General features: G+C 39.9%; 60 protein-coding genes and 2 pseudogenes (2 of these 62 cut by a window edge). 34 read left to right on the forward strand and 28 right to left on the reverse strand.

Annotated elements, in window-relative coordinates; translation table 11 throughout:
* The 9 genes and pseudogenes from AAEU29_RS08205 to AAEU29_RS08245 form a co-directional block, all read right to left on the reverse strand.
* Nucleotides 1–62 carry the 5' end (the start) of a hypothetical protein gene (locus AAEU29_RS08205; RefSeq protein ID WP_421972868.1) on the reverse strand. 637 nt of this gene lie to the left of the window's left edge, so the window shows 62 of its 699 coding nt (coding positions 1–62); it begins with the start codon at nt 60–62; its stop codon lies off the left edge, out of view.
* Nucleotides 53–1,183, reverse strand: a complete 1,131-nt coding sequence (locus tag AAEU29_RS08210) for an FAD-dependent monooxygenase (RefSeq protein ID WP_421972869.1) — start codon at nt 1,181–1,183, stop codon at nt 53–55. Before AAEU29_RS08210 ends, AAEU29_RS08205 begins: the two co-directional genes overlap by 10 nt.
* Nucleotides 1,184–1,249: 66 nt before the next feature.
* Nucleotides 1,250–1,444 (reverse strand): hypothetical protein, encoded by a 195-nt coding sequence (locus AAEU29_RS08215; protein WP_274760244.1) that lies wholly within the window; start codon nt 1,442–1,444, stop codon nt 1,250–1,252.
* 1 nt (nt 1,445) lies between these two features.
* Complete coding sequence (locus tag AAEU29_RS08220) at nt 1,446–1,661, reverse strand: hypothetical protein (RefSeq protein ID WP_421972870.1); 216 nt, start codon at nt 1,659–1,661, stop codon at nt 1,446–1,448.
* Nucleotides 1,654–2,037, reverse strand: coding sequence for a hypothetical protein (locus AAEU29_RS08225; protein WP_421972871.1), 384 nt, complete (start codon nt 2,035–2,037; stop codon nt 1,654–1,656). The genes AAEU29_RS08220 and AAEU29_RS08225 overlap by 8 nt, the downstream gene beginning before the upstream one ends.
* A complete protein-coding gene (locus AAEU29_RS08230) occupies nt 2,024–2,320 on the reverse strand; it encodes a hypothetical protein (protein ID WP_421972872.1) in 297 nt (98 codons plus the stop codon). The genes AAEU29_RS08225 and AAEU29_RS08230 overlap by 14 nt, the downstream gene beginning before the upstream one ends.
* Before the next feature lie 733 nt (nt 2,321–3,053).
* Nucleotides 3,054–4,046 (reverse strand): fatty acid desaturase family protein, encoded by a 993-nt coding sequence (locus AAEU29_RS08235; RefSeq protein ID WP_274760371.1) that lies wholly within the window; start codon nt 4,044–4,046, stop codon nt 3,054–3,056.
* 65 nt (nt 4,047–4,111) lie between these two features.
* Nucleotides 4,112–5,164 carry a flavin reductase family protein gene (locus AAEU29_RS08240; protein WP_421972873.1) on the reverse strand — a complete coding sequence of 351 codons (1,053 nt, stop codon included), beginning with the start codon at nt 5,162–5,164 and terminating at the stop codon, nt 4,112–4,114.
* 445 nt (nt 5,165–5,609) lie between these two features.
* Nucleotides 5,610–6,760: pseudogene (locus tag AAEU29_RS08245) on the reverse strand (IS3 family transposase).
* Nucleotides 6,761–7,038: 278 nt separating this feature from the next.
* Between AAEU29_RS08245 and AAEU29_RS08250 the strand changes: the two are divergent.
* Entirely contained in the window at nt 7,039–11,937 is a 4,899-nt protein-coding gene (locus AAEU29_RS08250; protein WP_421972874.1) for a Calx-beta domain-containing protein, read from the forward strand.
* Between the two features lie 59 nt (nt 11,938–11,996).
* The gene (locus tag AAEU29_RS08255; RefSeq protein ID WP_421972875.1) at nt 11,997–12,242 is read left to right on the forward strand and encodes a hypothetical protein; all 246 of its coding nucleotides are present in this window, start codon (nt 11,997–11,999) and stop codon (nt 12,240–12,242) included.
* Nucleotides 12,243–12,270: 28 nt separating this feature from the next.
* Here the strand turns inward: AAEU29_RS08255 and AAEU29_RS08260 are convergent, their stop codons facing one another.
* Nucleotides 12,271–14,139 (reverse strand): TonB-dependent receptor, encoded by a 1,869-nt coding sequence (locus AAEU29_RS08260; protein WP_421972876.1) that lies wholly within the window; start codon nt 14,137–14,139, stop codon nt 12,271–12,273.
* A gap of 350 nt (nt 14,140–14,489) precedes the next feature.
* Here AAEU29_RS08260 and AAEU29_RS08265 point away from each other — a divergent pair, with 350 nt between their 5' ends.
* Complete coding sequence (locus AAEU29_RS08265; protein ID WP_421972877.1) at nt 14,490–15,722, forward strand: glycerophosphodiester phosphodiesterase family protein; 1,233 nt, start codon at nt 14,490–14,492, stop codon at nt 15,720–15,722.
* A 17-nt stretch (nt 15,723–15,739) separates the two neighbouring features.
* Here AAEU29_RS08265 and AAEU29_RS08270 read toward each other — a convergent pair whose 3' ends face one another.
* Nucleotides 15,740–17,470, reverse strand: coding sequence for an ATP-binding protein (locus AAEU29_RS08270; protein ID WP_421972878.1), 1,731 nt, complete (start codon nt 17,468–17,470; stop codon nt 15,740–15,742).
* Nucleotides 17,471–17,475: 5 nt separating this feature from the next.
* Nucleotides 17,476–18,366 (reverse strand): DUF3369 domain-containing protein, encoded by an 891-nt coding sequence (locus AAEU29_RS08275; protein WP_421972879.1) that lies wholly within the window; start codon nt 18,364–18,366, stop codon nt 17,476–17,478.
* 388 nt (nt 18,367–18,754) lie between these two features.
* Here AAEU29_RS08275 and AAEU29_RS08280 point away from each other — a divergent pair, with 388 nt between their 5' ends.
* On the forward strand, nt 18,755–19,732 hold the full coding sequence (locus AAEU29_RS08280; protein ID WP_421972880.1) for a helix-turn-helix domain-containing protein: 978 nt from the start codon (nt 18,755–18,757) through the stop codon (nt 19,730–19,732).
* A gap of 49 nt (nt 19,733–19,781) precedes the next feature.
* Here the strand turns inward: AAEU29_RS08280 and AAEU29_RS08285 are convergent, their stop codons facing one another.
* The 7 genes and pseudogenes from AAEU29_RS08285 to AAEU29_RS08315 all read right to left on the reverse strand — a co-directional run bounded on the left by AAEU29_RS08285 (nt 19,782) and on the right by AAEU29_RS08315 (nt 23,076).
* Nucleotides 19,782–20,426 (reverse strand): glutathione S-transferase family protein, encoded by a 645-nt coding sequence (locus tag AAEU29_RS08285; protein ID WP_421972881.1) that lies wholly within the window; start codon nt 20,424–20,426, stop codon nt 19,782–19,784.
* A gap of 42 nt (nt 20,427–20,468) precedes the next feature.
* Entirely contained in the window at nt 20,469–21,110 is a 642-nt protein-coding gene (locus tag AAEU29_RS08290; RefSeq protein WP_421972882.1) for a glutathione S-transferase family protein, read from the reverse strand.
* Between the two features lie 24 nt (nt 21,111–21,134).
* Nucleotides 21,135–21,503: pseudogene (locus tag AAEU29_RS08295) on the reverse strand (DUF6058 family natural product biosynthesis protein); the annotation flags it as partial.
* A gap of 18 nt (nt 21,504–21,521) precedes the next feature.
* The gene (locus AAEU29_RS08300) at nt 21,522–21,773 is read right to left on the reverse strand and encodes a hypothetical protein (RefSeq protein ID WP_421972883.1); all 252 of its coding nucleotides are present in this window, start codon (nt 21,771–21,773) and stop codon (nt 21,522–21,524) included.
* 69 nt (nt 21,774–21,842) lie between these two features.
* On the reverse strand, nt 21,843–22,262 hold the full coding sequence (locus AAEU29_RS08305; protein WP_421972884.1) for a hypothetical protein: 420 nt from the start codon (nt 22,260–22,262) through the stop codon (nt 21,843–21,845).
* A gap of 41 nt (nt 22,263–22,303) precedes the next feature.
* Nucleotides 22,304–22,714 carry a GNAT family N-acetyltransferase gene (locus tag AAEU29_RS08310; RefSeq protein WP_421972885.1) on the reverse strand — a complete coding sequence of 137 codons (411 nt, stop codon included), beginning with the start codon at nt 22,712–22,714 and terminating at the stop codon, nt 22,304–22,306.
* Nucleotides 22,715–22,734: 20 nt separating this feature from the next.
* Nucleotides 22,735–23,076 (reverse strand): hypothetical protein, encoded by a 342-nt coding sequence (locus tag AAEU29_RS08315; RefSeq protein ID WP_421972886.1) that lies wholly within the window; start codon nt 23,074–23,076, stop codon nt 22,735–22,737.
* Between the two features lie 208 nt (nt 23,077–23,284).
* Between AAEU29_RS08315 and AAEU29_RS08320 the strand changes: the two genes are divergently transcribed.
* The 4 genes from AAEU29_RS08320 to AAEU29_RS08335 all read left to right on the forward strand — a co-directional run bounded on the left by AAEU29_RS08320 (nt 23,285) and on the right by AAEU29_RS08335 (nt 27,322).
* Nucleotides 23,285–23,755 carry a hypothetical protein gene (locus tag AAEU29_RS08320; RefSeq protein WP_421972887.1) on the forward strand — a complete coding sequence of 157 codons (471 nt, stop codon included), beginning with the start codon at nt 23,285–23,287 and terminating at the stop codon, nt 23,753–23,755.
* A 227-nt stretch (nt 23,756–23,982) separates the two neighbouring features.
* Nucleotides 23,983–24,822 carry a collagenase gene (locus AAEU29_RS08325; protein ID WP_421972888.1) on the forward strand — a complete coding sequence of 280 codons (840 nt, stop codon included), beginning with the start codon at nt 23,983–23,985 and terminating at the stop codon, nt 24,820–24,822.
* Nucleotides 24,823–24,866: 44 nt separating this feature from the next.
* A complete protein-coding gene (locus AAEU29_RS08330; RefSeq protein ID WP_421972889.1) occupies nt 24,867–25,577 on the forward strand; it encodes a hypothetical protein in 711 nt (236 codons plus the stop codon).
* A 125-nt stretch (nt 25,578–25,702) separates the two neighbouring features.
* Entirely contained in the window at nt 25,703–27,322 is a 1,620-nt protein-coding gene (locus AAEU29_RS08335) for a sensor domain-containing diguanylate cyclase (protein ID WP_421972890.1), read from the forward strand.
* A 126-nt stretch (nt 27,323–27,448) separates the two neighbouring features.
* On the opposite strand, the gene AAEU29_RS08340 is transcribed toward AAEU29_RS08335, so the two are convergent.
* The gene (locus AAEU29_RS08340) at nt 27,449–28,288 is read right to left on the reverse strand and encodes a TIGR02285 family protein (RefSeq protein ID WP_421972891.1); all 840 of its coding nucleotides are present in this window, start codon (nt 28,286–28,288) and stop codon (nt 27,449–27,451) included.
* A gap of 401 nt (nt 28,289–28,689) precedes the next feature.
* On the opposite strand from AAEU29_RS08340, the gene AAEU29_RS08345 reads away from it, so the two are divergent.
* The 16 genes from AAEU29_RS08345 (at nt 28,690) to AAEU29_RS08420 (ending at nt 37,441) form a co-directional block, all read left to right on the forward strand.
* Entirely contained in the window at nt 28,690–29,121 is a 432-nt protein-coding gene (locus tag AAEU29_RS08345) for a GNAT family N-acetyltransferase (protein ID WP_421972892.1), read from the forward strand.
* Between the two features lie 117 nt (nt 29,122–29,238).
* Entirely contained in the window at nt 29,239–29,754 is a 516-nt protein-coding gene (locus tag AAEU29_RS08350) for a GrpB family protein (RefSeq protein WP_421972893.1), read from the forward strand.
* Between the two features lie 44 nt (nt 29,755–29,798).
* The gene (locus AAEU29_RS08355) at nt 29,799–30,203 is read left to right on the forward strand and encodes an MAPEG family protein (protein ID WP_421972894.1); all 405 of its coding nucleotides are present in this window, start codon (nt 29,799–29,801) and stop codon (nt 30,201–30,203) included.
* 9 nt (nt 30,204–30,212) lie between these two features.
* Nucleotides 30,213–30,851, forward strand: coding sequence for a class I SAM-dependent methyltransferase (locus AAEU29_RS08360; protein WP_421972895.1), 639 nt, complete (start codon nt 30,213–30,215; stop codon nt 30,849–30,851).
* Between the two features lie 8 nt (nt 30,852–30,859).
* Entirely contained in the window at nt 30,860–31,231 is a 372-nt protein-coding gene (locus tag AAEU29_RS08365) for a hypothetical protein (protein WP_421972896.1), read from the forward strand.
* The gene (locus tag AAEU29_RS08370) at nt 31,228–32,025 is read left to right on the forward strand and encodes a PhzF family phenazine biosynthesis protein (RefSeq protein ID WP_421972897.1); all 798 of its coding nucleotides are present in this window, start codon (nt 31,228–31,230) and stop codon (nt 32,023–32,025) included. Before AAEU29_RS08365 ends, AAEU29_RS08370 begins: the two co-directional genes overlap by 4 nt.
* Complete coding sequence (locus AAEU29_RS08375; RefSeq protein WP_421972898.1) at nt 32,018–32,785, forward strand: alpha/beta hydrolase; 768 nt, start codon at nt 32,018–32,020, stop codon at nt 32,783–32,785. Before AAEU29_RS08370 ends, AAEU29_RS08375 begins: the two co-directional genes overlap by 8 nt.
* A 4-nt stretch (nt 32,786–32,789) precedes the next feature.
* Entirely contained in the window at nt 32,790–33,284 is a 495-nt protein-coding gene (locus AAEU29_RS08380) for a GNAT family N-acetyltransferase (RefSeq protein WP_421972899.1), read from the forward strand.
* A 4-nt stretch (nt 33,285–33,288) separates the two neighbouring features.
* On the forward strand, nt 33,289–33,777 hold the full coding sequence (locus AAEU29_RS08385) for a 2-thiouracil desulfurase family protein (protein WP_421972900.1): 489 nt from the start codon (nt 33,289–33,291) through the stop codon (nt 33,775–33,777).
* Nucleotides 33,764–34,285, forward strand: coding sequence for a GNAT family N-acetyltransferase (locus AAEU29_RS08390; protein ID WP_421972901.1), 522 nt, complete (start codon nt 33,764–33,766; stop codon nt 34,283–34,285). Before AAEU29_RS08385 ends, AAEU29_RS08390 begins: the two co-directional genes overlap by 14 nt.
* Before the next feature lie 164 nt (nt 34,286–34,449).
* Nucleotides 34,450–34,935: a helix-turn-helix domain-containing protein gene (locus AAEU29_RS08395; protein WP_040134640.1), complete on the forward strand. Its 486-nt coding sequence runs from the start codon at nt 34,450–34,452 to the stop codon at nt 34,933–34,935.
* A gap of 8 nt (nt 34,936–34,943) precedes the next feature.
* Nucleotides 34,944–35,354, forward strand: coding sequence for a GFA family protein (locus AAEU29_RS08400; protein ID WP_421972902.1), 411 nt, complete (start codon nt 34,944–34,946; stop codon nt 35,352–35,354).
* A gap of 27 nt (nt 35,355–35,381) precedes the next feature.
* Entirely contained in the window at nt 35,382–36,113 is a 732-nt protein-coding gene (locus AAEU29_RS08405) for an SDR family oxidoreductase (RefSeq protein ID WP_421972903.1), read from the forward strand.
* A gap of 71 nt (nt 36,114–36,184) precedes the next feature.
* Nucleotides 36,185–36,589, forward strand: a complete 405-nt coding sequence (locus tag AAEU29_RS08410) for a GFA family protein (RefSeq protein WP_421972904.1) — start codon at nt 36,185–36,187, stop codon at nt 36,587–36,589.
* A gap of 9 nt (nt 36,590–36,598) precedes the next feature.
* Nucleotides 36,599–36,979, forward strand: coding sequence for a hypothetical protein (locus AAEU29_RS08415; RefSeq protein ID WP_421972905.1), 381 nt, complete (start codon nt 36,599–36,601; stop codon nt 36,977–36,979).
* A 114-nt stretch (nt 36,980–37,093) separates the two neighbouring features.
* Entirely contained in the window at nt 37,094–37,441 is a 348-nt protein-coding gene (locus AAEU29_RS08420; protein WP_421972906.1) for a hypothetical protein, read from the forward strand.
* Nucleotides 37,442–37,495: 54 nt separating this feature from the next.
* Here the strand turns inward: AAEU29_RS08420 and AAEU29_RS08425 are convergent, their stop codons facing one another.
* Both AAEU29_RS08425 and AAEU29_RS08430 read right to left on the reverse strand, forming a co-directional pair.
* Nucleotides 37,496–38,017: a cytochrome b gene (locus tag AAEU29_RS08425; protein WP_421972907.1), complete on the reverse strand. Its 522-nt coding sequence runs from the start codon at nt 38,015–38,017 to the stop codon at nt 37,496–37,498.
* Nucleotides 38,014–38,982 (reverse strand): catalase family peroxidase, encoded by a 969-nt coding sequence (locus tag AAEU29_RS08430; protein WP_421972908.1) that lies wholly within the window; start codon nt 38,980–38,982, stop codon nt 38,014–38,016. The genes AAEU29_RS08425 and AAEU29_RS08430 overlap by 4 nt, the downstream gene beginning before the upstream one ends.
* Before the next feature lie 335 nt (nt 38,983–39,317).
* On the opposite strand from AAEU29_RS08430, the gene AAEU29_RS08435 reads away from it, so the two are divergent.
* From AAEU29_RS08435 to proB, 3 genes are read left to right on the forward strand one after another with little or no spacing between them, the layout of a single operon-like run.
* Nucleotides 39,318–39,470, forward strand: coding sequence for a hypothetical protein (locus tag AAEU29_RS08435; RefSeq protein WP_421972909.1), 153 nt, complete (start codon nt 39,318–39,320; stop codon nt 39,468–39,470).
* Nucleotides 39,471–39,486: 16 nt separating this feature from the next.
* Complete coding sequence (gene putP, locus AAEU29_RS08440; protein WP_274760282.1) at nt 39,487–40,965, forward strand: sodium/proline symporter PutP; 1,479 nt, start codon at nt 39,487–39,489, stop codon at nt 40,963–40,965.
* Between the two features lie 3 nt (nt 40,966–40,968).
* Nucleotides 40,969–42,075: a glutamate 5-kinase gene (gene proB / locus AAEU29_RS08445; RefSeq protein ID WP_421972910.1), complete on the forward strand. Its 1,107-nt coding sequence runs from the start codon at nt 40,969–40,971 to the stop codon at nt 42,073–42,075.
* 93 nt (nt 42,076–42,168) lie between these two features.
* Here the strand turns inward: proB and AAEU29_RS08450 are convergent, their stop codons facing one another.
* On the reverse strand, nt 42,169–42,858 hold the full coding sequence (locus AAEU29_RS08450; RefSeq protein WP_421972911.1) for a transporter substrate-binding domain-containing protein: 690 nt from the start codon (nt 42,856–42,858) through the stop codon (nt 42,169–42,171).
* A gap of 436 nt (nt 42,859–43,294) precedes the next feature.
* On the opposite strand from AAEU29_RS08450, the gene AAEU29_RS08455 reads away from it, so the two are divergent.
* The 3 genes from AAEU29_RS08455 to AAEU29_RS08465 all read left to right on the forward strand — a co-directional run bounded on the left by AAEU29_RS08455 (nt 43,295) and on the right by AAEU29_RS08465 (nt 48,458).
* Nucleotides 43,295–44,680, forward strand: a complete 1,386-nt coding sequence (locus AAEU29_RS08455) for a Type 1 glutamine amidotransferase-like domain-containing protein (protein ID WP_421972912.1) — start codon at nt 43,295–43,297, stop codon at nt 44,678–44,680.
* 15 nt (nt 44,681–44,695) lie between these two features.
* Nucleotides 44,696–45,163, forward strand: coding sequence for an arginine repressor (locus AAEU29_RS08460; RefSeq protein WP_421972913.1), 468 nt, complete (start codon nt 44,696–44,698; stop codon nt 45,161–45,163).
* Between the two features lie 721 nt (nt 45,164–45,884).
* The gene (locus AAEU29_RS08465) at nt 45,885–48,458 is read left to right on the forward strand and encodes a hypothetical protein (protein ID WP_421972914.1); all 2,574 of its coding nucleotides are present in this window, start codon (nt 45,885–45,887) and stop codon (nt 48,456–48,458) included.
* Between the two features lie 141 nt (nt 48,459–48,599).
* Here AAEU29_RS08465 and AAEU29_RS08470 read toward each other — a convergent pair whose 3' ends face one another.
* Entirely contained in the window at nt 48,600–49,568 is a 969-nt protein-coding gene (locus tag AAEU29_RS08470; protein WP_421972915.1) for a dihydrodipicolinate synthase family protein, read from the reverse strand.
* 365 nt (nt 49,569–49,933) lie between these two features.
* Here AAEU29_RS08470 and AAEU29_RS08475 point away from each other — a divergent pair, with 365 nt between their 5' ends.
* The 3 genes from AAEU29_RS08475 (at nt 49,934) to AAEU29_RS08485 (ending at nt 51,384) form a co-directional block, all read left to right on the forward strand.
* On the forward strand, nt 49,934–50,278 hold the full coding sequence (locus AAEU29_RS08475) for a VOC family protein (RefSeq protein WP_421972916.1): 345 nt from the start codon (nt 49,934–49,936) through the stop codon (nt 50,276–50,278).
* Nucleotides 50,279–50,288: 10 nt separating this feature from the next.
* Nucleotides 50,289–50,744: a GNAT family N-acetyltransferase gene (locus tag AAEU29_RS08480; protein WP_421972917.1), complete on the forward strand. Its 456-nt coding sequence runs from the start codon at nt 50,289–50,291 to the stop codon at nt 50,742–50,744.
* 190 nt (nt 50,745–50,934) lie between these two features.
* Complete coding sequence (locus AAEU29_RS08485) at nt 50,935–51,384, forward strand: SRPBCC family protein (protein ID WP_421972918.1); 450 nt, start codon at nt 50,935–50,937, stop codon at nt 51,382–51,384.
* Between the two features lie 329 nt (nt 51,385–51,713).
* Here the strand turns inward: AAEU29_RS08485 and AAEU29_RS08490 are convergent, their stop codons facing one another.
* On the reverse strand, nt 51,714–54,236 hold the full coding sequence (locus AAEU29_RS08490; RefSeq protein ID WP_421972919.1) for a TonB-dependent receptor: 2,523 nt from the start codon (nt 54,234–54,236) through the stop codon (nt 51,714–51,716).
* 505 nt (nt 54,237–54,741) lie between these two features.
* On the opposite strand from AAEU29_RS08490, the gene AAEU29_RS08495 reads away from it, so the two are divergent.
* Nucleotides 54,742–54,978 (forward strand): hypothetical protein, encoded by a 237-nt coding sequence (locus tag AAEU29_RS08495; RefSeq protein WP_421972920.1) that lies wholly within the window; start codon nt 54,742–54,744, stop codon nt 54,976–54,978.
* A gap of 68 nt (nt 54,979–55,046) precedes the next feature.
* On the opposite strand, the gene iadA is transcribed toward AAEU29_RS08495, so the two are convergent.
* The 3 genes in view from iadA to AAEU29_RS08510 are tightly spaced (at most 37 nt apart) and all read right to left on the reverse strand, a layout consistent with a single transcriptional unit that may run on beyond the window.
* A complete protein-coding gene (gene iadA / locus AAEU29_RS08500; protein WP_421972921.1) occupies nt 55,047–56,222 on the reverse strand; it encodes a beta-aspartyl-peptidase in 1,176 nt (391 codons plus the stop codon).
* 6 nt (nt 56,223–56,228) lie between these two features.
* Entirely contained in the window at nt 56,229–57,629 is a 1,401-nt protein-coding gene (gene yfcC, locus AAEU29_RS08505; RefSeq protein WP_421972922.1) for a putative basic amino acid antiporter YfcC, read from the reverse strand.
* A 37-nt stretch (nt 57,630–57,666) separates the two neighbouring features.
* Nucleotides 57,667–57,671, reverse strand: the final stretch of a protein-coding gene (locus AAEU29_RS08510; protein ID WP_421972923.1) for a TonB-dependent receptor. 2,917 nt of this gene lie beyond the right edge of the window; the window shows 5 of its 2,922 coding nt (coding positions 2,918–2,922); its start codon lies beyond the right edge, outside the window; the stop codon is at nt 57,667–57,669.

A 57,671-nucleotide genomic window follows, 5' to 3' on the forward strand; every position in this document is an offset into this window, starting at 1 on the left:
GAGAGTTCTTGCTTTGTGAGTAACTGGCCTTGGTAAGTGTCTAACAGCGTGTTTAGTTGCATTTGTTTGCCTCTAATTCAGTCATTAATTTTCGCCACGCTTTTACATTTTGCGGCCCTTGCAGACGGATTAAACTATTACGTATAAATCGGCCAAACCTTGATTTACCCAATTTTGCTAAACGAATAATTTTATTGGACTCAGAAACAACCCACGTAATTTGCTTTAAGCGTTTGCTTTTGAAATCAGCCAGAGCCATATCAATGCTGTAAGCATTTTTTAAACAGCGAGATAACGTCAGTACATCACTTAGTGCCTGCGCCACCCCTTGTTGTAAACTTGGCGGGCATCCATGAAGTGCATCGCCTATTAACACGCAGCGCTTGTTATAAACTTCTTTTGACATCACCGAGCGCAAACGCCCTTGGTTTATTACCGTTGCCGACTCAATAGCCTTAACCACTGACGGGTGATAATGCGAAAAAACCGCGCGCATACTCTTTTTAGGGTCGCTATAAAGGGCGTTAATTTGTTGATTTGCAGCTTGCCCGTAACAGTAAACTTGTTGTTTACTGATTGGGTAAAACATAAATGCATCGGTATTGCCAACAAGGTAACTTGGCTCTAAATCTTCACTTGGCATATCCACTAAGAAGCGCCAATGTGTTACTTCTAAATCAGTGAGCTCAGGCTCGGCAAATAGTAACTCTCGCACACTTGAGTTAATGCCATCGGCAGCGATGATAAGGTCATACTCAACTACAGCACCATCATTAAAACGCACCGATTGTGTAGTGTTGTTATTTTGTATGTCGACAATGGAGCGGCAAAACTGAATATGCTGACTAATGCCATCAGCAAGCACCTCAATAAGATCCGAACGCGTTAATGCCACAAACGGTTGACTTGCTAAAACCCCTTCTTTAAGGCTTGCTTTAGCTAACAATTCGCGTTGATGTGTTTCAAATCGTACTTCTTTAACCTGATGAGCTTTGGCTAAAATGGCTTGTTTTAAACCGAGTACTTCAAGCTGCTTCATCGCATTTCCAGGTAAACAAATGCCCGCACCTAAATTATTCAACGTTGGCTGCTTTTCTATAAGATCGGCTTCAATGCCTTGACGTTGTAACTCGCGATACATCAATAAACCGGCGATCCCTGCACCTACAATTAATATTTTCATGTTATTACCTAAAAAAAGCCTCAGTAGAGGCTTTGGCTGGGGGATCCTGTTGTGAACAGGGAACTACTAATCAACATCTGCTTTTAGTGACGAAGCAAAATGTTCAAGCTGATTCGCTAAGCGAATTTGTGCGTCAATTTCCATTAACTTAAGAATATGATCCATCACTTTACTTTTATCAGATTGAATACGGCCGTATTGCCCTTGCTCTGCAATATATTGGTCGGCGGTACGTGCCACATCGGTTAATTTGTTTACCATGTTAGTTTGCATTGTTAACCTCACTTGCGAGCAATGAAATGCCACACTTTAAAATTGAAAAATAATCGCCATTAAAGGCATCGATAATTTGCTTTACACGATCTTCACCGTATTGCTCAGACACTGTTTTAACCACAAGCTGATACAGAATTTTTGTTTGCATTGGCGTAAGTTCGTGACATTGCGATGATTTAAAACACAAGCTCACCTTATGCATAATGCGGCCTATGAATAATGCCTATGGCAGGTGAATTTAAAACATGAAACGTCTCGACTAATTTTTCATTGGTGTAAAACACTGAACGCGAAAACCAAAAATTTTTATCTGCTGACTGTAAAAACTGCACTATTTCATCCACTTTTGTGCTGCACAATTTTTCACAATGACTCAAACTCACTTCTTTGTTATTAATCATTAATTTGAGCAATTTGTGCCTGTGATAAAACACCGTAAGCTGCGCTTCATAATGGGTTTTTCTCGACAGCACTACTTGATAATAATCTTTGCTAAATAATCGCTCGATCAAACCTTGTGTGTGTAACGCAAGCTCTGGCACTGACACACCTGCACAATAAACCTCAGCACTTGGCATAATACATTCCTTCATTTATCACCTGAGATAAGCAGGCTGAAAGCTGCTTTTTTTGCTCATCAGTGGGTATATGAATACCCTCTTTTAAGTGCTGAATATTTAGAGTCGCCAAACAAAAGTCTTCATCAAACGTTACTGTGTTCGAGTAATGAAGGCCACAATACAAGAAGCATTTAACAGTTAGTTCGTGATTATTAATGATTGTTATCTCTGTACTAACGCTGTCATTTTCATAGCTTTTTAACGCTGCTTCAAAGCGTCTCGCTGCTTTTTTTATTAACAAACCTGTACCTCATTCGTTCCCCAAGGCGGCGCATTTTGATGATCACGCCTTTAAATTGCAAATTGGTAAAAACGCAAACGAATGAAACATTTACAACATTTTTTTTACAGATAACAAGAAATGATAGCGCTTACATAAAATGTAATTACAACAAATTACAGATTTAAAAATGAGCAAATTGCACAAAAATTGTATTTGTTTAAAACATGTGAGAAATAGAGGCTAAATCCATAGAAAAGGTAGGGATAAATCGAGTATTGAAAAAGAATGGTAACTAACTAATAAAAAAGGCTGAAAACAAATCTATGGACAAAGTTAACAAAATGAATGTAAAGAGTTAAATTCCATGTTAACAATTAAAGACAGTAATACAACCAAACTTATCGCCAATAGATATAAATAATTACTAAATGGAATATAAATAAAATCTAAAATAACTAAAAAAGCTTCAAACCGAATAAAGAACAAACAAAAAGCACATTTGGTTTACATAAATTAAATATAAATCGTCAAAATGCTTTGTAAAAATTTGTAAACACACATCGTTTGTAAGGTTTTTAACGACCGCAATTTTACCTTCTTTTATAACTTTATTAGTTTATCAAACAGTGGCGACCTTTTTTGTTAAACACGGCGAACAGAATGTTCAATGAGATGAAAATAATGCACCCATGCTATTGTTGGCAGACAATAACTGGGCACATTATGTTAAGGAACTGTTTTTACTTGCGCGTTATGGCAATGAGTAGCGCAAAATGCGTTTTACTACCGAGCCATATTGTTTAAAAAAGCTACCAGTGTTGTATTGAATACCGTGTTCACGAAATACCTTTTGCACTTTAGGCGCAATTTCACGGTAGCGCTTGGCTGGCATATCAGGAAATAAATGGTGCTCGATTTGAAAGCTTAAATGCCCCGTTAATATATGAAACCACTTTCCGCCTTTAATATTGGATGACCCCAATGCCTGGCGATAATACCACTGCCCTTTAGTCTCGTTTTCGCATTCTTTTTCACTGAACGTTTTTACATCGCCCGTAAAGTGACCACAAAATATAATGGTTGATGTCCATAAATTACGTAGCAAATTGGCAATTAGATTACCAACCAATACCCATAAAAAAAATGGCCCTGCTAACAGTGGGAATATTAGGTAATCTTTAATTAATTGGCGCGCACCTTTACTAAAAAACCGTGTTTTTAGCTCACTATGTGGCACTTTGTAATCGCGATTATCTTTTTTCTTACCAAAAAACACGCGCTCTGCGGCGAGTTCGTGATACGACACGCCCCACTGAAACAACACACTTAAATTTAGGTAAGTGATAAATTGCCAAAGGTTTTTAACACGCCAGCGAAAATCGTTTGATAAGCGCAGTAAGCCATAACCAAAGTCACGATCTTTACCAATAATATTGGTGTAAGTATGGTGCTCAAAGTTATGTACGCGGTTCCAACTTTTGCCATCACATGCAATATCCCACTCATACGCTTTGGAGTTAATATGCTTGTCGTTCATCCAGTCGTACTGGCCGTGCATTACGTTGTGGCCGATTTCCATATTGTCGAGTATTTTAGCTGTAGCAAGGGCAAGCACACCAACAAGCCAAAGCCACGGCGAGACAAAGCCAAGCACCAATAAAATACGGCCCGACCATTCTAAAATGCGCTGCGTTACAATCACACGGCGAATATAGTTTGCGTCTTGCTCACCCACTTTTGCCATCGTTGTTGATTGAATTTCGTTTAGCTGCTCGGCTAATAAATCATAATTTGGTTCTGCTACTGTGTTCACGCTTTAAACTCCACATCTGACACCACTTGCGATACACATAATTGAATTAACTCTTCACCGTAATCTGATAATTTACCGGTGCGAATATCACGCACTACGCCTTTTTTCTTTACGCATTGGCATTGATGGCAAATGCCCATGCCACAGCCGTAAGGCACGTTAATGTTATTTGCTTGAAACTGCGCTAAAAGAGGCTGTTGATTGTCGGCTTTAAATTTAATGCCGCCATGATCCACCTGAAAATGCGCTTTTGCGTCACCTTGCGTGTGCAAATCTACTAACGAGAAATGCTCACTTTCAATTGATTGCTGATGCGTATCTGCATAGTTTTTGATGGTTTTATAAAAATCTTGCGGCCCACATACCAGCCACTGGGAACCAATAAATTCTGGCAATTTTGCAGCAACATCCCCGTCAGTACTTCGGCTAAGTAACGTAAACGTGAAGTTTGCTAAGCGGTTGCGCAAACTGGCAAGTTCGGCCACCAGCAAATGCTCATTTGGTTTTGCGTAATACACCAAATGAATTGGCGGGATTTCGTCATGTAATGCTTGATGCAACATCGCAATAAACGGGGTAATACCTGAACCCGCAGCAAAAAAAGTCACAGCGTTAGACTGTGGCAATAAAAATGTGCCTTTGGGATTTGAAATATTAACCCATGAATTCACAGTTAAACGGGATAAAAACGGCGTAAATGCACCTACATCATGTTGCTTTATCACTAAACGGATCACGCCTTCATGCATTGCCTGATTTGGGCTAGAGGCAATGGTAAATACACGCGTTACTAAGCGGCCGTTAATTTCCATTGTTAGCTCAATATGTTGCCCGGCTTTATGGGTAGGCCAACGAGACTCAACTTTGAGCTCTACCGAAACTGTTTTGTTAGCAATGTATGTTACCGACTGCACATTTGCACGGTAATAACCATCGCGCCAACTTGGCTTAAATATTTGAATTATCGGCTCAAAATAGCCAGCCATCGAACGATGATGGAAAAACTGTTTACTAAACCAATTTGTTAAGGGGTTGAATATAAAACTCATTTAAACTTACACGTGTACGCTCACTCAGCGCACAAGTGTAAGCTGAACGGTTTTGCGATTCAACCCCCGCATCAGGTTAAATAGAGTTATTACTTTAAAAATTAAAGAGCGTGTAATGAATAAATCCTGTAAGGAACATTCAAAATAAAAATTAAAGCCAATTAAAACAATGAATTAATATTCAAAAATATTTAAAGGCGACTATTGTAAAGCCGCTTTTAGTTATGATTATTTTTTATAAAAAATTTTGATGTGAGTGATTTGGTAAAAGCTGAAATGAGAGTATTTAAATAAGTTTTTGAAGCTCGCGTTGTAGCATTTGATATTCGACTGCACCAGCAATCTTCCATTTATTATTAATAATTAGAGTATGTGTTGATGTAACACCGTAGCTTTGGGGCTGTATAAACTCAACTAACTCCAGAGTCTGTTCTGCACAACTATGTCAGGACACTTTTCTTAAGGAATTTTGTTCATACTCTACTGGTGATAGATCACCATTAGCTGTATGAAGCCTTTCTAAGTTGTAATAGCGCATATACGACGTTTGGTCATTTCTCATATGCTCACGCGTTGGCTGCGGCACTTTCAATAGCCAATCATGCTTTAAGCTACCGAAGAATCTTTCAACCACTGCATTATCCCAGAAAGCACCAACATCCCCCATACTAGCTCTGATGCCATCATTAGCGAGCAATTTACGGTAATGCTTGCTGGTATATTGTGAACCTCTATCAGAGTGAAACACCAAACCTTGAGGCGGCTGTAGTAAGTTATAGGCTTTCATCATCGCCTTGCACACTAAATCAGTCGTCATGCGCTTATCAATATGCCAACCGACTATGCGTCTGGAATATAAATCCATAACAATAGCCAGATACATCCAGCCTTCGCCTGTTTTTAGGTAAGTGACATCACCAGCCCAAACCTGATTAGGCGCAACAGGATTAAAATTCTGGTTTAACAAATTATCGGCAACGGTATCACTGTGTTTACGCTTAGTCGTTACTTTATAAGCAATGCGCTGAGTCACCACTAAACCAAGTTTCGTCATCAGCTTTTGCACGCCATACTCGCTAACATTAAATCCCTCCTTGCATAACCGTTTTCTCAGCTCTCGATAGCCCAAGCTATTTCGACTTTGCTTGAATATTGCTTTAGCTCTTCGATATAAATGAAGCTGCTCAAGCGTGATGTTTTTTGCTGGTCGATTTAGCCAAGCATAATAGGCTGAGCGACTGATTTTCATTATTTTACAAAGCTTCGCTATGGGAAAAGCTGGTGATAGCTGTTTAATCGTTTGAAACGTTACTTCGTTTCCCTTAGCTGGAGGGAGCTGGCTTTTTTTAATATTTCTTTTTCCATCCTTAGCTCTTTAACTTCTTTGCGCAGCTTCAATAATTCAGCACGTTCATCAGCTTTTAAAATGGCACCTGATTACTATGCTTCAAACTTGGCTTTCCAGTTATAAAGTAATTTATCAGTAATACCTAAGGATGCCGCTGCCTTTGGTACGCTATAGCCTTGTTCGATTACTGATGCCACGGCTTCTTGTTTAAATTCTGCCGTGTAACTTCTGTTTGTTCGTTTTGTCATTTAACACCTCAATAATTGGATTATATTCCATTATTAAAGTGTCCTGTTTGATTTAAGCAGATCAAAAATTAACTAACTTTTATTTATAAACCAAATCAAAAAGTCACTTTTTAAAAGTCCATAATTTTTATTTAAGTTGATGTTAAAAATATAATTAATAAAAACAAAATTCTTAATTAACTTTTTATAACATTTGTTCCTTTTTTGTGTAAAAATCAGTTTAGCGTTAACAAAACGCTTATAAATATTAAATGGAATATTAATAAAGGAACAAGAAAATGCGCAAAGCAATTACCCTTGCTTCTTTGGTAGGTTTAACTTCGATCAGTTATACAGCTCTTGCTGTCGATCAAGCTCTAAATACCAAGAAGTTAAGTTCAAATCCTCAGATCGAAAAGCTGATTATTCCATCAGCTAAAGTTAAAGTCTCTCGTAAAGTCAGTGACATTTCTAAGCCAATCCCTAAGCTTACAAAACAAAGAAAAAGAAAGCTTCAAGTAAGTGGCCAGCCAGTTCCTGGCGTTGACGAGGTAAAAACCATCCCAAACCGATTCCCGTTTGAATCTAAATGGGACAGCATGGTTAAAGTAAAAGATCCATCAATTCAAAACTCTATGCCTCGCAAGCCACTAGCAGCGCAATCAGGTACGAATGTTGGTGTTTCTTTTGATGGTGTCGGTAACGTTCTAGGGGTGGCCCCACCAGATACAAATGGTGACGTTGGACCGAACCATTATGTTCAAGCAGTCAATGTTGCAATGGCTATTTATGACAAAGAAGGAAATGAACTTGTAGCTCCATTTGCCATTAATGATCTTTGGTCTGGTTTTGGTGGTATCTGTGAAACAAACAACGATGGTGACCCAATTATCTTATACGATGGTATGGCAGATCGTTGGATGATTAGCCAGTTCGCTTTAAATGGCACCGATAATCATGAATGTATCGCCATTTCAACCACTGGGGATCCTACAGGAGAATACTATTTATACGACTTCCCATATGGCGAATTAATGAATGACTACCCTCATTTAGGTGTTTGGCCGGATGGTTATTATATGGGGGTTAACCAGTTTGATCCTGCTGCTGGTTTTGCTTGGGCCGGTGGTGGTGTTGCTGTTTATGAAAGAGAAAAAATGCTTGTTGGTGCACCCGCTCAGCAAATTATATTCAGCATGAGAGGCAACGATCCAGAAGTCTTTACTCCAATGCCTCTTGACCTAGACGGAATGTTACCTCCTTCACAAGACCAAAACCAATTATTCGTGTGGGCTGATGGTTCAGGAGAAAGCACATTACATGTATGGGAAATGGATGTGGACTGGGATAATACCGAGAATACTACATTTAGCCCAAAAGCTGCATTAGATGTTGCGGCTTGGAATTCGCCTGGCAACGCTATACAACCTAATGGTGTTGAACTCGATGGCATGCCAATTCGTTCAATGTTCCGCGCAGCATATCGAAATATGGGAGACCGTGGCGCTATTACGTTTACACATAACGTTGCGGGCACTGATGGAAATACTCCTGCATTGCGTTGGTACGAACTAAGCTTAGACGCTACAGGCAATATTACCGTCAAACAAGAAGGCACATTTGCTCCTGATGAGAAAGCTCGTTGGATGGGTTCAGGTGCAATGGATGCTCAAGGGAATATGGCATTTGGTTATAGTGTATCAAGCACAAATCTTCATCCATCATCTCATGCTGCAATTCGTATGGCTGGTGACCCTCAAGGAACATTGACTGAAGAGATTGTTTTGAAAGCTGGGGAAGGCTCGCAAACATCAATCAATCGTTTTCGCTGGGGTGACTACTCAAGTATGAGTATTGATCCATCTGATGATTGTACCTTCTGGTATACCACAGAATACTACAAGTCAGAAGACGATAATACGTTAGGTTGGTCAACAAACATTTCTAGTTTTAAAATCCCTACATGTACAGCGGGACCTTCTGGAGAGATCATTGGTAGAGTAACTGATTCTGAAACAGGCGAAGCACTTGAAAAAGTAAAAGTGTCAGCTGGTAACGTTTCTACTTACACCGATTCTGAAGGTAACTACACTTTGACACTTCCAGTAGGTGAATATGAAGTTACAGCTTCTCGTTATGGTTGGAAACAATCAGATGTCAGCAGATCTGAACTCACCGAAGATGAAGTGGAAACTATCAATTTCTCGCTTGCTGGTGCTGAACAAGTAACGGTATCTGGTAAAATCAAAGACGGTGGTATGGCACAATGGCCTTTATACGCTAAAGTGTCTGTCTCTGTTCCTGGTGACACATTAATTACTTATACCAATCCTGAATCAGGTGAATTTAGTTTACCGCTATATGAAGGAACAACCGTTAAATTTATGGCTGAAGCTATAGATAACGGTTATATCTCTTTAGAACGTGATGTACTTCCTACAGTGGGGCAACAAAACATTGAAATGTTTGACCTCGCTGTGAATCCAAACTGTACCGCACCAGGTTATGTTATTAATGGATTCCAAGAAAAATTTGAAGGTTCTTTCCCTCCTGCGGGTTGGACAGTGACCGACAATGCCGGAAATGGGGTAATTTGGGGGTCATCTCGAGATGATTCACAAGGCAATATCACTGGCACTGATGGAGACACAGCTATCATCAATTCTGATGCTGCGGGTCCAGTAGATGTCTCATCGGAATTAATTAGTCCAATGTTTACAGTTGCTGAACTTGATAGCACAATATTGAATTTTGTTGCTAATCACGTAACTTTCACTGGTGCTGATCAATTGAGTTTAGATATCAGTGTTGATGGTGGGGAATGGCAAACTGTTGAAGTAATGACCAAAGGTGATAATAATCTTGTAGATGGCCTTGCTTCATATTCAATTGATGTTGCGACCTATGTTGATGGAGCTGCAAATTTTAAACTTCGTTGGAACTACACTAATGCTAATTGGGAATGGTTTGCTGCAATTGACGATGTTCAATTTGGTACCCCAGCATGTGAGCCTATTGCTGGAAGTTTAATTTCAGGTTACGTTCACGACGCTAACTTTGACTTACCTCTTGAAGGCGCAAGCTTGAAAGTAGACGGTATATCGGTAAGTACTGCAATGAAAACTGAAATGGATGAAAACTTAGCAGATGGTTTTATTCATGCATTCATTCCAGCAGATGCACAAAGTGTTACTATCAGTAAAGGTGCTTACAAAACTAAAGAGGTAACTGCATCTGATATTATGCTGAGTGCACCAATAGCGCTCAAAGCGGGCCTATTAGAGTCTGCCACCGATAAGGTTGAACTTTCTGTAACCAAAGGGCGTGACTTTACACACCAAGCAATTCTTAAAAATATTGGTGGTTTAGATACAAACTATAAACTACTGACACTACCTAGTAGCCTTGAGACAGCAGGATCAGGAATTTACCACTCCAGTGCTCGTCACTTTGGCCCTAAAAACCTTGAAGACTTCAATACTAAAAAGATCCGTCATTTCCCTGAAATCGACGCAAAGGCTATGACTGCTCCAACTTTTGTAGGTGGTTTTGCTCTGAGTCAAGGCTTTGGTTGGGGTATTGGTCTTAACAAGCTTAATGGACACTTCTGGGTTGGTGATGTTGTAGCTGCTGGTGCAGAAGCGAATCAACTAATTGAATATAATGCTTCTGGTGAACTAACTACTAATAAGATAGACACTCCATTTGTAGATATATTTGGTGCTGATTTAGCTTTCAATGGTCGTACAAATACACTATGGCAGGTTAATGTAGGTGGCGACAATTGTATCTATGAAGTTGAACCTACAAGCATGACTGTAACTGGTAAAAATATTTGCCCTGAGTTCGGTACATCTCAACGTGGTTTAGCATATGACCCTGTTTCAGATACGTATTATGCAGGTTCTTGGAATGATGGTGTAATTCATCAATTTACTACAACAGGTGAATTACTTCGTTCTATTAACGTAAACCTTTCTGTTGCAGGACTCGCATTCAATCCATCAACAGGTCACTTGTTTGTGACACACAATGGTCCAGCTGAAGTAGGTATTTTTGACATTTATGTTTTAGATACCAACACTGATTTATTAGACATGATTGGTGGCTTTAATGTCGAACTAGATGTTGATGGTGATGATGCTGCAGACATTGGCCTTGTAGGACAAGCAGGTCTTGATATCGACTGTGAAGGAAACCTGTGGGCTGTTGATCAAGAACAGCAAGTAGTTCTGGGCTTTAGCTCTGGTGAGTCTAATGTATGTGAGTGGTCAAAAGTTGATTGGCTAACACTAGACAACACATCAGGGATGGTTGAAGCTGAAAGCGAAGCAAAACTTGAACTTGCTGGTTCAGCAATGGGTGATGAAGGAGTTCACAATGCAACTATTGTTGTGAGCAATGACACACCATACGGTTCTCTCAATATTCCTGTTGAACTAACAATCACTGCACCTAATTATGGTGAAATTGGCTTCGCTGCAGCGTCTGCAAGTGTTAAGAACGGTGAAACAGTCGAATTAGTGGTTTCACGAACTAACGGCAGTGACTTCGAAGTTAGCGTTGATTACATGGTTGTTAATGGCAACGCTGTTAGTGGCACACACTTCACAGTTGCTGAGGGAACGCTAACTTGGGGTGATTTAGATGTGGAAGATAAAACAATCACTATCGAAACAACTGACATTGATCTAGATGAGAGAGCTAATTTCTCTGTAATTCTTAAAAATGAGAAGATGGCAACACTTTCTACCAGTTCTGTTGGAGTAACAATTGAACCTGACAACTTAGGTATGGTTCAAATGGCAACAACATCGGTTTCTGTTGAAGAAAATGCAGGTTCTGCAAATATAACGGTTAATCGTGTTGATGGTTCTGACCGTGAAATTTCTGTGAACTACAGTATTCTTGCAGCATCTGCAACTGTTGAAGACTATAATTCAGCAGGTGGGACTGTTACTTGGGCTGATGGTGATACAGCAAGTAAAACGATCAAAGTCAATATCACTGATGATTCAAAACGTGAATTGGATGAATCATTTAATGTAGTATTAAGCTCAGATACAGTTAAGCTAGGAAATAACGTTACTGCCGTCGTTATCAAAGAAAATGATAAGAAAGACAGTGGTAGTTTTGGCTTTATTGCGGCATTTGGTTTAATACTAATGGTATTACGTCGCCGTATTAAATTTATTTAATCAACCATGATGTAAAGGGAGGCTCTGCCTCCCTTTTTTGAATAATTATAGGGTGCATTATGCAAAATACACTATTGGGTATATTGGCAAGTACACTGGTTTTTTGTGCTGGTTGTAAAGATGATGACAAAAAAGTTGTAAGTACTTCCCATGCAGGAAAATCCCAAAAGGCCGCAGACAAAAAGCCTATTGAAAAGAAAGAAATTAATGATGATAACGTGAAACAAGTACCTAACCAGTTTCCACTCAAAGACGGGAAGTTACCGAAAAATAATGAGCAAAAAAAATCTGGAAACAATAATTAAGTTTATTGCCAGATTGAATTATTTAATATTAGAAACGAAAGTTTAAGCCAACAGAAGCACGTCTTTCTGCTTGAAGTGCGGCATCTTCGTCGGCACTTGCAGTATATTCCTTGTCTAACAAGTTTAGGCCAGATAAAGTCACAGTTAGCGACTCATTAACATACCAATGAGTCTTAAGATCCCAAACTATCACAGCTGCTAGAGGTTTTTCTCCATCCGCAACTTCATTCTTTTCAAAGCGATATCTAAGCATATTTTTAATACTAAACTGCTGGGAAGAGATTGCTGTTTGATACGTAATTTCTGGAGTATTCAAATCAGCCAAAATCTTTTGCTCTTGGTCTTCACCAGACTGCCATTGATAAGAAAGTGAATGTGTAAAATCTTTAGTTTGTTTGTAACTTAAATACATTTCAAACCCTTGTATATCACCTTGTTCCAAATTTCTATAGCTGCGTAATTCATCCGAAATACGGTAACGCTCTATATAATTATCGATACTTTGATGATAGATGTTGGCTTGAATTTCGAGGTTTGAGATTTGCCACTTTGAGCTCAAAGCTAAACCAATACTTTTTTCAGGTTCAAGGTTTGGGTTACCTAAAGTACTGCCCCGCGGTGTCTCACCATTAAAATAGAGTTCAGAAAGTGTTGGCATGCGAAAGCCTGTTCCAAGCTCAGCCGATAGTGTCCAATTTTCATTTGCAGAAAAATTGAGTGCGATTGAACCATTCACAGCATCATCATGTTTACTCTGTTTAAGAAGATCATTTTGCTGATAAAATTTGTCAAAACGAAAACCTGTTGAAAGAGTAGTCACGTTATCTAAATGCCAAGTAGATTCCATAAATACAGCGAAATTCTCTTGAGAACCCAATAGTACATCTGTTTTAGAGTTGAGATTGCTATCTAAGTCCTGTTCAACCTCATCTATTTTAACACCTCTTCGAGAAACCAAATCGATACCTATTCTATCGTTTTCAGAAATGTAAGGAACATAAATGTAGTAAAGTCCACCGAGAGTATGAGATTGATATGAAGTGGTATTTAGACGTTTCTCAGGTCTTAAAACATCACTATCCCAATTCTGATAATGATGAAAGATATTTGCATACCAACTTGATTCATTAGAGAGTGATGCGGACACTACACTATGTAAATCAGAAGGATATAGGGTTACACGCTCTGTTGGATAAAGGGCAGAACTTTTACCCACGTCATTAGTCTGAGAAACCAACACAGAAGCAGTTGCTAGCAATTCATTAAAGTACTGTTCGGTTTTAATGTAGCTTGAAAATTGCTCATATTCAGTATGTAGTATTTGATCATTTGGAGCTTTACTATTATTAGCTTTACGGTAACTTAAACCACTAGAAGTAAAATCATTACTATACAATAACGAAAGAGAAATTTGCTCATCAGAAGGCTGAGTTTGAACGTTGAATGAGCTTTGATTGTGAGATTTTAGACTACTACTAACTACCCCACCCATGGCGTCAGAACCATACAAAGCGGAAACAGGTCCTTTTTTAATATTAATTGATTCAATAAACTCTGGATCAACAAAAGATAATGAGTTGCCTGCTCGTCGGTCTGTCAGAATGGGCACCCCCTCAATTTCAGTTCTAATACGCGATTTACTAAAACCTCGAATACTATAACTTTGGAAAAGTCCACCTTGACCATTTAAAGTTATACCTGGTGTATATTTAATTAAATCAGCAAAAGTTCGCGGAGAAATCGATTGACTTTCAACATTGATAATATCTGTTTGTGCGGACTTTTCACCCAATCTTTCAAAATGGTGTCGGTTAGAAAAGACATAGATTTTTTCAATCGGTTGTGAAGGCGTTGAAGCTAGTGTAGAAATAAGTGCGGCTAAAGATACTACAGCCATAGTTTTCAAATTTCCTTTTAAATAAATTCCATATTCACACTATTAGATACTGAAAATATATACCCTAATAAAATTGAGCAAATAATTAAATTAATCATATAGTTGCATTATAGATTAAAGCATTTTCACACTAATCACAATATAAACATTAAACAGCTTTCTAACGCTAAACTACTAAATTGCCAACGGCGAGAAGTAATTTTTGAGTTTAATTATTTTGAATACTAATTGATAGAAACAACATGACAATGCGAATAAAGTTGAGGTTGCAACTGTAAAAAATCATTAACTTCAACGCTTTGTCATTTTACTGTGCTGTAATAGAAAAACCTTAACCACAAAGGCATTATATGCGCGCGATAATTTTGATAATGATTGCACTGCTTAGCGGCTGCCAAAGCATATCACAAACACATAATGAAAAAGTTGAAGTGGGTGTGCGCCCATATTATCTCGTCTCGCAAATGGACAACTCACCGCTTAAAACTCAGCTTGGAGGTTGTAATACAAATACCTTTGAAAAATCCGATTTCTCAATAGGTCATCGCGGAGCGCCACTGCAATTTCCAGAACATACCAAAGAGTCATACCTTGCTGCAGCAAAAATGGGCGCGGGCATTATAGAATGTGATGTCGCCTTTACCAAAGACCAAGCCCTCGTATGTCGCCATTCGCAATGTGATTTGCACCAAACAACAAACGTGCTAGCAAAGCCAAAATTGGCTAAAAAATGCCGAATACCTTTTACTCCAGGTGACAAGTCCCTTGGCAAAAAAGCACAGGTAGAATGCTGCACATCAGATTTTACACTCGCAGAGTTTTTACAGTTATCAGGCAAAATGGACGGCGCTAATGTGTACGCCAAAACGCTGCAAGACTACCTAACTGGCACACCTAATTGGCGCACTGATTTATATGCTGCTAACGGCACTTTAATGACTCACCAACAAAGCATAGAACTGTTTAAAAGCCTAGGTGTAAAAATGACACCTGAGCTTAAAAAGCCCCAAGTAACAATGCCATTTGATGGATTGTCACAACACGAATACGCAAAAAAACTGATTAGTGAATATAAACAAGCGGGCATTTCTCCCAATGATGTTTTTGTGCAATCGTTTGAGCTTGACGATTTACAATACTGGATTAAACACCATCCTGATTTTGCCAAACAAGCCGTGTACTTAGACGATGGCTATGAACAAGATAATTTTGATCACAATAACCCCGCAACGTGGCAACATAGCATGAGCGAATTAAAAGCCATGGGCATCAATATTATTGCGCCGCCGCTTTGGGTGTTGGTAAGTTTAGATGAAAACAATCAGCTGATTGAGTCAGCCTATGCGCTAGAGGCTAAAAAAGCAGGATTAGAAATAATCACATGGACATTAGAGCGCTCGGGGTTACTTACCGAAGGCGGTGGTTTCTATTATCAATCAGTTAAATCGGCCATTAAAAATGAAGGCTTCGCTTTTGAACTGCTTGATTTTCTAGCCAAACAGGTAGGCGTAATTGGAGTATTTAGCGATTGGCCCGCCACTACTACGTTTTACAGTAACTGCGTATTAGAGCAGTCACTGTAAGTATTTTTTATAAACGATTATTGCAGATGCGCTAAAAAATATTGCGTATATTCTGAAAGTACGTTTTCCCAAGCATTTGCCACTAGCGAATCAAACTCGCTATCAAACTCGGCTAGTGTTGCTAACAAGCAATCTTTCCAAAGTGTTAGCATCGTATCGTCAATGCCCATAGCGTGGTGTTTTTTCAGCATGATTTTCGCATCAGATGAATGAAAAATGGCATCAAGATTACCTAAATTTTCTACCATAAGATTGATCGATTGCAGAATCATTGTTTGTTGGCGAGCTAAATCCACATTAGCAAATAATCGCTCAACTTTAACGTCGCTGTTGATCAGCTTGTCATGAAATGATGAATAGAACTGGTAGTTATCCAAAGTAGCTCGACTAAAGCTGCTCTTAAGTAAATTTCTATCTTCATCTGAGGAGTCAAAGTGTATACGAACCTGAGTACCTTGGTTAGGTGCACTTTCAATCACCAATTGCCCGTTTAATGAGCCAGTCACTAGGTTGTGCACGATATTCATGCCTAAGCCCATACCACCAGTAGCCCTACCAGTAGTAAAAAACGGATCGAGGATATGTGATTTTGTTTGCTCATCCATGCCAATGCCATTGTCAGCGACTAACAGCGAGTAATTAAACGCTCTGCCAGTAAGTGCAATTGTGATTACCTTGTCATCAATAGGAAATGTTTCTGGAAAAGCATGTTTAATTGCATTCGACACTAGATTTGTAATCACTTGTGCTAAACGTGATGGATAAGATGTTACGACTAGTTTTTCACATGGTAATTCAAGATTTAAGCGAATTCCGGCACCGCGTAACATGGGCTTTAAGCTGTTTGCAATTGAATTTAACCACTCTGCCAAGTTAACGTCACTTTTAGGGTCTGAATGAAAATCGGTCGCCATTTGTTTAAAGTTAACTACCAATTCACTGGCTCGATTTAAATTAAATTCAACTCCGCTACTTGCCTCTTTTGCATCGGCAATAAAAGTGGTTAAATCGCTTTTGCTAAGCGTGCCATTGGCAAGTTTGGCCTCAAGTGCTTGAATGCCTGAGATCACCGTAGAATTTCCAAGCACCGCAACTCCTAACGGAGTATTTACTTCATGTGCTACACCTGCAACTAAGCGACCAAGTGATGCCAGCTTCTCTTGCTCTATCAATTGTTTTTGTGATTTTTTAAGGCGCTCAACCGCATTTTCAAGTTCAAAGGTACGGTAAGCTACTTTTTGCTCAAGTGATTGGTTTAATTCAAACAATGCGTGTTCTTTTTCAGCGCGTTCTAATTCAGCAGAAATACGTCCGGCAAATAGTTCAAATAACGACGCAACCTCTTCGGCGTTTTCGATTGGTTTACTGTAAAGCGCTACAACTAAGCCGAATACCGCGCCTTTTGAATCGTGCAACGGTGCGCCAATATAACCATCAATGCCCATATCTATTAGCAACTGATCTTGCGGATACAAATTCACAATTTGTGAGGGAAAAATACATGTAGAATCGTCACTTACATCAGCACAGGGGGTGTGCTCTAAGGAATATTCAAAATTGTCAGTAAAATCATCCCCTGCCACCAGCGACATGGTTTTAGACACATTGCGCTCTGTATCTAACTTTGCAATAAAGGTAAATTGTGCACCAATAGACTTATGCAGTTGCATTGTAATGGTATCTAAAAAGTCTTTACCATAGGTTGATTTAAGTGAAGTGATTATGTTGTCTATGTCAAAATTTAACATGGTATTTATCCCGTCACTTTACTTATCAATTCACATACGTGCTCAGTAAAAATTTCGATGAGTTCAATGGCGTTATTATCAAGCTCTGTATCAACCTCTAGCACGACGACTGCTTCTATGTCATCTTCATTCTTATAGTAAATTCCTGCAAAGTTGCCATCATAAATAAGTGATTGAGCCGTTGCCACTCTATCAATAAACGCGGGTAAATTAATGCTAGGCGAATCGTCAGCTTGTGCATTTACAACTGTCGTATGGGTGCTTTTAATGTTAATCATGGATGCTTTTCGTTTACTGATAACCAGTTCAGCTTCATAGGCATCCAATACATCACTTAGATAAGTAAGCAAGTTACTCGAAAAGGCTTCCAGATCATTGAGTTTATCTACTTTCAGCACAGAATTAAGCAGCGCTTTAAGGGCATTTTTATAATTACCTAAACGAGAGATATCGCGGTAAGAGCGAAGTGCGACATAAAATAGATGGGTTAGGCTTTCTAAGGTAATTTCTGTTTTTGCTTTGTAGCCATCAATATCGTAATTTTTAATCACTTCACTTTCTGGGGCCATACCGGCTTGACCGGTTCTAAGCACAATTCGCGTTTGCGTATTTTGCAAGGTATTACGAATATAATTGACTAATTTAAGGCCTGCATCATCCGTTTCCATCACTACATCGAGCAATATCACCGCAATATCATTATGCTGCTCTAATAACGCTTTGCCTTCCAAACCACTGTAAGCGCTATAAAACTCAAGCCGACGCCCCATAAATTCAAATGACTTCATCGCCAGCTTGGTCGCTTTATGCACTTCAATATCGTCGTCTACAATGACCACTTTCCACGGTTTGCGATTGTTAACTATTGTTTCGGTTTCTGCTGCGAGCCAATCCATTTTGAGTCCATCATTTTTTATTATTGTTCAAACTTATCAATAAAATCTGACTATCAAAAGGACTTACATCAAAGCTAAGTGAAAAGAAGCAAAAAAACTGTGATTAAAAAAATATTTTGGTGTTCAGATATGTCATTTAACGAATAACAATCGCCTTTTCATAAAAGCCAAGTGACATACATTCAATGCATTTTACTAATGACTTTATCAAACACATGTAAGACACTAAGAAAATAACAAACAACAACAAAACTACGGAAATTTGCTAAATTTCTAATAAAAATAAGCAAATGCAACTGCTAGTTGACAAAATTCCACGCCAGCTTGCTAGTGTGCAACCACCGTAATTACTAATCTGAAAGCAAGTTCACACACAGAGTAAAATAAAATGATCCTATCAGAGAAAATTATAAAATGCCGAAAGCAACTAGGCTGGTCACAAGAAGAATTGGCCGAAAAAATGGCTGTTTCTCGTCAGTCTGTTTCTAAATGGGAAAGCACAAACAGCATTCCTGATTTAAATAAAATAATTAAATTAGCCGAGCTATTTAATGTCTCAACTGACTTTTTATTAAAAGATGAAATTGAAGCGGTTGAGCATTTAACAGAGCAAGACAACAATGAGGTTAATCAAGTAAGTCTTGAGCAAGCTTTGGACTATATCAAGGCGAAAAAAGAGCAAGCGATACTCACAGCAAAGGGCGTTGCATTTTTTGTTTGCTCAGCCGTACCATTATTTTTCTTATTAGCATTATCAAACACCGCAAGCGTTGCATTAGATAAAAAAGTGGCAACGGTGATGGGCATAATTTCTATATTTTTAATGGTTGCAGTCGGTGTAAGGCTGGTAATTCAAACTAATGGATTTAAGCGCAACCTTACATTTATAGAAAAAAATAAGTTTGAGCTAATGTACGGTGTCCACAGTGCAATTAGCGAAAAACTCGATGGGTTTACACCCAGTTACAACAATAAAGTATCGCTCGCAGTTACCTTGTTTATTTGTAGCACGGTCCCTTTACTGCTTGTGGTGATGTTGATTGGTCGCGCTGATCTTACCTTACTTATGCTCGCGGTTTTATTATTTTTAGTCACGCTAGGCCTTTGGATAATTATCCCAACATCAAGTGAGTTCGAAGCATACAAGCATATTTTGAACGAGGGCGATAAAAACCGAGAGCTTACTCAAAATGAGCGCAATGCGATGAAACTAGCGCCCTTTTACTGGCCACTGGTACTCGCTATTTTCCTGGCGTGGAGTTTATGGACGATGAACTGGGGTGTAACCTGGATTATCTGGCCTGTAGCAGGTGTTCTCTTTGCAGCCTTGGTGGGGTTGATGGGGCTTTTAACAAAAGAAGAATAGCCACGTGATAAGTCGCTTAGTTTTACAATACTGAGCGACTTTATTAAATTCACAGCGATTGATAATCAGCCAAACTTAAGTTTTCTTTTTCACACACGGTTTGTATAGCCGGATGCTTCGCAAGTTGTTTTAAATAACGTGATAAATGAGTAAAAGCGAGAGGCGGCTTTTCAAATTCATCTGCCCAAACACAAAGCATAAACAAGAAAAAGTCACAGGCCGTCACACTTTTCCCAAGCAAATAAGGTTTATCGGCAAGTTCGTTATCAAGCAGCGCTAACATTTCAGTAATTCGTGCTTCTTGCGCCTGAATAATATGTGTTGTGTGCTGAGGCTCCAGTGTGTGTTTTTCAGGGTAAAAATACAGCATAAGTTCAGCTTGAACTGTATTGCTTAAGTACATCATCCACTGAAAAAATAATGGTCTATTTGCATCACCAAGCGGCGGTATTAATTGTGCTTCGGGGTGACTTTCGGCTAAATGAATACAAATAGCGGGGCTTTCAAAAATGGCATTACCATCATCAACTAACGTTGGAATGCGCCCTGCAGGATTAAGTGCCAAATATTCAGATGATTTTTGCTGGTTACTCTTCCTATCAACTTTAATTAACTGATACTCTACGCCTAACGCTTCAAGTATAAAGTGTGGCGCCATACTGGCATTAAGCGGGTAATAATATAACTGATTCAAAGTACATTCCTTTTTGTAATTTTTTCAATCAAATCAAAAGCGTTAATAATCTTCTCTAGCCTTTAGTTCAGAAAAGTCACTCATCACCCATTTAATGTAACCAGGACGTTTTTTTAACTCGTGATACCAATCTCTGACATATTGCGGTAAATCTACAGTTAAGCCCTGTGACGTTAAACGGTAAATCACCGCGCCAACAACAATATCGGCAAGCGATAGATTATTGCCAGCCAAGTATTTTGAATGTGCTAACTGGGAATTAATCGTTTGTAGGCAGTTAATACAGGTATCTAAGTGGCGATTAACTTCCGCCATATTGCGTTTATCAGCTGGCATACGGTAATACCCCCAAAATGTACCCATAAACGCAGGTTGGAAGATGGTTTGTGACCAATCAAGCCAGCGCTCATAAAGCGATCGCGCATAAGCACACTCGGGGAACCATTTGCTCTGCCCATATTGCGCTGCTAAGTACCTTAATATGGTGTGCGATTCCCAAATAACATGCTTGCCATCAATTAAAACTGGGACTTTACCCATTGGGTTTAACCGCTTAAATTCATCGCTTTCTAAACCACCAAAACGACCACCAAGCTCAATGTGCTGATATTCCAAATGTAATTCGTCTAACAGCCACAAAACCTTTTGCACATTAAATGACGTTGTGCGCCCATATATTTTCATTGCAAACTCCATAGCAAAGCGGTCTTATAAGTTCTTTAATTGGTATTTACGTCTGATTTCATCCACTAAACGATGGCGAGAACTATTTGGGCGTTCATGTGGGGCAAAGAGCGCGCTTGATTTATCTAACAAGTTAACCGCTTGCGCTAATTGCTCTCGCGCACTCTCAGTAAGTACTTGATTTGCTGACAGCTCATTAATAATGGCTATGGCAAACTCCTTCGAAGCAATATCTTCAGGTAATCCTGAGGTGGTACATAAACCATAAATACCGTCTTGAAAATGTTGCCATTCTTGCGCTATGTGTTGCGATAATCCCTCATTAACTTTTGCATTGTGAGAACGAAAACCTTGCTCTTTAAGCGTTTCAATTGCGTTTTTATAACGCGCTTTAAAAACATTATAAACAGCCTATTCATTGTTAAGAGATTGAATAATGCCAATCCAAGATGCATAACCTTTAGCATAATACTCTAACGCTTGTGCTTCGTTGTGAATGCCAAAAAACGAATCACTTTCAACAGAAATAGTCAGTTTGTAAGAACACTTAGGCATTATTCCTTGGCTCTGAAAAGAAGCAAATTGCGCTTCAGAAAGATGGGTAAGTGCCAGCAATTGCTGTCTGGTATAAAAATGGGTGTTCAAATAGTCAAGTAATTGCATTCTCAAAATCCTTGGTGAGAATTGTTAAATATATTTTTTAAAGACTGTGCTGGGAAAGCGTGTTTATTTTTATAAATTTGCCCACTGCTGCTTTAGGCCGATAAGGTAAAATAAGCCAATTGTGAGACAAATTGCTGAGCTCCAGAGCCAAAATTCAGGGCTTCGGCCCATCGGATGGTTGATCAAGAAAAAACCAGCAATTCCGCGCGACAAATAAATAAAAGTGATGATTGCCAGTGCTAAACGCATTAACGGTAACTTTATAATCGCGCCAGCTGCAGAAAATGCATAAAGTGACCACGTTGTAAGAATTATAAAAATAACGCTTGTGACGATTGTTGGCTGGATGCTGCCTTTTTCGGCAAGTTGTGCCATTTGCTCACCTGCGCCAAAAAAACGGTACCAAGGTGCGCCAAAATAAATACACCCTAAGTGCAAAAGCGCTGCAATAGCACTTAAAGCACCACCAATAATCAAGTAGATATTCATCGAATTAACGTCCTTTTACAGAGCTCAGCCTTTGGCATAAGTTATATAAATTTACACATGCCTAAACCAAGTGGGTCACCCGTTCTTGGCTGATAGCCAAATTGCTGATAAAACCCTTCTTTACCTCTAGCTGCCAAAAGGCCAACGGTAGCACCTTGGGTTGTGTGTTGGCTTAAATAGCTTTCAATCTCTTGCATTAGGTGTTTCCCAATACCTTGGTTTTGAAAATCGGGGTCAACTAAAATGTCTTGCAAATAAAAATACATCGCGCCATCACCAACAATCCTGCCGTATCCAACTAACGCGTTATCTTTCTCTATGCAAATATGAAATAACGAATGCGCTAAGCTCTTTTCTACAATCGCCCTTGTAGGATTTTGCCACCCGATTTTCGCTCTAAGTGCCATAAAATCAGAAATGTTGGGCGCTAAATGATGTGTAGAAAATGACATAATGAGCTTTCCAACTACAACTAAGTAAGTTTCTGCCACAGAAAACAGGCTAAAATTAAAAATACACCACTGAAAAATAACGTTTTTTGAATTTTGCTATTTATTAATGTGGGAACTTTAACAGTGGGTGATAGCAATTGATTGAACGGGATAAAAAAGAGTCTCGGTACTAAGCCAAGGCTTATCAAAATAAGGAAAATTGCAAAAATGCTTATCAGCTCAATAAAATGCAAACCATGATAAACAAAGTCATAAATACCGGTGCTTAAACACAATAGTCCAATCACAAAAAAGATAGCGGAAACGGAATTTTCCTTGTCTGAACCGACTTTCATAATAACCTCTCCTTGTTGTTGTGTCATTTTATATCATGATTGATAAGTGTTTGTCAGCAAATCAGTTTTTAGATAAATATTACTAATTATTAAATCAAACTATGGGCACACTACGGCAGTGGATAACGATAATATTTTGATAGTGAGAGAGATTAGCAACAACTAGTTCTCTGAGCTGTCATTTCTGTTATGCTAACCACTCAAATAACCACTAAATCTATTTTAATCAGCATTTATGAAGCCTCTTCAAATCGTTCTTCTTGCTCTGGCAGCGTTTACGAATTCTGCCTATGCCAACCAACTAAAACCTTTTACTAGCGATGGCTGTAGCGCGTTTCCTGATGGCACATTCGAACAAAATACGTTGTGGTTAAATTGTTGTGTGGCACATGATTTAGCTTACTGGCAAGGTGGCACTTATCAACAGCGAAAAGACGCAGATATTGAGTTACAAGAATGTGTTGCTGCAGTTGGTGAAAAACAAATCGCCAATTTAATGCTTGCTGGCGTACGTGTCGGCGGTTCGCCGTTTTTTCCAACCACATTTCGTTGGGGGTATGGTTGGCCCTATCCAAAACTTTATGGTGAATTAAGTAAAGAGGAAATGGCGCAAGTCACAGCTCATCTAGATGAAAATCCTACTCTTAAATCATTGATGAGTACGTCTGAGAATACTGAAAATAAGAAGGGAAATCGGATGTTCTAATTCTCAATTGAAAATAATTATAAAATCACTCAATTAGCAATTTCAATATTTTAACTCTCCTTTATTGCAATTTACCTAATATTAAAAAACATATAAATACAAACACTTACACTTTATTTAAAGCCATATAACCAAAAGTAAACTGCTTAAAACCACAAAATTGTATACATTATATAATATATGCTTTACATTATTTTTACATTCACAACAACAGGAAGCTTATAATAATGAAAGCAATTGCACCTATTGCCCTTGCAGTATCCACCCTACTGTTCTCAAATTTAGCCGATGCGAAAGGTCGCCCAACTAGCGATTCTATTTTGCCTTACCAATTTACCTGTAGCGCTAGCTTAAAGTTTCAAGCGCAAGATATGACTCAACAACAGTTTATTGATAGCTGCTCGCTTGTTGGTGCAGAAGAAGAATATTTCCACCAACGATTAGAAACGGGTTACCAACCTGTTGCTGGCGATTTAAACGAAGATTTATTAATGGTGATTTTTGACAATTATCGTCAATACGACCGTTATGGATTCCGTTTATTTGGTATCAATACCAATAATGGTGGTATGTACATCGAAGGTAATGCTGAAGACCCAAATAACCAAGCAACTTTTTATGCGCATGAAGCTGATTGGTTAAGACCTGAGTTTTCAATTTGGAACTTAGAGCACGAGTATGTGCATTACCTTGATGGCCGTTTTGACCTTAAAGGTAATTTTTCTGATTACCCTGAAAACACAGTATGGTGGAGTGAAGGCCTTGCTGAATATATCTCGCTAAAAGACGCAAACGATGACGCAGTTGCGTTAGTTCAAGGCAACTTTCAAGACCGTACTCTCAGCCAAGTTTTCAATACTAATTACTCAAATAGCAGTGACGAAATTTACCGCTGGGGCTATTTAGGTGCGCGTTTTATGTTTGAAAACCATATGGACCAAGTACGTAACATTCGCGCTGCTGCACGCGATGGCAACTGGACAGATTATCAAACCATTCTAGCAGATACCGCTGCCAACTATGAACAACAATGGCAAAGCTGGTTGGTCGCGTTAGCTGGTAACTAATATTAAATTTTAATCACAAGGATGTGATTTTCATTGGAGTTTATATGAAAATACGCACGTTATTAATCACAGGGTGTTTATTAAGCAGCACATTTGCCCTTGCAAAACCCGTTAGTACAAAACAACTTGTTTCTTCGCTGAGCGCATCTTTACAACAAAATCATACCAGCGAAAACCCTGAACTAATGCAGCCAATATCGCATGTAAAGGGGCATTACAACCCATATACAGGTGCAACCTTGGTAATCAATTTTGCGCAGATTGAACAAACTGAACACCTCAACAAACAACTAATCAACTCAGCAACTGAAGATAAAAAGCAGCAGTTTTTATCATCTCAGCAACAAGCAAAAGCGTTATCTCATCATATTTTCCAACTTGAAAGAAAGCTCAGTATGCTTGAAAAATCAGATAAAAACTCAGAGCAAGCTGAAGAAACGCGTCGTGAATTAAGTGAACTCACCATCGCTAAAGCTAAAACTAACAATCAATATCAAAGTGCTAAAAAAGGCGTTTTAACCGATGTTATTAGCACCAACACACAACAAAATTTGCAGAAGCATTTATCGGCGTTTATTTGTCATTTAACAGACGATGAAAAGCGCTCGCTTAATATGGTCACATTGGTGTTATCGGGCATTCAAAATAACCAGCAAGAAATCACATGGCACTTTTCCAATTTACAAAGTTGCCAAGATAACTCACTGTCTGAGCAAACTAATTTTGCAAATTCACGGCTCACATCAACATTTTAACTAGCAAAGTCACCTTGTTGTTCTACTAAGCATAATGCTCAGCGAAAATGTAAATCTTTACCTATACTAGTGTTAAAAGTGCTCTGTGCCATGCACTTTTCTCTAACACTTTTATAGGCGTGTTTATGATTAATTTTGTAGCGCGAAGTTTGCGAATAAAGTTACTGCTGATTTTTATTATTATGCTGCTCGCGTTTACTAGTGTTCACTTAATTATTCGTGAACATTGGACTATTCCTCAACTTATTGCCCTTGAAGTAGAAAAGGATAAAAAAGACATTCAAAAACTCAATTCAGCAGTGCTACGCGTATTCAATGAACTGGAAACACTTGTTTATGATAACGCCGTGTGGGATGAACTTTATAATGTTGTTCTAAACCAAGACATTGAGTATTTAGAAGAAAACTTCTTCATCCCTAAATCATTTGTCTCATTAAAAATTAATGGCATGAGCTTTTTTGATAACCAGCAAAACCTCATCGATGAACTCGCAATTGATGAAAATAATCAACCAATGAATAGCTCGCCATTTAAAACCTTGCCACCCAGTTTGAAAAGTAAGTTGTTAATAAGCAGGCAAGAACTCGTCAATAACGGCCAACAAGTGCTTTTTAAAAAGGGGCTAGTGACCATAAATAACAGGCTAGTGCTTTTTGTTAGCGGAAGTGTTCTTCCCTCTTCGGGAGTGGGTGAGTTGGCAGGCACTATGTTTGTCTGGAGTTATTTTGATGGCAAAATTGAACATCAGTTATCGGAAATCACACAAAATCCGGTTACTTCCACCCCTTTTAGTCCATCGCAATCGTTTGATCCTTTAATTGATTTTTCAAACTTAAAAAATATTGACCAAATTAGAACTTCCTCTGCATATATTCATGTGCAGTTTAACGACATTTTTGATAAACCCGCGCTCATTCTAAGCTACCCAACACCAAAAAGAATGTTCAACGACAGCGTGTTTGAAACATCTATGGTTGTAGCACTTATGCTTTCTTTGCTGATATTGCTGGTTATTTACTTTATTCTCACGTTTATGATTATTTACCCATTGAGAAATCTCCGTAATACGGTAAGAGAAGTAATGGATAAAGGGGATTTTAAGCTTTCCACAAAAATTGAGCGAGCGGATGAAATAGGCCGATTGGCTTTATTAATTGATATTTTGTTTAACAAAGTGAATGTGCAACAAAATGCATTAAAACAAAACAACCATCAATTAAAGCGCTTAAGCGATACTGATCCACTTACTGGCATTGCTAACCGCCGCGCCATGATGCACGTACTTGAGCAATTAAACGAAGATGCCATGCCAATTAGTGTAATTATGTTAGACGTTGATCACTTCAAAAAATACAACGACAGTTATGGTCATCAACAAGGTGACTTAGCGCTTAAAAGCGTTGCTAAAGTGTTAAAACAGCACTCTCGAAGAGAAACCGATGTTGTTGCACGTTATGGTGGTGAGGAGTTTGCAATCATTTTACCTAACACATGTCAAAATGATGCACTGGCGATTGCCCTAACCATGTGTAATGCATTAGAAAACCATGGTATTGAACATAAAGAATCAAGTGTTTCAGCATTTTTAACGGCTTCATTTGGTGTTTCAAGCTGCGAAGTGTTTGATAACTTTTCAATTGAAGTACTGTTTCATCAGGCTGATAGCGCGCTTTATAAAGCAAAAGAACAAGGCCGAAACTGTGTGGTGAGTTTTTCACATGAAATGAACAAACATGCTGTTTAACTATCTGCGTGCCAAAACGTTAAGTGCTAGACACACATCGACCTGTGCAAAAATAATCTCTATTTAATACTTAAATGTGATAAATGACTAAACAGCCACATTAGTTACCAGCGAATTATATAGAAGCTAAGGTGTGCTACTTATCTCTTTTAAATAAGGTTTTAAAATTGGTGTCATATGCTCTGGTAACCAACGCAGCATTACCGATTTAAATTGCTCACTTTGGTTAACCTTGCTTAGCACCGAATTAATAGCTTTTACTGCTGTTTCGCCAGCAACATTTTTACTGCAACCAATATAACCTTTAGCAACGGCTTTAGCCTCTAACACCGTGAGTTGTAAGAGTTCATCTTGCTTGTCCATCACTGTTTTTAAATAAGTGTGTTCACTGGGGTAGCCTAAAATGATATCGACTCTGCCTTTTAGCAACATATAGGTTAGGCTTTCAAGCGTATCGCGCCCTGCTCGCGCTGATATTTGTTGCTCGGGTGAAAGCGATATAATCTCGTCAATTTCTTTACCAAACGAACGATTAAGTGTCGTGCCTATTGTTAATCCGTTTTGCATAATCAAACGGGTTAATGACACAGCCTCATTGCTTTCAAGTTGCAATTTATCGACCATCGATTTTCGCATGGCTATTGCTGGGGACAAACCTAAAGTAGAATATTCATCAGTAAAACTAATAAAGGCTTCACGCTCTTTATTGCGATATAACGACGCCATACAATACACGCCATCATCTTTACCAAGCGCTTTTACTGCGCGACTGGCCGGCATTACATGACGTTTAAATTGATACCCAACTAAATTTGCGGATACTAAATCAATTACTAGCTCATCTCGTCCTTGACCCGTTAAATCGCCTTCTAAAATATAATAGGGTGGGTAATCAACCACTATCCAATTTATCATCTCTGCTAGGCACACAGTGGGGAGCAGCAACACAAGTAACAAAATTCGCACTTTTCTCGCCTCTAATACAACCACCTTTTAAGTCTAGGCTATCACGTAGAAAATTTTCGGTAAGATTTATTTTTACTATTAAATAAGACACTTATGCTTTGATGGTATTAAAAATATTAAACGCTTGTGGCGCCACTGATTTGAGCAATAAACTACTTAACGCATGGCTTTCTAAAAACATGTTTGCTACATTGCTGTTTCGCGGCTGCACATCACTTTCAGTTATACCAATTGCATTAATTAGCTGAACATTTATTGCGACAGAGAAATGGCTCAGAAACAAGGCTTAAAGTTCGACATGTAGTTGTTCTACTTTAGAATTTTAAAACGCAGTTTATGGTCATTTAACTCGCTAGAGTGATCAAATGATTAATAAAATTGGGCTTACAAAGAGAAATACTATGATTGTAGAAAATGTGCTTCCTAGCGACTATGCAGAAATGCTCGTCGTGTGGGAAAACTCAGTCCGAGCAACGCATGACTTTATTACAGAAGAAGACATTGCGTTTTTTAAACCCATTATTTTAGAGCACGCGTTTCCAGCGGTAACGCTAAAGTGTATTAAAAATGATGTGGGTGCAATATTAGGATTTATTGGCGTTCATCAAAACAAAATTGAAATGCTGTTTGTGCTAAATGCAGCACGCGGCCAAGGCATTGGTTCAGTATTACTAAAATACGCCATGGATTGTTTAGCGGCCACTAAAGTAGATGTTAACGAACAAAACCCAAGTGCAGTTGGTTTTTACCAACACCATGGCTTTTGTATCGCGTCACGTTCGCCACTAGATGATATGGGTAAACCCTTTCCAATATTGCATATGACGTTATAAACCATTGTGAATAGCTCGGTTTGGCGTAAACACTTTGTGAGAACTAAAGCCCAAAGCTAATAACTTTGGGCTTTTGCGTTTTATGCCGCAATCAAACAATAATAAATGGAATAGAACATGCGAAAAATTGACGTTTTACCTTACAACCCAAGCTGGGCAGTACAATTTAAAAGTGAAGTAGCGTTAATCGCCCCAATTCTTTCAAGCAATTTAATAGCAATTGAGCATATCGGCAGTACAGCTGTGCCAAATCTAGCAGCAAAACCAGTTATTGATATTTTACTGGAAGTAAACTCGCTTGATGTGCTCGATACGTGCAACGAAGCCCTTCATCACATTGGTTATAAAGCCAAAGGTGAAAATGGCATTATTGGCCGCCGCTATTTCCAAAAAGGTGGAGATAATCGCAGTCATCATATCCATGCGTTTGTAAAAGGGGATGAGCAACTGTTTAAGCACCGTGTTTTTCGTGACTACCTTATTGCATTTCCGGCTATCGCTAACGACTATGCAAAAGTAAAACTTAATGCTGCAACAAAATGTAACAATAACAGCGCGTTATATTGCACATTAAAAAATGATTTTATTGCTGAGCATTTAGCAAATGCAGTAAAGTGGTTCCATAAAAAATAAAACGGAGCTCGCGTACTTAACCAAATTTAATACGCAACATTATCATGGTCGACCTTACTCAATATAACCCTGCATTTTTAGCACTTGGTTTAACAGCACTATTAATGTTATTGCAGTTACTGATTGCCGATGTGCTCGCAATTGTTAAAAAGCAAACTCCAGGATTCCCAATTGAAAACAATCACGCGAGTTTATTATTTCGTGCCAATCGCGCTCATTTAAACATTAATGAGAGCATTGCCATTTTTATTTTAAGCATTGCCTTTGCTATTGCCATGAATGCCAACAGTAATGTGATTAATGGCGCCGCACTCATTTACTTTGCAGCTCGCGCATTTTATGCGCTTAGTTATTACTTTAATTTTAAGTTAATGCGTAGTGCCTTATTTGCTGTCAGTTTAGTTGCACTTATCGTGATCAATCTTGCTGGCTTTGTTGCCTGGTTTTAAAGGAAAATAATGGATAATAACGCCCTTTCAGTCGATACATTTAATCGTTTAGCAAAGCAATATCAAGATAAGTATATGGACTTCGACCATTACTTTGATAGCTACGATACCTTTTGCCAGTTATTAAAAACTAAAAACGCCAGTGTGCTCGAAATTGGCTGCGGTCCAGGTAATGTAACCCGCTACCTGCTAAATAAACGAAGCGATCTTCAGATCACAGGCATTGATCTGGCACCCAATATGATTGAACTTGCCAAAGCGAATAATCCAACAGCTCACTTTAGAGTGATGGACTCACGTAATCTAAGCGATTTAAATCATCACTATGACGCTGTTTTTAGCGGTTTTTGCACGCCTTACTTAAATACCCAAGAAGTTGAAAATCTAATCAAAGACGTGTCGCACTGTTTAAACGTAGGTGGACTTTTCCATATCAGCACGATGGAAGGTGAAAGTGCCCGCTCAGGCCTGCAAACATCCAGCAAGGGCGACCAAATGTACATTTACTATCATACCTTTAGTGACATCACAGCCGTGCTTGAAAAATATGCGTTTGAGATTATTAAGGTTGACCGTAAAGTGATGAATTCAGATACAACAACACCTGATACAGATCTCTTTATTTACGCTAAAAAACGCGCGCAATAGGAAATACCATGTTTAACCAACACGTTCTTTACGTCACTATTAATAAAGATCACATCAAAATCGACAACTTTAACGCTAATAAACAGGAAGTGATCACTGGCGCGTTTTCTAATTCACGTTTAGCTATCGCACATTTTCAAACTTGCGAAGCTAAGCTAAAAGAAGCCATCAGCCGCTTACAAACTAAATCGCTGCTGCAAAGTCTTACATTGGTAATGCATCAACAAGTACTCAATGACGGCGGTTTATGTGAAATTGAAGAGCGTATTCTACTTGAGCTGGGCTTAGGCTGTGGTGCAAGCAAAGTATTTATCTGGCAAGGGCAACCACTTACCAGTGAGCTGATAGAGCAAAAAATTTACGAAAAAGGACAATCATGAAACTTGAAATGCACGTAGTCGATGCGTTTACAAATGAGCTGTTTAAAGGCAATTCTGCGGCTGTCATCATCACATCAGAATGGCTGCCAGAACACAAAATGCAGGCCATTGCGAGCGAGAACAATTTATCTGAAACCGCATATTTAGTGAAAGATAGTAAAGGTGTTTTTCATATTCGCTGGTTTTCACCGCTCACTGAAATTGATTTTTGTGGCCACGCGACGCTTGCCTCTGCGTTTGTTTTATTTTCTAAACTCCCAGAAATATCAAAGCTTAAATTCTTCGCAAGCGCGGTAGGCGAAATGACTATAGTTAAGAACGCCCTTGGCCGCATTGAAATGGATTTCCCAAATCGCAAACCAGTGCCTGTTGACACCAGCGACATTCCCAAAGCCCTGCTTGAAGGGCTTTCACATCCGCCTATTGAAGTGCTTAAAAACAACCAAGCTTACTTCGCCATTTATGATAATGAAGACATTATCAACGCTATAATCACTGATTCTGACAAGCTCAAACAGCTTGCGCCATTTGATGTTACGGTGAGTGCACCAAGTAAAGACTTTGATTGCGCATCACGTTATTTTTGGCCAGCCAATGGCGGTGATGAAGACCCAGTAACCGGCTCTATCCACACAGGCATCGCACCTTACTGGGCAGAAAAGCTTAATAAACAGCAAATTGTAGCGCTGCAAGCATCAAAGCGCAGCGGCATTTTGTACTGTGAAGTAAGCGCCGAGCGCGTCAAAATCTCAGGTGATGCAGTGCAATACCTTACAGGCACCATTAATGTTTAAAAGTAAGAGTAGATTTAACTTCGTTTGTTTCTTCTTTTTGACGTTTGTCAGTCACGTCACGCTGGCTGACAAAAGTGAGCAAAGTATTTTCGATAAATCACGCGACCGTAATATTCCTGTAACGGTATCTAAGCCTATAAATTCAGCAAGTTGCACGCAAAAAAATCAATGTCCGGTCGCCATAATTAGTGCAGGTTACGGCATTAAGCATACTGAGTATCGATTTATTGAAACCCTGCTTAAACAGCGTGGTTTTTTAACCATTGCCGTTGGTCATGAGTTACCAAGCGACCCACCTTTATCGGTAACAGGCAATTTATACCAAACACGCAGTGAAAATTGGCAACGTGGCGCAACCACTTTGCGTTTTGTTAGATCTTTTCTTGGCGAAAAATTTGTTGGGTATAATTTTAATGCACTCACGCTCATAGGCCATTCAAATGGTGGGGATATTTCGTCGTGGCTTGCAAATGAAAATGTCGATTTTATTGAACGTGTGATTACCATTGATCACCGTCGTGTGCCACTTCCGCGTAATCACAATATCAAAGTGCTATCAATTCGTGGCAGTGATTTCCCAGCAGATGAAGGCGTACTTTACACACCAAGTGAATTGAGTAAATACCCTGTCTGCGTCGTTAAAATTGATAAGTCACGCCATAACGATATGTACGATGGCGGCCCCATGTGGTTAAAAGAAGCCATTTCCGACAAAATCGCACTATTTTTAACTGATAAGCCCTGTAGCAATAAGCACTAATACAATGACAAAACAAAACGTGTTTAATACCAAACGTCTGAACATAAAAACACTGAGTACACCTCTTAGTAGCAATCAGCTTTGCCAACTGGTATGTATTTTAAGCGATGAGGTTACCGAACACTTACCGCCAAGTTTTCAGGGTATAACAACCGAGCATGATGCAAAAACATGGCTAAACGAACAAGTACAAAGTAGCCAAGTGTTCGGTCTTTACTTAAATCAATCGGAGCAACTTGTCGGGCTTTTAATTATCTATGTTGAAAATCATCATGCCCATATTGGCTATTTGTTTGCAAAATCACATTGGGGCCAAGGTTTAGCAACGGAGTTGCTGACCGGTTTAATTGCCTATGGCAAATCACAAAATGACTGGCATGTGATCAGTGGCGGTGTAAGCACAAAAAACACAGCCTCAGCCCATGTGCTAACAAAGCAGGGCTTTGTTGAAACACCTTCAAATAGCAGCGATATGCGGCACTTTGAGTTAACTCTTTAACACTATGAAAAAATTACTAATTAGCAGCTGCTTGATGGGAAGACCTGTACGTTACAACGCGACTTCGGTATCTTTTGATTTATCTAAACTTAAAAGCCATTTTACGCTTGTGCCATTTTGCCCTGAAGTAAGGGCGGGTTTACCCACGCCAAGACCTCCCGCAGAAATCACACGTTCAAACATAACAAATTCGATTATAGTGAAACAAAATGATGGCCTTGATGTAACAAACGCATTTGAACAAGGCGCACAACTCGCTTTAGCACATTGCCAAACACATCATATTAAATTCGCATTATTGACTGAATTTAGCCCCAGCTGTGGCAGCACTCAAATATATGACGGCACATTTAAAGGCATTAAAAAGCGCGGCCAAGGGCTTACTGCAAAGTTATTAAGTCAACATGGCGTTAAAGTATTTAATCAATTTCAAGTTAATGATTTAATTAAGCTAGCTCAAAAGGACAAGGATCATTCCAGTGCTCACAATTGATTACCGCGTTGCCGCACAAGAAAACGCAATGGATATTGCAGCCCTTCATACCAAAAGTTGGCAAAGCACTTACCATACAATGCTAAAAGCGGAGTATTTAAATGATATAGCACCGAGCGAAAGGCTCGCAGTATGGCAATCTCGTTTTAGTCACAATAACGACAAACAACATGTGATTATTGCAAACCATAACAGCAAGCTTGTTGGCTTTATTTGTGTTTACGCTGATCATAGCGAGGAGCATGGCAGCCTTCTTGATAACCTACATGTCGATAGCAACTACCATGGCAACGGCATCGCCAAACAATTAATGGCTATGGCAATGCTATGGCTTAAAGAAAACGCAAAGCATCCAAGTGTTTACCTAGAAGTGTTATCTGGCAATCAGCACGCCATTAAAGTGTATGAAAAACTTGGCGCTAAACGCATAAAAGAAGGTGTTTGGCATGCGCCTTGTGGCTCGCGAGTTGATGAATATGTTTATTTATGGCCAGAAATTCCGTTATAAGTAACCAAACACTTACACTATAGAACCTGATATTTAGTCTGTCGTAAAACTGTCAGGGGGTTGTCAGGTAGATGTCGTAATAACGTCTAGCATTTGTCGCTGTAATCTGTACACTCATTTTCTATGCTCAGCCTTATCAATATTACCTGATAAGGAACAACCCAATGAGTCTATTTGTGAAACTTGATAATAAGAAAATACAACAACTACGCTTGCAACATTGCTGGAGCCAAGAAGAGCTTGCAGTGACAGCAGGTTTAAGTATTCGCACCATTCAGCGTGTTGAAAAAAATGGCAATGCCTCGCTTGAAACAAGCAAAGCGCTTGCTGCTGTGTTTGAACTCACACCGGCACAATTGCAGCAACAATCCACCATTGAACATGTTGCCTTTCACTTTTTAGTTAAATATGGCTGGATAGCCGCATTTGCTATTTCGAGCATTCTATTTGGTTTATGGATTGTCGATATTCTGATCCCAACGCTAAAAGGCGCTAATTTTGACGCACAATACGAATTACATGGTAATTTCCGCTATTTGGATTTTGGTGGCATTAGCTTTGTGATAGGGTTTGTCTGGTTGAGCATTAATGTGTTTGTGGATTTTCAAACACGTAAAAAACAACTTTCCAGCTCAACCTCTTCTATTTAAGGATAAATATGTATTCTGCAAGCTGCCTTTGTGGCGAAGTTAATATGACCATCAACGGTGCAATTAGCGATATTATTCATTGCCATTGCTCTCTTTGCCGCAAATCGAGCGGCACCGCGTTTGCCACAAATGGCTTTATTACAACGAAGTCGCTTAGCATCACAAAGGGGCAAAATTTTATAAATGCATTTGAAGTAAAACCGGGCAGAAAACGTCATTTTTGCAAACAATGTGCGTCTCCACTTTTTAGCTCCAATGCAGATGATAAAGCACGTTTGCGCTTTCGCCTTGGCGTGCTAGATAGCGATATAACTGAGCGCCCAATGTCACATAACTTTGTCGATTCAAAAGCAAACTGGGATAGCCTTAATGAAGAACTCCCGCATTACTCTGAATTTGAACCGAGTCGTGCAAAGTAACCACATCACACACTGCGAGTAATACATATGAGTAAAGTTGCTTTAATTACAGGCGCATCGCGTGGTATTGGCGCCGCCACCGCCAAATTACTAGCGAGGCTCGGTTATCAGGTGGCAATTAACTACCTTAAAAATGCCGATGCCGCAGCAAATGTTGCCAACGAGATAAAACAAAACGGCGGAATGTGTGACACATTTTGTGCAGATGTAACAAAGGAACGTGACGTAATTCAATTGTTTACCGATGTTGAATCTCGCCTCGGGCCAGTTACTCATTTAGTAAATAACGCAGGTATTCTTTTTAAACAAAGTACACTTTCAGACATTTCCCTCGAGCGCTTTTTAAATACCGTTAACGGTAACCTTACCAGCACGTTTTTATGTGCCAAAGAGTTTGTTAAACGCTGTGAAAATGAAGGTGCTATCGTCAATGTCTCGTCGGGCGCTGCGCAGTCGGGTGCTCCCTTTGAATATGTCGATTACGCAGCAGCAAAAGGCGCGGTCGACTCACTCACCCGAGGCCTTGCGTTAGAAGTCGCCGAGCGCGGTATTCGGGTAAACGGTGTACGCCCTGGACTAATTTATACTGATATTCATCGCGATGGCGGCGAGCCTACACGCGTTGACCGTCTTAAAGAAAAGATCCCATTAAAACGTGGTGGCCAGCCAATTGAAGTGGCAAAAAGCATCGCCTATTTATTATCAGACGATGCATCGTTTATCACAGGTAAAATCCTTGATGTAACTGGTGGAATATAAGGCAATTTTCTCTTTTCAATTAATCAAAACCTTTACCGATATCACAATGGAATTTAACTAAGGAGAATGGTATGAGTTTGAATGTAACTGAAGTGGACGGAGTATTAATCAAACTAAAGCATCTGGCATCTTGCCATTGTGGTACAGTTCAATTAGAAATCGATTTACCCAATGGACTTATTGATGTTCGTCGATGTGATTGCTCTCTTTGTCAAAGAAGAGGCGCTATTGCTGCATCTGTCCCGCTTGATGGTATCCGGATCTTAAAAGGGGCTTCATCTCTTACCTTATACCAATTTAATACCCACACCGCGAAGCATTATTTTTGTAACAAATGCGGTATCTATACCCATCACCAAAGACGCTCTAATCCACATTTATTAGGTATTAATGTTGCCAATTTAGAAGGTATAAATGCACTTAAAATTAATAACATTCCAACGTACGATGGGGTAAATCACCCTGCGGACAAATAAAGGCTAAACATGGAATTTCTTTTATACATTGCAGCTATTGCTTTGTTAGTGCTAGCCATCGCGCATTCTTATTTAGGTGAGCGCTATATTTTGATCAGGTTGTTTAAGCGCGATAACTTACCAAAATTGTTTGGCAGTGATAATTTTACCAAACGCACATTGCGTTTTGCGTGGCATTTAACGTCAATCGCTTGGCTTGGCCTTGCTGGTATTTTAGTGGTATTAACCCAGCCAACTATTGAGCCAAAACTGATTTTACTTATTATTTCAGCCACATTTGTTATTCACTTTATAGCGGCTTTATTTGGTTCTAAGGGTAAGCACATTTCGTGGATTTTATTTGCTTTGATCACGCTTTGTACAGCGCTTACTGCCATTCACTATTTTTGAGAGCACTTCTCTAACTCACTGTTTTGTATAACTTACACTCTTTAACATAAAACAAAATGACCTGCAGTGTGTTGTATTGTGTAATAGCCACACAAAACAAGTGAGGGATAACGTTTGCAACGGTTTTTACAACAACTCTTAATCATATCAAGTATTGCTCTTCTATTTGGCTGTGCCCAATCTTACGATTATGAAGAAGTTTATGATGCGCGCTGCGATTATGTTTATAAGGAATATCACAACCCCGAAAAAGTAGCTGTTGTGAATAAGAATTGCACTACATCAAACTGTGTTTTACCTAGCATTGCGATAGGCACCAGCATTAACGCGCTTAGTGCATCATCACATGGTACTAAACAACATTCAGAGTGGCTTGCATATAAAAAAGCGTGCGCCAAAAAAGGCATTACCGTAACTGAAAAGCCAACAGGTGAAGTGATTTATACTAATCGGAAGCGCTAGTTGAGATATAGAAAGATGTGAGCCCCAAAGATACATGGCGCTCACAATGTTGTTTTACAGCATTCTTTTCAATGTATCGTCTTTGGCAATAAAGTGATGATAAAGCGCAGCACCGCTATGCATTAGAATTAACACAACAAATAAGCCCACCAACAAACTATGACTTTCGCGAAATACACTAAATAACACAATGTTAGTTTCGCTGCTTACGCCGATTTTAAATAAGCCAAAAAATGAAATTGGTTTACTGGCAAAATACTGCGATAAAAACCCCGACACCGGAATAAGCAACATCAAGCAATACAGTAAAAAGTGCACCAGATGTGCTGCACGCTTTTGTATTGGAGCTATCTCTAGCTCAGGTAATATTTGTTTATTTGTAAGCTTTATTATTAAACGCACAAAAAATAATAGCAGCGCCAATAAGCCAAACGATTTGTGCAACATTAATAAACTGGGTTGCCACGTTGCCAATGACTGCACCATTGTTAGCCCTGCGAATATTAACGAGGCAAACATTAAGGCCATCAACCAGTGTAATAACCTAAGTGAAAGAATGTGTTTAGATGAGATCATTGCCAAATCTCCTGAAGTTTTTCTTTGGCACGACGGCGATAAGACTCAGCATAAGCAGCTGAGCGTGCATTTAAAATAGGGTCTTGTGTTGCCTCAATGCCGCTCGGTAAAGTTAACGGATCAAAATTAATTGCATGGCAACGGCTGTTGTCACTTAAATTAACCGATTGTATTTCAATCTTACCTGCACTGATGGTAGTGCGATTTTTTGGCCACACTATCGCAGGATTATTTACATCATCCTCAGCGTTTGCCAGCGTAAATACCCAGTCAAAGGTGACAGGCTCGTTAGTTAACCGCTCAGCAAGCTCATTAAATAAGGCATTTCCTGTTTTGTCGTTTTGCGCATCATGATTATTTGATGGCACCAGTGACCAGCGAACAGCTTGTTTATTTCCTTTTTCATCAACTAAATAAAATGCATTGATGCTATTGTATTGCTCCAGCGCAAAACTGTTACTTGCAGTGTAGTTTGCTTTCCATGCTAAGAAGTCTTTGCTCTCAGGGTGGGCATTAAAAAAAGCCTGAGTTGCCTTTGGCCCTTGTTTAATAGCCACAATTTGCTGATAAAAATCATCTGGATTACTGACCGCCATTGCAGGTGGCGTGTTCATCGCTAAACGCCACTGCTCACTCGAACTGATGTTGAAGCTAAGCGCCAAACTTCTAACTGGCGCTTTTAGATCAGGCGCAGTAGGATTACTGCCTGCAATCGAAAAACGCCCAACAAACGGCATACTGGTATTTGTAAACAGAGGTGTTTTAGTTAATTTGGCAAGCGAACCATTGGAATAAAATTCTCCCGTAACACATGCTCCTTTAGCATGAGCACGCCTAAAACCAGCAAACACCTTTTCCCCTTGCTGTAAATCAACAAAGGCTTGTGCGCTTACCTTGTTATCTGCATTTGCGGTTGATGCAAACCACATCGGCAATAGCATTATCAAGTAACGACAGTTTTTCAAATTGGCCCCTTAATATTTTGAAAACAATGTGTTGTGAAAGCAACTTCTCACAAAAGATTAACCTTGCTATACGTTCAAGACCTGCCTTGCGGTTTATTTATTTCATAGCTTTTAATCAATTTTAAACCCTCAATGCCAAAATTTAATTCGACCTCGAATTAAAAAACCATAGTGGCCGCCTAACAATATATTTAAAAAAAACTTAAAAAAATAATTTACCATCAAAAAAACAATGAGTTACCCAACCAAAACAGTATGATTAAGATTTGCACACTTGAAGTTAGAGTTCAAATCATTAGAATTGTAATTGATTTTAACTGAATGAGGTAAATATCATGCGTACTAAAAGGGATCTATTTGGTTACCTATCTTTTAAAGCAATTGCTGCGCTAAGTTACTTATTAGCCGTGGGTTCTTTAGCTAAAAAGCGTGTTTTTTCGGACTCTAAAAAGCACTATTCACACCAACACAGCAAATCACACAATTAATTAGTATTGAAACAAAATGTTCGATTACGCTACTTTTTCTATTTTATTATATTTCGCCCTGTTAATTTTTATTGGCGTATACGCCATGAAAAAATCCACCTCAGATAATGGCGAGTATCTACTCGGTGGGCGCAATGTTAGCGCCAAAGTGACCGCGCTTTCTGCGGGTGCCTCTGATATGAGTGGTTGGATGCTAATGGGGCTGCCAGGGGCTGCCTATGTCAGTGGATTAGGCAGTATTTGGCTTGCAGTAGGGCTTGTGATTGGTGCTTATGTTAATTACCACATTGTGGCGCCAAAATTACGTGTATTTACTGAGCTTGCAGATAATGCATTAACTATTCCCGAGTTCTTTTCAAAGCGTTTTGCCCTAGAAAAAGGCAGCGTAAGGCTGATCTCATCCATCGTAATTATTGTGTTTTTCACAGTTTACACCGCATCAGGCCTTGTTGCTGGCGGTAAATTGTTTGAATCAGCCTTTAATATCGATTACACCATTGGCATTGTAGCAACAGTAAGCATTGTGGTGCTTTACACTGTATTGGGCGGTTTTTTAGCCGTAAGCCTAAGTGACTTTATCCAAGGCGTGATTATGCTTATTGCATTAATTGCTGTGCCAATGGTGACCTTTAGCCATTTCGATGCGGATGCAGCAAGCAATTTTAGTCAATCATTGTCGTTTGATTTTGGCAATACTGAGCTTATCGCCGCCATCAGCCTAATGACTTGGGGGCTTGGTTACTTTGGCCAGCCGCATATTATTGTGCGTTTTATGGCGATTGATAGTCACGAAAACCTTGCCAAAGCGCGTAAAATTGGCGTTTCGTGGATGACAATTTCAATTATCGGCGCGTTAGTAACAGGCCTTGTTGGAGCGAGTTTTATTGCTAACAGCACGCAGTCGGTATCGGATCCTGAAACTATTTTTATCTTCTTATCGCAATTTTTATTCCACCCGTTTGTTGCTGGTTGGTTATTAGCAGCCATTCTTGCCGCCATTATGAGCACCATTTCGTCACAATTATTAGTGTCGTCGAGCTCACTGGTTGAAGATATTTATAAAAGCTATTCCAAACGACAACCAAGCAGCCAAGAACTATTAACCATCAGCCGTATTTGTGTATTGGTTGTTGCTGTAGTGGCATCGCTGATAGCCCTTGATAGCAACAGCAGCGTGCTTAACTTAGTGTCGAACGCTTGGGCTGGCTTTGGTGCCGCATTTGGTCCACTGGTGATCTTTAGTCTGTGGTGGAAAAAACTCACCCACAGCGGTGCGGTGGCTGGCGTTGTTGTTGGTTCGCTTACAGTGTTGCTTTGGGCGTATGTGCCGCTACTTGAAAACGGCGAAACCTTAAGTGTTTATTTTTACGAATTACTGCCAGGTTTTGTGGCAAGTTCAATCGCCATTGTCTTGGTAAGTTTAAACACCCAACAACCTGATCAACAAGCAATGAAATGGTTTAACGCAACACATAACAAGCTTCAAGAGGCTTAATTTATGCAAAACACACTTAAAAATATCGGCTGGCAACGGATTGTAATCAAAGTAGGCAGTGCGCTCATTGCCCCCCACCGCGATGGATGCAGCAGCCAATATTTATTAAGTATCGCTAACTTTATTGTGCGCTGTCGCGCTGCTGGTATTCAGGTAGTGCTTGTATCTTCAGGCTCAGTGGCCGCAGGCGCGCATTTGTTTAATAACGTCGACAGCTCATCGATGACTGTTAAAAAAGCCATGGCAGCAGCAGGTCAGTCTGAAATGATGGCAACGTGGGATAGGTTATTTGATTTTAATACAGCTCAAGTCCTGTTAACCCATGCAGACTTACGTGATCGCGACCGCTTTGAAAGTGTGCGCGATACATTAACAGCACTGTTAAATAACGATATTTTACCTATCGTAAACGAAAACGATACCGTCACAACCGATAAACTAAAAGTGGGCGATAATGATAATTTATCGGCCATGGTTGCCAGTGCCGCTTATGCCGATGCACTGATTATTTGCTCGGATATTGATGGGCTTTACACTGCTAATCCGCATGTAGATAAAAGCGCTACGCTTATTCGCGATGTAGCGCGAATTGATGCAAATATTTACGCAATGGCAGGCGGCGCCACCAGCGATGTGGGTACGGGCGGCATGAAAACCAAAGTGCAAGCTGCAGAAAAAGCAGTTTCCCATGGCATTAACACCTACATTGTAAATGGCTTTAGCGAATCGACATTCAATGAGTTGTTACAAGGCAATAACCCAGGCACTTTGTTCCATGCCATTGACAACCCCATGCAAGACCAAACTCATTGGATGAAACACACCACCAAAGCACAAGGTGAGTTAGTGGTTGATGATGACTTCGCGATGCAAAAACAAAGTGACAATTTGCTAGCACCGCAAGATTTAGTGAATGTGATTGGTGATTTTTCAGCAGGCGAAGTAGTACTACTACGAAAACAAAATGGCGACCAACTGGCCAAAGTTAAAAGTAACTACAGCAGTTGCTTACTTAACTTTGTTGCCGAGCAAGATAACGACGACCTCTCAGAAAAATTACACGACTCGGCGGCACCAATATTGTCTAAGCAGTATGTGCCTCTCAATTAGTTTGCACCGTAATTGTAATACCCTATCCAAATACAATTACTACCAAACAAAAGGGTTAGCATAGCGCTAACCCTTTTTATCTTTCATCCGTTGTTATTCAGCGAAGGGCGTTACTTTTACAAATTCTGTTACCTTGGCGTGTAAGTCGCGACTAAAGGCTTTGTTACTAATGGCAAAATGTACACTACGCGCAACTTGTTCTGGCAAAAAGTCCATTACAATGTGCTGTTTTACCTCTGGTGCTAAATTAACCGAATCAAACGCTGCCTTGTTGGTTAATAGCAACGCCAAGCGCTCTTTTTCGAGCAAAAGAAACGCCCGCTCAACATCATTGTAATAGTACACTCGCTTTCCTTTTAACCACTGCTTTTCATAGACACTTAGTGCTTCACCGCGCAGCACACCTACGGTTAAAGATGACTTATCATCTGTAAATGCATTTTCAATTGCCCCGCGTTTATAAAATAACACGCGCTTTTGGCTGGTACCGTAAGCAATAAAATGCGCATGTTGTTGCCGCTTTGGATTTGCTATAAGCCCCGGCAATATATCAATTTCACCTTTTTCTAATAACAATAGGCAACGGCTAAATGGCGCTTTATTTATTATCACCAGTTCGCGCTCAAGGTAATTGCTTAGCTTTTCTAAATAATGATAGTGACTGTTAGGCGCTGAGTTAAGCTCTGAATGGGTAATATCAAGGCAAGTGGTAAGCGTTGCTGGCGTCGCACTTGCCAAAAATGAGGCGGTTGCAAGTAAAACAAAAATACAAGATGACATCATAATGAACAATTAGTTTAAACACGCTGTACCCCTAGTGTATTTAAAAGTGTAAGTGCAAGATCACGAAAAAATTTCATATAAATAATCAGCATAAAATTACGCATAAATACGCAGCGCACCACGGTTTATCAATCACTTACGCTTGGTTCTCGAAAAATTATTCCTAATAAGCCGCATTTCGATGTTAATTTGTTGTAAACGCATTATTTACTTTTTTGCTCACTATGCTAAAACGTACTAGAACACTTCACACTAACTAGGAGAATAAAATGACATTACGTACTTTTGTTACGCCTAGTGAGCTACATGAATGTTCGTCTGACTATCACCTAAGTGAGTGGTTTGACGAATAACCAACCCTAACAATTTCAACAACACACTTTCGTTTTGCGTTTTTTAGCGCAGGCGCTTTATTGATTTTTGTTAGGAAATTCCTATGAATAATAAGAACTACTTCATTGTAGCATCACTACTATTGGGCTTTTCGCTCTCTCAAACTGCTTACGCATGTACCTCTACCGAATCTGAACCAAATGACCTTGAAAGTCAGGCCAATTTAATAGACTGCTCAAATACCGTTATTGCTGGTAATTCAGAGCGTGGCGACATTGATTGGTTTCGCTTTACCAGTGGTGAAAATGGGCAAATCAGCATTCGCTTAGATCACGACAGCCGTGACGATTTTGATTGGGCATTGTATGGCGAAACTGGCAGCGCAATTTTAACGGGCGAGACAGGTAATATACCCGAACTTGGCAGCATTACCGCAGCAGCTGGTAATTACTATGTAAAAGTAACACGCTACTCAGGCCGTGGCTGGTACGACTTAACCGTTAATTTTCCAACCGAGCCAACGCCACCTGCTGAAGATTGTGGTTATGGCTTGATGCCCGCTATTCCAAGCGACTTAACTTATTGGCAAACAGGCAACGTTAATGATGCGTGTGGCGCACTTACCAGCGGCCAAGGTGCAACCTTGCTGATGGGTGGCGGCACCGATGTTGATAGCGCATTTACAGGCCGTGTTTTACCACATATTGGCAGCAATCAAGACGTGGTAATTTTAAGAACATCAGGCACTGATGGATACAATGACTATTTAAGCGGGTTACTTAATGCCGATTCGGTAAACACCCTATTAGTTGATTCGAGAACGCTTGCAAATAGTGATTATGTTGAATGGACAATTAAAAGTGCCGAATTTGTCTTTATTGCCGGTGGCGATCAGGCTGATTACCTCAACCAATGGCAAAATACGCAGCTGCAAGATGCACTTCAGCATGTTTATGATAAAGGCGGGGTTATTGGTGGCACATCAGCAGGTATGGCGCTATTAGGTGGTTCGGTTTACGACCCTGATGGTACTCTTGGCGCAATTTCAGACGAAGTAGTGACTGATTTTTGCCACAGCACCATCAATATTAGCCAAGGGATGTTTAGCAATAACTTGCTTGCCAATACCCTCACCGACACGCACTTTGCCGAGCGTGACCGCCTTGCACGTTCAGTGGTGTTTTTAGGACATTTAGCTACTGGCAGCAATGTAATTGCGGCAGATGAAAACACCTCATTGTTTGTTAAAAGTAATGGCGAAAGCTTAGTTGACGGCAGCGGTGCTGTGTATATTTTTAAGGAAACCGCAGCCACCGAGCGCCAGCAGCTGAGCTGTAATGCCCCTGTAATTTACAACAACATTGAACGATTAAAGCTGATTGCCAATCAGCAAATCAATCTAAACACAGGAAGTCATAACGGTGAAACGCTGAACGTCTCGATAGATGGCACCAGAAATCGCTATTATTCGCCACTTAACCCTTATTAAGTTGGTGGGTTGAATATGGATCACGAAAAATCCCTTATTCAAACCATTAAATACCTAATTTTACAAAAAGAGATCCGCTCGCAGTTTGAGCTCTCATACGAATTAGGTTTAATGGGATTTGCTGATATTTCGCAGTCACGCGTTTCGCGAATGCTTACGCGCTTAGGTGCGGTACGTATGCGTAACAGCAACCACCAGCTGGTGTATCGCCTACCTTCAGATGTGGGCATGCCGGGGCTAAAACAGTCGATTGAAAGTGTGGTGTTGGCGTGTGATAAAAACGAGGCGCTGGTGGTGATAAAAACCCAAGCGGGCGGCGCTAAAATTGTTGCCCGCGTGCTTGATCACTTGCACGATAGTTTGGGCATTAGCGGCACAGTCGCAAGCGATGATACCTTGTTTATTATGCCAAAACCCGCGCAGTGCACCACGCTACTGTGCAATCAAATTTGCGACATTTTAGACTTTTATCAAGCAGCATAAGAAAAGGCGTATCACACAGTGATACGCCTTTGTTTTACGTAATACAACAACCACATCGCAAAACGTACATACCTCAAAAAGTAGAAAGCACAATTAACAAAATCGACCGTTAAAAATTAGCGCTTAAAAACACCTTAAAAGCATGTTGTCTATCCGCTCGATTGCCATGGGGTTCATGAATTTATTTTGTCAGCAAAAGTGAAAATAGCGCAAACGTGAGAGTCAACGGGCAGAGCTTATACAACACACAACTGTGTTAACACGCCACCATCACCTTGCTGACAGGCGCTACAATAACAAGGCAAAACGCCCGCCTCAAGCGGCACTTTGTACAGTAAACCAGCAACTGAATAAATACTGCATAAAATGCTTAAACCACCCAAAGAACAACAATTAGAAATCAACTTAGTAATTAAAAATCAATAAATTACACTGATTAACGCATTGTCAGATGGGATAATTATTTGTGCATATTTTTAAGCATATTTATATCAACCCAAAACCTAGAGCTTTAGAAATAGCAATAAAAAACGCAGCGTTAAACAAAGCTGCGTTTTTTATATTTGTTTATGTTTAGCTTAGCTTTACACAATGCAAGACCTGACCCCCGATGGTTTGCTAATATCTCGTAAACTCAGAAAACAAAAATTTTACAACTGGCAATAATTACCGCAAAATATAAAACACAAATAAATCAACCTCTTATTATAAAGACTATTCTATGGATAGATTAAATTTACGCTTCTTAATACCATTGACCATTGCAGCATATTCTTCATCTGCACTCGCTGCAAATTTGGAAGTTGAATACAAGCCTTACAAAACACAACTTGGCTCCCCTCATACACTTGAGATTCATGCTAAAGGAATAACTAAATGCCAAAATCCAAAAGGATACGTTTATCCTGGCGTTACTTCTGATGGTTCTTTAGATTTTACTTGGACAACAACTCGTGAAGTTACAGGAAAAAACAGCTCAACAGTCGAATGCACAACCACCTCTGGGGGAAAACTAACAAAAACAGCTTATTACGAAATCACACTCCCCCCCCAGCCTACACTTGAAGCGGCTTATTCACCAACTGAAACACTGCTTGGTAATAGCCATACCTTATTTATAAATGCTGAAAATGTATCTCGCTGTTACAATTCAGGGGGATATGAGTATCCAGTAGACCCTCAAACAAACAAGTTAGACTTCACTTGGACAACCACTAGGAGTAATTCAGGTGACAACTCATCCACTATAATATGTGAAGGCCTCTCAAGTGAAAATAAAACAATTCGAAAAACAGCCCATTATACAATTTTAGGACCAGAGGTTAGTAACGTAAATTACTATCCATCGAAAGTTGCTATTGGTGAAACACAATCTTTTAATTTTGAATATAAAAATGTCCAAAGATGTGTCGGCATCAAAAACGGTAAATATAATTCTAATGACTATAAATTAAAACCCGATGCAAATGGTTCATACAGCGGTTCTTTTACTTGGCAAAGTCCGGTAAGAGAGGTTGCTGAACAATATACTCAAACTGTGAAGTGTTTCGATAAATTAAATTCCACCATCTCGAGCTCTACTAATAATGTAATTGAAGAAAAAGTTGATATATATGTTAATAACAAACATATTATCTCTGATAAAAATTTCGATATATCAGTGGCGAATACTGATTTGGATGACATTATCAAGGTTAAAGCTCACTTTAAGGGAAACAACTGCAGACTTTCAGAAGATCCATCAACTCATTTGAATGGCGCTAAAATGAGCTCCAATGGTTTGATTCACGAGATAAATATAAAACAGGCTTATTTGAAAGATATTCTGTATATAAAATGCGACATTCATGGCATAGCACGGACCATGCGAAGTATTACTTTCTCTAACACTCAGATGAATAAGCTAGAAGCGGCAGTATCAAATATTATATTAAATCAAGGTTATCCGAGTGTTGGTGGCAAACAAAAAAACTTCTATGCTGAATTCGATAGGCTCGTTATTTTATCAAAAATATATGAAAACATAGATACTTTCACGCAAGAATTAGGAATAGATGTAGCAAGTAGAATTGAAAGCTACATGATACATCGTATCAAGGAGTTTTGGGATGATACCTGTGAACTAGATCAATTTGGCAACATGACAAATGATTTAGTTCAATGCCGACAACCTATCCCATTTATATCACCTAATTCTAATAAATCTTGGTACCTCTGGAATTCACCGTCTAGTTCTGCACATCATGGAAAACATTGGCACTATGAGTGGCGAGCCGCCGCGGGCGTAGCAACAGCCATAAGCGCCATACTCACTAGTTCAAAATCTTCCGAACAAAGTAAATATCATGCTCGACGAGTTTTAAACAATATTAAAGTACATATTTGGGACAAATGGAGTGATACGAATATAGAAGACATAAGATATATATCTCAAAAGCCTTACCCACAATGCAGTTACATGGAGCCCGTGCAAGAAAAACCAAAAGAATGTGCAGGACAGTTACCCAGTGCGTCTAGTGTTAAATACTTAACATTGCAAAACTCAAATGTAGCCTGGATGTTAGCGCGAGGAGCAATTTTAGGACAAGCACTAAGAAAAGGAGGAGTAAATGTAAATTCTGCAAGCATCAACTCTCAACTGCCTCAATTTATTGGAAGGGATTTTGGCTACAATGTTGTGACCTGTTATAAAGCAGGAAAAACTGGCAAATGCGACTGGAACGGCATAGCTTTAAATGGCGCAGGTTCAGGTGATATTAGTCATGCTCAAGATTATATGTTGGCACTGTATAACTATGACAAAAACTTAGCTAGTTCTTTAACAGGTTCACTTACCTCTCAAGCTTGGTACCCTTATGCTACGGATTCGTATAGTTCCGAGGGGTTCGGTCAATTTGCTTACCAACAACAGGACACTAAATATTTCGGTAAATTTGACGCCTTCACGGGAGGTTATTGCAGCAAAACAATTTCGTATCAAGACGCACTTACTACGTACAACATTCTTAAAAACAAAATGAATACGGGCGGTATAAAGTGTGAAGGAGAAGATACATCCGATAACACACTGGAAAACTTCTGTGTTGCACAATGGTTTTTTCCTCAGCAAGAATTAAAAAATAGCTCCTGCTATTGGGCGAGTGGAAATTGGCAACCTCAAAGAAATATTCGATATTATGATCTACTCGGGTTAACTGATCGTAAGTTGATGAATCAAGTGAGGGATACGATGATACATAATGGCAACAAAGAGCAGTTGCTATCACTGTATATGACTTTGCTAACAACTAAATAAGTTAGCTGTAAAAGTAAATTTCTGGGTCTAAATTTGTATTGTGTATACCTATATATTCCTTCAGATAAAAATTATTAATTTCCAAAACCCACAAAAAAGCTCCTAAAAAGGAGCTTTGATCTTTTCAAAAAACTATAAGAGTTATTCAGCTAAACCTAGTGCTTCAAGGCGCTCTTTTGCAAGTTGGTAACGTGCGCGTACATCATCAATTTGCGCTGCCGTAAGCTTTTTGCCTAATGTGCGCAGGCCGCCTTGTTCGTCATTATGGTGAATACCAAATGCAAACTTTAGGTATTCTAATAGCAGTGGCTGTGCATCAAGGTATGAAATTGAGTTCATTGCTTGCGAGATTTTATTCGCCTCAGCCCAATTGCCGTCATTTACATACTCTTGCATGGTTACACTTGCTTTCGGGAAGATACACCCTACACCTGTAATGCCGCCACATGCGCCAGCAAGGCCTGCGTGAACGGTTACTGTGTCTACACCTGCTAAGATTTTTGCATCTTTGTTTTCTAGCATCAGTGTTTCAATAACTGAAACGTCAGTTGTTGAAATTTTAAGAGCTGTTACTTCAGGTAGTGCTGCAAGCTTTCTTAAAATATCGGTTGAAAGTGCATGGTAACCCGCTGCATCTGGATTATTGTAAGGCATAATCGTAATGCCAGCTTCACGTGCTGCATCAGCTGCAAGCGCGTAATATGCATACATTTCATCATCAGAAGGCGCTTCTTTGGTTTTTGGTGGCATTACCATTACCGTATCTACACCTACTGTCGCCAGCTCTTTAACAATTGTTGCAAGCGCTTCTTTGGTTTCTGCCGCAGCACCACTAATTAATGGCACGTTAAACTCTTTAGCAACCTCAGAAAGCGCACTTAGTAGAGAAAGACGCTGCTCAGCGCTTAGGTAGCTGTTTTCACCCAGCGTGCCCGAACCAACAAGGCCACCCATGCGTGTGCCAGCTTTACCTTCAACACGTAAAATATCTGCTGCGTACTTTTGTGTTGCAACTAGGTCAATTTCAAGTGCGCCTGTTTCAGTCTCTTTTAACCATGTAAACACGGCAGGCATAACCGTATAACGCCAATCTGTACTATTTGTTTGCATCGTATTACCTTTTGTATAAAATCTTTATTGCCTGACTATATCGTATAAAATATACAAAATAAACATTTGTGTGAAATTGTCTTTAATAAATGCTTAAAATTAGTGAGCTGTAATGAGTTTAGCAAGCATACAATTTACCTTAACTTAAAGCCTATTTGCCGTAAAACATCTACAAAACCCACCGTTTATAAACCTAAACCTCAGTTTTTAAATACGTTTAGTTATCTTTAGTTATTGAAAGGTTTACTAATGCGCGTGCGCTATTTATAGTTTTGTAAATTTTTGGGCGCACTTACTTTGCCCTTAGCCATTTCACTATTGCACTTTTTAAGTGTTAATACGTGCTGCTTATTTATGGAAATATCATGGAAGTTATCGATATAAAAACATTTATCCCGAGTAAGGACTACGAGGTCTCTTTATCTTTTTATGCTGAAATTGGCTTTAAGTCTGAATATGTGAGCGATGATCTTACGCTTTTTGAAAATGGCGATTGTCTTTTCTTCTTGCAGCGCTTTTACAACGAAGATTTAGCAAATAACTTTATGTTGCAAATTTGCGTTGCGGATATCGAAGATGCGTTTAAGTTATGTAGCAACTCAAAATACAAAACTAAAATCACACCAATCCAACAAGTGCCTTGGGGCAAAGTATTTTACCTATGGGGACCTTCGGGCGAACTTTTGCATATTACCCAGTTAGGCAGTTAATTAACAAAATATGATAGCTCAACTTAACCATTCAAATAGCGATATTGCTTCGCACATTTACGCTGTGTTTCAAGCTTCTTATAAAATTGAAGCCGCACTGATTGGCACCGATAATTTTCCACCGCTATCGCGCACACCACAGGATATAGCAAGCTCAAAGACTCTGTTTTATGGTTTTTATGAGGGTGACAGCCTTGCTGGTGTTATCGAAATCACATATCAAGACAACCTATTAGAAATAGACAGTTTAACCGTAGCGCCAGAGCATTTTCGTAAAGGCATTGCCGGACAACTGATGGAGTATGTGTTAAATGCGTTTGATTTTAGCAAAGCCATTGTTGAAACCGCGGTAGTTAACGCGCCTGCTATTCGCTTATACCAAAAGCACGGCTTTAACGAGTTTAAGCGTTTTACACCCAGCCACGGCATTGAAAAACTAGCGTTAGTACTTGATTTTTCAAGCTGAAAATTAGTTTTCTGTGCATAACCCTAAGGTTTATTTAATCAAAAGGCCGCTTTCAATCTTCCTTTTTAAAGGCCTCATAAATAACTGCGTGATAAAAATAAATAGGCTATGTTTGTTAAGCGAATAATCAGCTAAAAGCTTGCGGTAATAACTTTGTTAACTCGCTCCCACGCATACCTAGAGGTAAAACATGGAAATTAATGTTTCAACAGAAGTAAATTGCGCCAAAGAAAAAGTGTGGCAAGCAATCACAGACATAGCTAACTGTAAAAATATGATTTCCGCGATTATCGATTTAGCCGTGATTGAAAAACCAGAGACAGGGTTAGTTGGTTTAAAGTGGAGCGAAACACGCGAGATGTTTGGTAAAGAAGCAAGTGAAACCATGTGGATAACCGAGGCAGTAGAAGGCCAATATTATTGCACCCGCGCCGAAAATTGTGGTGCGGTATACCTTACTAAAATGGCTGTTGCCGAAGACAATGGCAAAACAATTCTCTCTATGTCTTTTTCTAGTGAGTCGATGTCATTTATTGGCAAAGTGTTTTCAGCATTAATGGGGCTATTGATGAAGAAATCTTTAGTAAAAATGCTCGAGAAAGATTTACAAGACATAAAACAGTATCTTGAAAATAAATAGAGCCTGTTAAATAAGAAATTACATTAAAAAAGGCGCATAAATGCGCCTTTGATTTTTCGAAATGATAGAGCGAAATGTACTCTATAGTTTAAAGTATGTTCAAACCTAGTCGTTTTAATCGAGGCGACGAGTTGCAGACCTAGTGGACTAAGTCAAAAATCGTCAACAAAGATAAAAGCGACTAGGCTTGAACCCTTTGGGCAGCGCCTCTATGGGTTTATTACTGCGTTATCGCTAGAATTATTTGGAGAACCAAACTTCACTAGCTCTGCCTTGTACTAAACCCATACTTGCAGCTGCATAGTTAAACAATAGAGTTCATTTCGCTCTTATTCGAATCGGTAGCGAACATTCACGCCTATCGTTCTAGGTTTTAATGTCACTACGCGGCCAGGGTCTGAACTTACATCGCTATAACGGCCACCGCTGTAACTTACACGCGGCTTTTCTTGGCTTACGATGGTGTCTTCGTCAAATAGGTTGCGAATAAACACGCTAATATCCCAATTTTTGTAACTAAAACCACTGGCGAGAGTGGTCATAGCATAGGCATCGCCAGTAGCTGCAGCGATTACTTCTGGTGAATCGTCTTCGCTTACGTAATCACGGATATAATCGCCGGTGTAGTTCCAATCTAGTCGCACATAAGCGTCTTGTTCAAATACTTCAGTGTAGTAGCTAACAGCTAATGCAAAACGCTCATCTGATACGCCTAACATCGCATCGCCCACATTAATATTTTGCCCAAGGGCAGCGTCAGACAGCTCAGTGACTTGATGATCAAGCAAGGTAGCTGATGCGCTAAACTCTAAGTCACTTGTAGCCTGCCAAAGTGCACTTACTTCAAGGCCATTAATCTCAGCCGCACCTGCATTAATATTAAAATCGAAAGACGTAACAGGATCCGTTAAACCAAACTGAATATCTTGCCAATCAATTTGATACGCCGACATATCGAGTGTTAACGCGCGGTTGAATAATTGGCTCTTTAAGCCAAGCTCGCTCGACACTAAACTGTCAGAATCAAACGTTTGTGGTACCGTTAAACTACCATCGCGAATTGGAAATGCGCGGTTTACGCCACCAATACGGTAACCTTCAGCAATCGTTGCGTAGACAAGCGTATCCCCAAAATCGTAGGAGGTATTGAACATAAATGAAGCGTCGTCTTCTTGTTGTAAAAAGCGGGCTTCGGTGTGGTAATTGCTGGCAACGTTGTCGGCAATAATTTGATGATACTGGTTTTCGCTAATTAAGCCGTTTTGGTAATCGTCTTTTGCAAGTGATACATAAGTACCGCCAAAAATACCACCTTGCTGATAGTTATTGCTTACTTCAACATCAAAAAAGCGACTACCCACGCTGATTTGCCACGCATCGCTTAACGAATAAGTTAGGTTTAGGTATGCAGCACTTTCTTCAATTTCTTCTTCTCTGTCAGAGTAAAACCACAGATCGGTGCCGATAACGCCAAACTCGTTTGGATTATCTAGCGCAGCTTGCTCATAGTTAGTGCTAAAGCCAAAAGGCACAAACGACGAATAAGCAGATTCTAACCCTTCATACACCTCACGCTGTTGCCATAGGTTGTCGCGCTTGGCATAAATCGCACCTGCAACCCAATTAAGCTTGTCGTCAAATGCACTGCCGACAAAGCGCAACTCATGACTTGTGCTTTTATAATCAATCGGGCGAATACGCACTGACGATAGTGGCTGACCCGACTCATCCACGTGGCTGTCTAGGTTGTAATCAAACTTTGAAGAGAAATCACCGACCCACCAGTCAATACCATGGCGCTCGCGCGACACATCACTAATGCGCTGATAATCACGCTTACTTAAACTTGAGATCCAGCTAATTTCAGCAAAGTCTGCATCATAGGTAGCGGTAAAATTTAAAATCGTGTTGTCATCTTGGTAAGCTTCTTTGTCGCGCACAGCTGCTTTATAGCTGCCATAGCCAGCGCCATTATTACCTTTGCTAATTAAGTTTGGGTTCCAGTTCGCTAAACCATCTACCTCAACATTATGTATTGCCGCCATAAAATCTAAGGTAAGATTGTCGCTTGCATCCCAACGTAAACTAACGCGACCGCCTACGGTGTTTTCGTCGTTGTAATTTTCTTCGCCGGTGTTTGGGTCAATAATTTCATAGTCACCGGTGTGAATATAACCAAGGTTATCAATCCAACCGTCTAAGTCTTTACGATAAGCCACAACTCGCAGTGCTGCATCATCACTTAACGGGGTATTAAACATCAGCGATTGCTTGTTACCTAAGCCGCCGTTTTTAGTTTGCTCAAGTCCTGCTTCAAACCAATAATCAATGCCGCTGGTATCTGCTTTATTGGTGATATAGCGCAGCGCTCCACCCATGGCGCTACCACCGTAAAGCGTACCTTGTGGCCCGCGTAACACTTCGACACGTTGCACATCAATCAGGTCAATATCTGGGTTACGACCGTTTTGCGATAAATTAATTTCATCCAAATAAACCGACACTGTTGGCATTTGAAAACGGTTACTTGGAAAGTTAACACCACGAATAATAATATCTTGGGTACCTGGGGCTGCTGATTCAGAAAAGTTTAAGCCAGGTACTGTGCGAATAAAGTCGGCAAAGTTAGTTGCACCAAGTTGCTCTAGCGATTCACCACTTACCGCACTCACAGACATGCCAGTGTCTTCAATTGAGGTTGCGCGGCGTGATGCGGTGATTTGAATACTTTCCATTTCTTTTGTGGCTTGATCGTTACTGGCAGCCTGTACGTTTGGCGATATAAAAAGGCCTGTTAATACCGCCAGCGATACCGATGAAAGCGAGGCAGTTAAATGCGATAGATGTTTCATGTTTTCCCTTAATAGAATGATGTTTAATTGCGTGGCAAAGTCATTTTTTATAATTAACGGCGACCTTGGCACAGGCCATCTCCATGGCAGTTCAATTCCTGGGCTTAAATTACGGGGCCGCAGGCAATAAAACAGCATCATTCAGCGCATAGCAACCGCCTAAAAAAGGAACAATCGACCACTTTGCGTAGCCAACTTTTAAACATGAATTTTTATTCAAAAGCACTCATTTGAAAACTATAAAATCATTTTAAATCATATAGATAAAACACAAATTATTATGCAAGCAGAAATAATTATTTTGCTAAAACAACGTGAAGAAAATTAAAGTTAGGCGAAATAAACAAAAAGGCTTAAAGCTTAGCGTTTCAAAAGGCGTTTTTAGCCAATTTCTGTTAACTTAAAGCGTACAAATTAAAGCAATATAGATCTAACTCGTTACAGTGTAAGCTAGCTTGAGTGGGTAAAGATGAGCAACTTTTTAATCTTTCAAAGGGGTATAGTTATGGAACGCATTCACATAGACGGAAAATTAATTTCACCCATTGCTTCAAACGCTTACCAAGAGCTGATACGCCTTGAACTAGCTAACTCTGAGCTCGATTCTGCTTTTCCATTTAAGCCAAACACACCGCGTTACCTAATTGCAATTGATGATGCACATTGGGGCTATTACAAAGTGCTATCAAAAAAAGAGTTAGCAAATAATCAAACCAGTATTTTAACTTTGCATAAACAATAGAAATGAAAAAGGGTTAGCTGTCGCTAACCCTTGGGCTTATATCATCAAGTTGATTTATTAACTTGAATTCAGTTTGCGCTATTAAAAAATCCATTGGCAACAATTTGGCTGTCTTCAATCATTTTTTTGCCATTGCACCATACGCTGTGCACGGTTAAATCTGATTGACGAAGCAGCACCACATCGGCATCCCCATTTTGTTTAAGCTCGCCTTTGTTAAGGCCAAGAATGCGCGCGGGGTTTATCGTAATCGCACTTAATGCTTTTTCAAGAGGCACATTAAATTGTTTTACCGCCTGCTGAAATGAACTTAGCAATGACAGCTCAGTACCCACTTCAAAACCGACGAGCTCATTTTGCTCATTATAAATTGGCAAACTCGCATGACCGTCTGAACTCATGGTCAGCTGCCCCACTGGCACCCCTTTATCTAAGCAATAGGCAAGGGCTTCGGCCGCGGCAAGCTCGCCGTTAGCCAAATCGTATTCGGTAGTGCTGGTCGTAAAGTCGATGGTGCCACCTGCACGGCAAAATTCAATGCCCGCCGTTAATAGCTCGGCGTTACGGTTCATATGTGTTGGGTAAAACTGGTAGATCGGAATATCCGTGTTATTGGCCACATCATGCAGCAAATTAACATGCGCTTTGCCTGAGCCAACATGAATCGATACGGTGCCGCGTTTACCACTTAAAAGGCCTGCGGTTCTGGCTTCGGCGGCGACTTCAGCAAGTTGCTGCGCAGTAATTTGGCGACCGCGATGATCGCTAATGGCCACTTCACCCAAACCAATTACTTCATCCACATACATAATGTCATGGCTAATGCTTTCGCCCAGCGTTTTTGCGGGTAAATGATACGACCCCGTATGACAAAAAGCGTTTAAACCTTCTTGCTTTAGCCCTTTTGCTTTGGCGATTAAGTCGCTGTGAGTTCGGCTAACATCATCGGTACCAAGCGCACCAACCACAGTGGTAATGCCTGCAATAGTGGCATCCGTTAAGTTCATTTCTGGTGTGCGGCTGGCAAAACCCGCTTCGCCACCGCCGCCACTAATGTGCACCAGTGAATCAACAAAGCCAGGCGCTACAATTAAGTCGCTGCCATCAATCACCTCACATGCAACATTGGTATCGAGGTTAATGTCAGCTTCGATTGCAATAATTTTTGTGCCTGCAATAAGCACGTCTTGTTTACCGAGTCTTTTAGGGGAATAACACTCGGCCTGCTTAATTAGAGTTAACATAATGTTTTATTGATAATTTATAAGATGCGCAACAATCACCACTGCGCTTGCTAAAGAGAATAAAAACAACATAAAGCGCCAAATGAATTGCGCCCATTCGTTCCATGAAAGTTTTACAACGCCTAAACAGCCAATCAAACTCGCTGACGTTGGGATAATAATATTGGTTAGGCCATCACCTAGCTGAAATGCCAGCACCGCTGTTTGACGCGATACGCCAATTAAGTCAGCAAGTGGCGCCATAATTGGCATCGTAATCGCGGCTTGACCTGAACCCGATGAGACAAAAAAGTTAAACACTGATTGGAATAAATACATAAACCAAGCAGCTATCACATCGGGCACATGCGAGATAAACGACGCCGCATAATAAAGTAGCGTATTGAGTAACGAATACTCGGCTAAATCGCCACCGCCAAGCAATAGCACTAAGCCTTTTGCAAGACCAACTAATAGCGCAGCTGGCAGTAGTTCGGCACTACCATGTTTAAACGCGGACACAGACTCTTCAATGCTCTGCCTGTTGCCAAGCTTGGCAATAATCGCCACAACTAAACCCAAAACAAAAAACTGGGTAGCAAGTTCAGGAATGTAATAGCCTTTTGCCGTAACGCCATAAATCACCCAAACAATCACCGCTAAAAAGCTAACTAACAGCAGTTTGTCGGTATTGGTGAGCGCAGCTTGCGCGGTATTTTCAGGCAATTGTTCAATGTTACGAATGCTCGATGCGTAACGCACGGTAAATACCATTCCAACAAAAATAAACAATGCAGCAATAGCAGTACGCAACTCTGCACCTGAAAAGACAGGTAAGCCTGCAATACTCTGCGCAATGGCAATACTAAACGGGTTCATAGGTGATGCCGCAAAACCAATTTGCGTTGCCACATACGTCACCAGCACAGTTACTTGCGCGTTATAACCAAGCTTTTTCATGATCGGAAAGAGCACAATACAAAATGCAATGGCCTCTTCACCCATACCAAAAATAGCGCCGCCTAACGCAAAGGTGATAAACAAACTAGGTATAAACAGCCAATCAATACGCGTAGTCGAGCTAATTAGCGCCATAATGCCGTTATCAATGGCTTTGGTATGCATCAGCACACCAAATGCACCACCAGTAATTAAAATAAACGCAATTACGCCAATTGCTGCGCCATTTCTATCACCGCTGACTAGGCCTTCAAACAGAATATTAAGTAAGCCTGCATCGCCGTTTGTTGCAAACAGCGCCGCGGGCTGAGGGCTTACCGCTTGGCTAAATTGCGCCAGCGATACGGTAGCACCTTGGCTGATACCGTCGAATTTTCCCGGCAATACAAAGAAAGACACGAGATAGCAAAGCCCTGCGATCATTAATAAAATAACGAACGCATCAGGCATTTTAAATTGTTGTTTCATGTGTGTTTTTAAAAGTGGGGTTGCCCCCACTTGCCCATTAGA

This window comes from Pseudoalteromonas aquimarina (assembly GCF_049257255.1).
GTDB lineage: Bacteria > Pseudomonadota > Gammaproteobacteria > Enterobacterales > Alteromonadaceae > Pseudoalteromonas.

Bases quoted from the DNA above. Each gene is read 5' to 3' on its own strand.
- AAEU29_RS08325 (WP_421972888.1), top strand. From the start codon at position 23,983: ATGAAAGCAATTGCACCTATTGCCCTTGCAGTATCCACCCTACTGTTC.
- iadA (WP_421972921.1), bottom strand. From the start codon at position 56,222: ATGTTAACTCTAATTAAGCAGGCCGAGTGTTATTCCCCTAAAAGACTC.
- AAEU29_RS08250 (WP_421972874.1), top strand. From the start codon at position 7,039: ATGCGCAAAGCAATTACCCTTGCTTCTTTGGTAGGTTTAACTTCGATC.
- AAEU29_RS08210 (WP_421972869.1), bottom strand. From the start codon at position 1,183: ATGAAAATATTAATTGTAGGTGCAGGGATCGCCGGTTTATTGATGTAT.
- AAEU29_RS08290 (WP_421972882.1), bottom strand. From the start codon at position 21,110: ATGAAAATATATGGGCGCACAACGTCATTTAATGTGCAAAAGGTTTTG.
- AAEU29_RS08405 (WP_421972903.1), top strand. From the start codon at position 35,382: ATGAGTAAAGTTGCTTTAATTACAGGCGCATCGCGTGGTATTGGCGCC.
- yfcC (WP_421972922.1), bottom strand. From the start codon at position 57,629: ATGAAACAACAATTTAAAATGCCTGATGCGTTCGTTATTTTATTAATG.
- AAEU29_RS08415 (WP_421972905.1), top strand. From the start codon at position 36,599: ATGGAATTTCTTTTATACATTGCAGCTATTGCTTTGTTAGTGCTAGCC.
- AAEU29_RS08215 (WP_274760244.1), bottom strand. From the start codon at position 1,444: ATGGTAAACAAATTAACCGATGTGGCACGTACCGCCGACCAATATATT.
- AAEU29_RS08260 (WP_421972876.1), bottom strand. From the start codon at position 14,139: ATGGCTGTAGTATCTTTAGCCGCACTTATTTCTACACTAGCTTCAACG.
- AAEU29_RS08455 (WP_421972912.1), top strand. From the start codon at position 43,295: ATGAATAATAAGAACTACTTCATTGTAGCATCACTACTATTGGGCTTT.
- AAEU29_RS08310 (WP_421972885.1), bottom strand. From the start codon at position 22,714: ATGTCATTTTCTACACATCATTTAGCGCCCAACATTTCTGATTTTATG.
- AAEU29_RS08235 (WP_274760371.1), bottom strand. From the start codon at position 4,046: ATGGCAAAAGTGGGTGAGCAAGACGCAAACTATATTCGCCGTGTGATT.
- AAEU29_RS08270 (WP_421972878.1), bottom strand. From the start codon at position 17,470: ATGTTAAATTTTGACATAGACAACATAATCACTTCACTTAAATCAACC.
- AAEU29_RS08320 (WP_421972887.1), top strand. From the start codon at position 23,285: ATGAAGCCTCTTCAAATCGTTCTTCTTGCTCTGGCAGCGTTTACGAAT.
- AAEU29_RS08495 (WP_421972920.1), top strand. From the start codon at position 54,742: ATGGAACGCATTCACATAGACGGAAAATTAATTTCACCCATTGCTTCA.
- AAEU29_RS08330 (WP_421972889.1), top strand. From the start codon at position 24,867: ATGAAAATACGCACGTTATTAATCACAGGGTGTTTATTAAGCAGCACA.
- AAEU29_RS08275 (WP_421972879.1), bottom strand. From the start codon at position 18,366: ATGGATTGGCTCGCAGCAGAAACCGAAACAATAGTTAACAATCGCAAA.
- AAEU29_RS08460 (WP_421972913.1), top strand. From the start codon at position 44,696: ATGGATCACGAAAAATCCCTTATTCAAACCATTAAATACCTAATTTTA.
- AAEU29_RS08375 (WP_421972898.1), top strand. From the start codon at position 32,018: ATGTTTAAAAGTAAGAGTAGATTTAACTTCGTTTGTTTCTTCTTTTTG.
- AAEU29_RS08395 (WP_040134640.1), top strand. From the start codon at position 34,450: ATGAGTCTATTTGTGAAACTTGATAATAAGAAAATACAACAACTACGC.
- AAEU29_RS08355 (WP_421972894.1), top strand. From the start codon at position 29,799: ATGGTCGACCTTACTCAATATAACCCTGCATTTTTAGCACTTGGTTTA.
- AAEU29_RS08370 (WP_421972897.1), top strand. From the start codon at position 31,228: ATGAAACTTGAAATGCACGTAGTCGATGCGTTTACAAATGAGCTGTTT.
- AAEU29_RS08400 (WP_421972902.1), top strand. From the start codon at position 34,944: ATGTATTCTGCAAGCTGCCTTTGTGGCGAAGTTAATATGACCATCAAC.
- AAEU29_RS08240 (WP_421972873.1), bottom strand. From the start codon at position 5,164: ATGAGTTTTATATTCAACCCCTTAACAAATTGGTTTAGTAAACAGTTT.
- AAEU29_RS08345 (WP_421972892.1), top strand. From the start codon at position 28,690: ATGATTGTAGAAAATGTGCTTCCTAGCGACTATGCAGAAATGCTCGTC.
- proB (WP_421972910.1), top strand. From the start codon at position 40,969: ATGCAAAACACACTTAAAAATATCGGCTGGCAACGGATTGTAATCAAA.
- AAEU29_RS08435 (WP_421972909.1), top strand. From the start codon at position 39,318: ATGCGTACTAAAAGGGATCTATTTGGTTACCTATCTTTTAAAGCAATT.
- AAEU29_RS08255 (WP_421972875.1), top strand. From the start codon at position 11,997: ATGCAAAATACACTATTGGGTATATTGGCAAGTACACTGGTTTTTTGT.
- AAEU29_RS08360 (WP_421972895.1), top strand. From the start codon at position 30,213: ATGGATAATAACGCCCTTTCAGTCGATACATTTAATCGTTTAGCAAAG.
- AAEU29_RS08380 (WP_421972899.1), top strand. From the start codon at position 32,790: ATGACAAAACAAAACGTGTTTAATACCAAACGTCTGAACATAAAAACA.
- AAEU29_RS08450 (WP_421972911.1), bottom strand. From the start codon at position 42,858: ATGATGTCATCTTGTATTTTTGTTTTACTTGCAACCGCCTCATTTTTG.
- AAEU29_RS08485 (WP_421972918.1), top strand. From the start codon at position 50,935: ATGGAAATTAATGTTTCAACAGAAGTAAATTGCGCCAAAGAAAAAGTG.
- AAEU29_RS08350 (WP_421972893.1), top strand. From the start codon at position 29,239: ATGCGAAAAATTGACGTTTTACCTTACAACCCAAGCTGGGCAGTACAA.
- AAEU29_RS08465 (WP_421972914.1), top strand. From the start codon at position 45,885: ATGGATAGATTAAATTTACGCTTCTTAATACCATTGACCATTGCAGCA.
- AAEU29_RS08475 (WP_421972916.1), top strand. From the start codon at position 49,934: ATGGAAGTTATCGATATAAAAACATTTATCCCGAGTAAGGACTACGAG.
- AAEU29_RS08365 (WP_421972896.1), top strand. From the start codon at position 30,860: ATGTTTAACCAACACGTTCTTTACGTCACTATTAATAAAGATCACATC.
- AAEU29_RS08335 (WP_421972890.1), top strand. From the start codon at position 25,703: ATGATTAATTTTGTAGCGCGAAGTTTGCGAATAAAGTTACTGCTGATT.
- putP (WP_274760282.1), top strand. From the start codon at position 39,487: ATGTTCGATTACGCTACTTTTTCTATTTTATTATATTTCGCCCTGTTA.
- AAEU29_RS08470 (WP_421972915.1), bottom strand. From the start codon at position 49,568: ATGCAAACAAATAGTACAGATTGGCGTTATACGGTTATGCCTGCCGTG.
- AAEU29_RS08410 (WP_421972904.1), top strand. From the start codon at position 36,185: ATGAGTTTGAATGTAACTGAAGTGGACGGAGTATTAATCAAACTAAAG.
- AAEU29_RS08385 (WP_421972900.1), top strand. From the start codon at position 33,289: ATGAAAAAATTACTAATTAGCAGCTGCTTGATGGGAAGACCTGTACGT.
- AAEU29_RS08305 (WP_421972884.1), bottom strand. From the start codon at position 22,262: ATGAATATCTACTTGATTATTGGTGGTGCTTTAAGTGCTATTGCAGCG.
- AAEU29_RS08300 (WP_421972883.1), bottom strand. From the start codon at position 21,773: ATGCAATTACTTGACTATTTGAACACCCATTTTTATACCAGACAGCAA.
- AAEU29_RS08315 (WP_421972886.1), bottom strand. From the start codon at position 23,076: ATGACACAACAACAAGGAGAGGTTATTATGAAAGTCGGTTCAGACAAG.
- AAEU29_RS08425 (WP_421972907.1), bottom strand. From the start codon at position 38,017: ATGATCTCATCTAAACACATTCTTTCACTTAGGTTATTACACTGGTTG.
- AAEU29_RS08280 (WP_421972880.1), top strand. From the start codon at position 18,755: ATGATCCTATCAGAGAAAATTATAAAATGCCGAAAGCAACTAGGCTGG.
- AAEU29_RS08480 (WP_421972917.1), top strand. From the start codon at position 50,289: ATGATAGCTCAACTTAACCATTCAAATAGCGATATTGCTTCGCACATT.
- AAEU29_RS08265 (WP_421972877.1), top strand. From the start codon at position 14,490: ATGCGCGCGATAATTTTGATAATGATTGCACTGCTTAGCGGCTGCCAA.
- AAEU29_RS08225 (WP_421972871.1), bottom strand. From the start codon at position 2,037: ATGCCAAGTGCTGAGGTTTATTGTGCAGGTGTGTCAGTGCCAGAGCTT.
- AAEU29_RS08220 (WP_421972870.1), bottom strand. From the start codon at position 1,661: ATGCATAAGGTGAGCTTGTGTTTTAAATCATCGCAATGTCACGAACTT.
- AAEU29_RS08490 (WP_421972919.1), bottom strand. From the start codon at position 54,236: ATGAAACATCTATCGCATTTAACTGCCTCGCTTTCATCGGTATCGCTG.